The organism is Candidatus Rhodobacter oscarellae (assembly GCF_001078595.1).
Lineage (GTDB): Bacteria > Pseudomonadota > Alphaproteobacteria > Rhodobacterales > Rhodobacteraceae > Rhodobacter_B > Rhodobacter_B oscarellae.
This window is the reverse complement of the sequence record NZ_LFTY01000002.1, coordinates 1,503,255-1,558,674: the sequence shown is the minus strand read 5'-3', so window position 1 is coordinate 1,558,674 and position 55,420 is coordinate 1,503,255. Positions and strand designations below refer to the sequence as shown.

At 63.5% G+C, this 55,420-nt stretch carries 57 protein-coding genes (2 of these 57 only partly in view); 34 read left to right on the top strand and 23 right to left on the bottom strand.

Annotated features, from left to right (window positions below; genetic code table 11):
• Together AIOL_RS12330 and AIOL_RS12325 are read left to right on the top strand one after the other, a co-directional pair.
• On the top strand, positions 1–568 hold the 3' portion of the coding sequence (locus tag AIOL_RS12330) for an AAA family ATPase (RefSeq protein WP_049643251.1). The gene continues 344 nt to the left of window position 1, outside the view; only the last 568 of its 912 coding nucleotides appear in the window; the start codon falls outside the window, past its left edge; the stop codon is at positions 566–568.
• Positions 569–638: 70 nt separating this feature from the next.
• Entirely contained in the window at positions 639–1,994 is a 1,356-nt protein-coding gene (locus tag AIOL_RS12325; protein WP_082152567.1) for a vWA domain-containing protein, read from the top strand.
• Between the two features lie 58 nt (positions 1,995–2,052).
• Here the strand turns inward: AIOL_RS12325 and AIOL_RS12320 are convergent, their stop codons facing one another.
• The 3 genes from AIOL_RS12320 to AIOL_RS12310 form a co-directional block, all read right to left on the bottom strand.
• On the bottom strand, positions 2,053–2,391 hold the full coding sequence (locus AIOL_RS12320) for an MmcQ/YjbR family DNA-binding protein (protein ID WP_049643250.1): 339 nt from the start codon (positions 2,389–2,391) through the stop codon (positions 2,053–2,055).
• 27 nt (positions 2,392–2,418) lie between these two features.
• Complete coding sequence (locus tag AIOL_RS12315; RefSeq protein WP_160314478.1) at positions 2,419–3,441, bottom strand: Hint domain-containing protein; 1,023 nt, start codon at positions 3,439–3,441, stop codon at positions 2,419–2,421.
• 199 nt (positions 3,442–3,640) lie between these two features.
• Positions 3,641–4,726 (bottom strand): Hint domain-containing protein, encoded by a 1,086-nt coding sequence (locus AIOL_RS12310; RefSeq protein ID WP_152912511.1) that lies wholly within the window; start codon positions 4,724–4,726, stop codon positions 3,641–3,643.
• 158 nt (positions 4,727–4,884) lie between these two features.
• Here AIOL_RS12310 and AIOL_RS12305 point away from each other — a divergent pair, with 158 nt between their 5' ends.
• A complete protein-coding gene (locus tag AIOL_RS12305) occupies positions 4,885–5,223 on the top strand; it encodes a DUF6916 family protein (protein WP_049643247.1) in 339 nt (112 codons plus the stop codon).
• Here AIOL_RS12305 and AIOL_RS12300 read toward each other — a convergent pair.
• Genes AIOL_RS12300 through AIOL_RS24450 form a run of 3 tightly spaced genes read right to left on the bottom strand, consistent with a single transcriptional unit; the run spans position 5,202 to position 6,806 of the window.
• Positions 5,202–5,705, bottom strand: coding sequence for a GNAT family N-acetyltransferase (locus AIOL_RS12300; RefSeq protein WP_049643246.1), 504 nt, complete (start codon positions 5,703–5,705; stop codon positions 5,202–5,204). The two genes, AIOL_RS12305 and AIOL_RS12300, sit on opposite strands and share 22 nt — an antisense overlap.
• Before the next feature lie 53 nt (positions 5,706–5,758).
• Positions 5,759–6,202: a DUF6916 family protein gene (locus AIOL_RS25065; RefSeq protein WP_152912510.1), complete on the bottom strand. Its 444-nt coding sequence runs from the start codon at positions 6,200–6,202 to the stop codon at positions 5,759–5,761.
• A 55-nt stretch (positions 6,203–6,257) separates the two neighbouring features.
• Entirely contained in the window at positions 6,258–6,806 is a 549-nt protein-coding gene (locus tag AIOL_RS24450) for a phage tail protein (protein WP_082152563.1), read from the bottom strand.
• 576 nt (positions 6,807–7,382) lie between these two features.
• On the opposite strand from AIOL_RS24450, the gene cysS reads away from it, so the two are divergent.
• The 5 genes from cysS to AIOL_RS12275 all read left to right on the top strand — a co-directional run bounded on the left by cysS (position 7,383) and on the right by AIOL_RS12275 (position 11,918).
• Entirely contained in the window at positions 7,383–8,765 is a 1,383-nt protein-coding gene (gene cysS / locus AIOL_RS12290; RefSeq protein ID WP_049643244.1) for a cysteine--tRNA ligase, read from the top strand.
• Between the two features lie 91 nt (positions 8,766–8,856).
• A complete protein-coding gene (gene cimA, locus AIOL_RS12285; RefSeq protein ID WP_049643243.1) occupies positions 8,857–10,473 on the top strand; it encodes a citramalate synthase in 1,617 nt (538 codons plus the stop codon).
• Positions 10,470–10,952 (top strand): class I SAM-dependent methyltransferase, encoded by a 483-nt coding sequence (locus AIOL_RS12280; RefSeq protein WP_235438997.1) that lies wholly within the window; start codon positions 10,470–10,472, stop codon positions 10,950–10,952. The genes cimA and AIOL_RS12280 overlap by 4 nt, the downstream gene beginning before the upstream one ends.
• Positions 10,927–11,175, top strand: a complete 249-nt coding sequence (locus AIOL_RS25915; protein WP_235438995.1) for a hypothetical protein — start codon at positions 10,927–10,929, stop codon at positions 11,173–11,175. Before AIOL_RS12280 ends, AIOL_RS25915 begins: the two co-directional genes overlap by 26 nt.
• The gene (locus AIOL_RS12275; protein WP_049643242.1) at positions 11,172–11,918 is read left to right on the top strand and encodes a squalene/phytoene synthase family protein; all 747 of its coding nucleotides are present in this window, start codon (positions 11,172–11,174) and stop codon (positions 11,916–11,918) included. The genes AIOL_RS25915 and AIOL_RS12275 overlap by 4 nt, the downstream gene beginning before the upstream one ends.
• Positions 11,919–12,142: 224 nt before the next feature.
• Here the strand turns inward: AIOL_RS12275 and AIOL_RS12270 are convergent, their stop codons facing one another.
• From AIOL_RS12270 to cobA, 3 genes are read right to left on the bottom strand one after another with little or no spacing between them, the layout of a single operon-like run.
• The gene (locus AIOL_RS12270) at positions 12,143–13,363 is read right to left on the bottom strand and encodes an MFS transporter (RefSeq protein WP_049643241.1); all 1,221 of its coding nucleotides are present in this window, start codon (positions 13,361–13,363) and stop codon (positions 12,143–12,145) included.
• A gap of 39 nt (positions 13,364–13,402) precedes the next feature.
• Positions 13,403–14,677: a cobyrinate a,c-diamide synthase gene (locus AIOL_RS12265; protein ID WP_049643240.1), complete on the bottom strand. Its 1,275-nt coding sequence runs from the start codon at positions 14,675–14,677 to the stop codon at positions 13,403–13,405.
• A gap of 5 nt (positions 14,678–14,682) precedes the next feature.
• Positions 14,683–15,534 (bottom strand): uroporphyrinogen-III C-methyltransferase, encoded by an 852-nt coding sequence (gene cobA / locus AIOL_RS12260; protein WP_049643239.1) that lies wholly within the window; start codon positions 15,532–15,534, stop codon positions 14,683–14,685.
• A 97-nt stretch (positions 15,535–15,631) separates the two neighbouring features.
• On the opposite strand from cobA, the gene AIOL_RS12255 reads away from it, so the two are divergent.
• From AIOL_RS12255 to AIOL_RS12225, 7 genes are all read left to right on the top strand, one after another.
• Positions 15,632–16,669 (top strand): cobalt-precorrin-5B (C(1))-methyltransferase, encoded by a 1,038-nt coding sequence (locus tag AIOL_RS12255; RefSeq protein WP_049645420.1) that lies wholly within the window; start codon positions 15,632–15,634, stop codon positions 16,667–16,669.
• Positions 16,666–17,400 carry a cobalt-precorrin-6A reductase gene (locus tag AIOL_RS12250; RefSeq protein WP_049643238.1) on the top strand — a complete coding sequence of 245 codons (735 nt, stop codon included), beginning with the start codon at positions 16,666–16,668 and terminating at the stop codon, positions 17,398–17,400. Before AIOL_RS12255 ends, AIOL_RS12250 begins: the two co-directional genes overlap by 4 nt.
• On the top strand, positions 17,397–18,023 hold the full coding sequence (locus AIOL_RS12245) for a DNA-3-methyladenine glycosylase family protein (protein WP_049643237.1): 627 nt from the start codon (positions 17,397–17,399) through the stop codon (positions 18,021–18,023). The genes AIOL_RS12250 and AIOL_RS12245 overlap by 4 nt, the downstream gene beginning before the upstream one ends.
• On the top strand, positions 18,023–18,691 hold the full coding sequence (locus AIOL_RS12240; RefSeq protein WP_049643236.1) for an alpha/beta hydrolase: 669 nt from the start codon (positions 18,023–18,025) through the stop codon (positions 18,689–18,691). Before AIOL_RS12245 ends, AIOL_RS12240 begins: the two co-directional genes overlap by 1 nt.
• Positions 18,692–18,830: 139 nt before the next feature.
• Positions 18,831–20,441: a hypothetical protein gene (locus AIOL_RS12235; protein WP_152912509.1), complete on the top strand. Its 1,611-nt coding sequence runs from the start codon at positions 18,831–18,833 to the stop codon at positions 20,439–20,441.
• A gap of 237 nt (positions 20,442–20,678) precedes the next feature.
• Complete coding sequence (locus AIOL_RS12230) at positions 20,679–21,263, top strand: HNH endonuclease (RefSeq protein WP_049643234.1); 585 nt, start codon at positions 20,679–20,681, stop codon at positions 21,261–21,263.
• A gap of 41 nt (positions 21,264–21,304) precedes the next feature.
• Positions 21,305–21,679, top strand: a complete 375-nt coding sequence (locus tag AIOL_RS12225) for a VOC family protein (protein WP_049643233.1) — start codon at positions 21,305–21,307, stop codon at positions 21,677–21,679.
• Here the strand turns inward: AIOL_RS12225 and AIOL_RS12220 are convergent.
• Positions 21,676–22,626 carry a radical SAM protein gene (locus AIOL_RS12220; protein WP_049643232.1) on the bottom strand — a complete coding sequence of 317 codons (951 nt, stop codon included), beginning with the start codon at positions 22,624–22,626 and terminating at the stop codon, positions 21,676–21,678. The genes AIOL_RS12225 and AIOL_RS12220 overlap by 4 nt on opposite strands.
• Before the next feature lie 176 nt (positions 22,627–22,802).
• Between AIOL_RS12220 and zwf the strand changes: the two genes are divergently transcribed.
• The 8 genes from zwf to AIOL_RS12180 all read left to right on the top strand — a co-directional run bounded on the left by zwf (position 22,803) and on the right by AIOL_RS12180 (position 34,815).
• Entirely contained in the window at positions 22,803–24,272 is a 1,470-nt protein-coding gene (zwf, locus tag AIOL_RS12215) for a glucose-6-phosphate dehydrogenase (protein WP_049643231.1), read from the top strand.
• Entirely contained in the window at positions 24,269–24,952 is a 684-nt protein-coding gene (gene pgl / locus AIOL_RS12210) for a 6-phosphogluconolactonase (RefSeq protein WP_049643230.1), read from the top strand. Before zwf ends, pgl begins: the two co-directional genes overlap by 4 nt.
• Positions 24,952–26,529: a glucose-6-phosphate isomerase gene (gene pgi, locus AIOL_RS12205; protein WP_394298939.1), complete on the top strand. Its 1,578-nt coding sequence runs from the start codon at positions 24,952–24,954 to the stop codon at positions 26,527–26,529. Before pgl ends, pgi begins: the two co-directional genes overlap by 1 nt.
• A 258-nt stretch (positions 26,530–26,787) precedes the next feature.
• On the top strand, positions 26,788–27,459 hold the full coding sequence (gene purQ, locus AIOL_RS12200) for a phosphoribosylformylglycinamidine synthase subunit PurQ (protein ID WP_049643228.1): 672 nt from the start codon (positions 26,788–26,790) through the stop codon (positions 27,457–27,459).
• Positions 27,460–27,539: 80 nt separating this feature from the next.
• Positions 27,540–29,255, top strand: coding sequence for a sensor histidine kinase (locus AIOL_RS12195; protein ID WP_235438994.1), 1,716 nt, complete (start codon positions 27,540–27,542; stop codon positions 29,253–29,255).
• Between the two features lie 9 nt (positions 29,256–29,264).
• On the top strand, positions 29,265–30,599 hold the full coding sequence (locus tag AIOL_RS12190) for a sigma-54-dependent transcriptional regulator (protein ID WP_049645419.1): 1,335 nt from the start codon (positions 29,265–29,267) through the stop codon (positions 30,597–30,599).
• A 12-nt stretch (positions 30,600–30,611) separates the two neighbouring features.
• The gene (locus tag AIOL_RS12185) at positions 30,612–31,274 is read left to right on the top strand and encodes an HAD family hydrolase (RefSeq protein WP_049643226.1); all 663 of its coding nucleotides are present in this window, start codon (positions 30,612–30,614) and stop codon (positions 31,272–31,274) included.
• Between the two features lie 433 nt (positions 31,275–31,707).
• Positions 31,708–34,815 (top strand): Rne/Rng family ribonuclease, encoded by a 3,108-nt coding sequence (locus tag AIOL_RS12180; protein WP_049643225.1) that lies wholly within the window; start codon positions 31,708–31,710, stop codon positions 34,813–34,815.
• Between the two features lie 110 nt (positions 34,816–34,925).
• Here AIOL_RS12180 and AIOL_RS12175 read toward each other — a convergent pair whose 3' ends face one another.
• A complete protein-coding gene (locus tag AIOL_RS12175; protein WP_049643224.1) occupies positions 34,926–35,156 on the bottom strand; it encodes a sulfurtransferase TusA family protein in 231 nt (76 codons plus the stop codon).
• 114 nt (positions 35,157–35,270) lie between these two features.
• On the opposite strand from AIOL_RS12175, the gene AIOL_RS12170 reads away from it, so the two are divergent.
• Positions 35,271–36,023 (top strand): cytochrome c biogenesis CcdA family protein, encoded by a 753-nt coding sequence (locus AIOL_RS12170; RefSeq protein ID WP_049643223.1) that lies wholly within the window; start codon positions 35,271–35,273, stop codon positions 36,021–36,023.
• A gap of 244 nt (positions 36,024–36,267) precedes the next feature.
• Here AIOL_RS12170 and AIOL_RS12165 read toward each other — a convergent pair whose 3' ends face one another.
• The 3 genes from AIOL_RS12165 to aroA are packed head-to-tail and all read right to left on the bottom strand — an operon-like array spanning position 36,268 to position 38,626.
• Entirely contained in the window at positions 36,268–36,678 is a 411-nt protein-coding gene (locus AIOL_RS12165) for a GFA family protein (protein ID WP_049643222.1), read from the bottom strand.
• Positions 36,679–36,683: 5 nt separating this feature from the next.
• Entirely contained in the window at positions 36,684–37,277 is a 594-nt protein-coding gene (locus AIOL_RS12160) for a hypothetical protein (RefSeq protein ID WP_049643221.1), read from the bottom strand.
• Positions 37,274–38,626 (bottom strand): 3-phosphoshikimate 1-carboxyvinyltransferase, encoded by a 1,353-nt coding sequence (aroA, locus tag AIOL_RS12155; protein WP_049643220.1) that lies wholly within the window; start codon positions 38,624–38,626, stop codon positions 37,274–37,276. The genes AIOL_RS12160 and aroA overlap by 4 nt, the downstream gene beginning before the upstream one ends.
• Before the next feature lie 168 nt (positions 38,627–38,794).
• On the opposite strand from aroA, the gene AIOL_RS12150 reads away from it, so the two are divergent.
• A complete protein-coding gene (locus AIOL_RS12150; RefSeq protein ID WP_049643219.1) occupies positions 38,795–40,027 on the top strand; it encodes a hypothetical protein in 1,233 nt (410 codons plus the stop codon).
• The gene (locus AIOL_RS12145; RefSeq protein ID WP_049643218.1) at positions 40,024–41,385 is read left to right on the top strand and encodes a cytochrome P450; all 1,362 of its coding nucleotides are present in this window, start codon (positions 40,024–40,026) and stop codon (positions 41,383–41,385) included. Before AIOL_RS12150 ends, AIOL_RS12145 begins: the two co-directional genes overlap by 4 nt.
• 200 nt (positions 41,386–41,585) lie before the next feature.
• Here AIOL_RS12145 and AIOL_RS12140 read toward each other — a convergent pair whose 3' ends face one another.
• Both AIOL_RS12140 and AIOL_RS12135 read right to left on the bottom strand, forming a co-directional pair.
• On the bottom strand, positions 41,586–42,323 hold the full coding sequence (locus AIOL_RS12140; RefSeq protein WP_049643217.1) for a creatininase family protein: 738 nt from the start codon (positions 42,321–42,323) through the stop codon (positions 41,586–41,588).
• A 49-nt stretch (positions 42,324–42,372) separates the two neighbouring features.
• On the bottom strand, positions 42,373–43,143 hold the full coding sequence (locus AIOL_RS12135) for a transporter substrate-binding domain-containing protein (protein ID WP_049643216.1): 771 nt from the start codon (positions 43,141–43,143) through the stop codon (positions 42,373–42,375).
• A 116-nt stretch (positions 43,144–43,259) separates the two neighbouring features.
• Between AIOL_RS12135 and AIOL_RS12130 the strand changes: the two genes are divergently transcribed.
• From AIOL_RS12130 to AIOL_RS12110, 5 genes are all read left to right on the top strand, one after another.
• Entirely contained in the window at positions 43,260–43,991 is a 732-nt protein-coding gene (locus AIOL_RS12130) for an amino acid ABC transporter ATP-binding protein (protein ID WP_049643215.1), read from the top strand.
• A 219-nt stretch (positions 43,992–44,210) separates the two neighbouring features.
• Positions 44,211–44,939, top strand: coding sequence for an amino acid ABC transporter permease (locus tag AIOL_RS12125; RefSeq protein WP_049645418.1), 729 nt, complete (start codon positions 44,211–44,213; stop codon positions 44,937–44,939).
• A gap of 27 nt (positions 44,940–44,966) precedes the next feature.
• Positions 44,967–45,590, top strand: coding sequence for a metallophosphoesterase family protein (locus AIOL_RS12120; RefSeq protein ID WP_049643214.1), 624 nt, complete (start codon positions 44,967–44,969; stop codon positions 45,588–45,590).
• A gap of 87 nt (positions 45,591–45,677) precedes the next feature.
• On the top strand, positions 45,678–46,025 hold the full coding sequence (locus AIOL_RS12115; protein ID WP_049643213.1) for a carboxymuconolactone decarboxylase family protein: 348 nt from the start codon (positions 45,678–45,680) through the stop codon (positions 46,023–46,025).
• Positions 46,026–46,118: 93 nt separating this feature from the next.
• Complete coding sequence (locus AIOL_RS12110; RefSeq protein ID WP_049643212.1) at positions 46,119–47,150, top strand: aromatic ring-hydroxylating dioxygenase subunit alpha; 1,032 nt, start codon at positions 46,119–46,121, stop codon at positions 47,148–47,150.
• Here the strand turns inward: AIOL_RS12110 and AIOL_RS12105 are convergent.
• The gene (locus AIOL_RS12105) at positions 47,136–48,242 is read right to left on the bottom strand and encodes a hypothetical protein (protein WP_049643211.1); all 1,107 of its coding nucleotides are present in this window, start codon (positions 48,240–48,242) and stop codon (positions 47,136–47,138) included. The two genes, AIOL_RS12110 and AIOL_RS12105, sit on opposite strands and share 15 nt — an antisense overlap.
• 77 nt (positions 48,243–48,319) lie before the next feature.
• On the opposite strand from AIOL_RS12105, the gene AIOL_RS12100 reads away from it, so the two are divergent.
• On the top strand, positions 48,320–48,907 hold the full coding sequence (locus AIOL_RS12100; RefSeq protein WP_049643210.1) for a carboxymuconolactone decarboxylase family protein: 588 nt from the start codon (positions 48,320–48,322) through the stop codon (positions 48,905–48,907).
• A 163-nt stretch (positions 48,908–49,070) separates the two neighbouring features.
• Here the strand turns inward: AIOL_RS12100 and AIOL_RS12095 are convergent, their stop codons facing one another.
• From AIOL_RS12095 to ppk2, 3 genes are all read right to left on the bottom strand, one after another.
• Positions 49,071–49,964, bottom strand: a complete 894-nt coding sequence (locus AIOL_RS12095) for a hypothetical protein (RefSeq protein WP_049643209.1) — start codon at positions 49,962–49,964, stop codon at positions 49,071–49,073.
• Positions 49,965–50,107: 143 nt separating this feature from the next.
• Positions 50,108–50,725: a TetR/AcrR family transcriptional regulator gene (locus tag AIOL_RS12090; protein WP_049643208.1), complete on the bottom strand. Its 618-nt coding sequence runs from the start codon at positions 50,723–50,725 to the stop codon at positions 50,108–50,110.
• A gap of 6 nt (positions 50,726–50,731) precedes the next feature.
• The gene (gene ppk2, locus AIOL_RS12085; RefSeq protein ID WP_049643207.1) at positions 50,732–51,622 is read right to left on the bottom strand and encodes a polyphosphate kinase 2; all 891 of its coding nucleotides are present in this window, start codon (positions 51,620–51,622) and stop codon (positions 50,732–50,734) included.
• Positions 51,623–51,851: 229 nt separating this feature from the next.
• On the opposite strand from ppk2, the gene AIOL_RS12080 reads away from it, so the two are divergent.
• Both AIOL_RS12080 and AIOL_RS12075 read left to right on the top strand, forming a co-directional pair.
• The gene (locus AIOL_RS12080; protein ID WP_152912508.1) at positions 51,852–52,226 is read left to right on the top strand and encodes a hypothetical protein; all 375 of its coding nucleotides are present in this window, start codon (positions 51,852–51,854) and stop codon (positions 52,224–52,226) included.
• A gap of 10 nt (positions 52,227–52,236) precedes the next feature.
• Positions 52,237–52,929: a hypothetical protein gene (locus AIOL_RS12075; RefSeq protein ID WP_049643205.1), complete on the top strand. Its 693-nt coding sequence runs from the start codon at positions 52,237–52,239 to the stop codon at positions 52,927–52,929.
• 21 nt (positions 52,930–52,950) lie between these two features.
• On the opposite strand, the gene AIOL_RS12070 is transcribed toward AIOL_RS12075, so the two are convergent.
• From AIOL_RS12070 to AIOL_RS12060, 3 genes are all read right to left on the bottom strand, one after another.
• Positions 52,951–53,892 carry an alpha/beta fold hydrolase gene (locus AIOL_RS12070; protein WP_235438992.1) on the bottom strand — a complete coding sequence of 314 codons (942 nt, stop codon included), beginning with the start codon at positions 53,890–53,892 and terminating at the stop codon, positions 52,951–52,953.
• On the bottom strand, positions 53,879–54,796 hold the full coding sequence (gene metA, locus AIOL_RS12065; RefSeq protein ID WP_049645417.1) for a homoserine O-acetyltransferase MetA: 918 nt from the start codon (positions 54,794–54,796) through the stop codon (positions 53,879–53,881). Before metA ends, AIOL_RS12070 begins: the two co-directional genes overlap by 14 nt.
• 317 nt (positions 54,797–55,113) lie before the next feature.
• Positions 55,114–55,420, bottom strand: the final stretch of a protein-coding gene (locus AIOL_RS12060) for a hypothetical protein (protein ID WP_049643203.1). Its footprint extends 560 nt past the window's final position; the window shows 307 of its 867 coding nt (coding positions 561–867); the start codon falls outside the window, past its right edge; the stop codon is at positions 55,114–55,116.

Genomic DNA, 55,420 nt, shown 5'->3' with positions numbered 1-55,420 from the left:
CCTGATCGAGCGCCCGCTTTTGCAGGCGATGCGCCCGCAGCCCGAGGGCCCGCCGGTTCTGCTGATCGACGAGCTGGACCGCACCGACGAGCCGTTTGAGGCGTTCCTGCTGGAGGCGCTTAGCGACTTCCAGGTCACGATCCCCGAGCTGGGACCCGTGAAGGCGCCTGAGCCGCCCATCGTGATCCTGACGTCGAACCGCACCCGCGAGGTGCATGACGCGCTCAAGCGCCGCTGCCTCTATCACTGGGTGGACTACCCCAGCTTTGAGCGCGAGATGGAGATCTTAAACGCCCGCGTGCCCGAGGCCGCCGCCGCGCTCAGCCAAGAGATCGTGGCCTTCGTGCAGCGCCTACGCACCGAGGACCTGTTCAAGAAACCCGGCGTGGCCGAGACCATCGACTGGGCGAAATGCCTGCTGGCGCTGGACGTGGTCGAGATGTCGCCCGAGACCATCGCCGACACGCTCGGCGCGATCCTGAAGTATCAGGACGACATCGCACAGATCCAGGGCTCGGAGGCCAAGCGCCTGCTGGATGAGGTGAAATCAGACCTCTCGGCGGCGTGACCGGCCCCATGCTTCACCTTGTCAAAAATACGCCTTCCTGTGCGCGAAACTGGACCGGACGGTTGCGGTGATGACTGAGACGCATCACCTGCACCTGCCCGACAACCCAAAGCTCAGCCAGAACATCACCTGGTTCGCCCGCGCCCTGCGCAAGGCGGGGCTGCCAGTCGGACCGGGGCGGGTGCTGGACGCGATCCGGGCGGTGGAGGCTGTGGGCTTCACCTCGCGGCAGGATTTCTACCACACGCTGCAGGCTTGCTTTGTCTCCCGGCCCGAGCACCGGGCGGTGTTCGCGCAGATCTTCCGGCTCTTCTGGCGCGATCCGCGCTATATGGAGCATATGATGGCGGCGATGCTGCCGGCGATCCGCGGCGTGCAGGAGGAACGCTCGGCCAAGGCCGCAGAGAAACGCGCCGCCGAGGCGCTGCTGGACGGGGTCGCGCAGGAGGCGCCCGAGGTGGAGACGCCGGGCGAGGACATCGCGATCCAGATCGACGCCTCACAGACGGCCTCTACCGAGGAACGCCTCCGCACGCTGGATTTTGAACAGATGAGCAGCGCCGAGGTGGCCGAGGCGAAGCGGATGCTGGCGCGCCTTACATTGCCGGTCAAGCCGCTCCAATCCCGCCGCAGGATCGCGGCCATGCATGGCCGCCACCCCGATTGGCGCGGCACGATGCGCCACGCGATGCGGCGCGGCGGGGAGATTACCGAATTCGCCACCAAGAACCGCACCGAGCGCTGGCCGAACCTGATCACGCTCTGCGACATCTCGGGGTCAATGTCGCAATACTCGCGCCTGGTGCTGCACTTTTTGCACGCGGTCTCCAACCAAAAGGGCGCGGGCTGGGCGAAAGTGCATGCCTTCACCTTTGGCACGCGGCTCACCAACATCACGCGGCATTTGGCGGCCCGGGATGTGGACGCGGCGTTGGCCGCGGCGGGGGCAGAGGCGCAGGACTGGGAGGGCGGCACCCGCATCGGGCGCTGCCTGCGCGCGTTCAACCGGGATTGGTCGCGGCGCGTGATGGGGCAGGGGGCGGTGGTCCTTTTGATCACGGACGGTTTGGATCGGGACGACGCGGCGCTGCTGGGCAAAGAGATGGAGCGGCTGCGGCTCTCTGCCCGGCGGGTGATCTGGCTGAACCCGCTGCTGCGCTTTGACGGGTTCGCGCCGCGCGCGCAGGGCATCCAGGCGATGCTGCCGCATGTGGACAGCCTGCGGGCGGGGCATAACATCGCCTCGCTTGAGGCTTTGGCCCAAGCGATCTCGGACGCGGGGGATGTGGGCGAAAAGGCCCGTATGGCGCGGGGCCACCCGGAGCCGGCCATCGAACAACTGACACCCGCGCCCGCGCGCGGCCTCTCCTCGGCCAAGGATATCGGCGCCAGGCTTGTAGCGGGGGCGAAGCAAGCCCGGGATTGAGGGCTGGTCCATGTTCGGCGCGCAGTTCGGGCGGCAACCTGGTGCCCCCCCCCCTGGCTCACGCGCCCAGCGTGGCCTGCACCTTCTTTGGCAGCTTGGAGCGGATCAAGCCATAGGACGTCTCGATCCGATGCTGCGCCTCCTCCGGTTCGGCCTCCCAGGGGAGCAGCACCCAGGAGGCGTGGAAATAGGGTGCTTTCTGCGCGATCCCAAGGTCGATCAGATGCGCTGCGTCGTCGGTCGAGGCGGTCTTGACCGCGATCCCCGGCGTATGCGTCCCAATGCAGGCGAACATCTTGCCGCCGACCTTCCACGCGTCATGCCCGCCGCCCCAGGGGTCAGAGACCTCCGCCCCTGGCAGGGTTTCACAGATCGCGTTGAGCTCTTCTCGGGTCATGGCCCGAGGGTAAGAGCGCGGGGGGCGTTAGGCAACAACCCGTTCGGGCGCGTCGGCTTTGTCGAGGCCCAGCATCGTCTTGATCCGCATGGGCAGCAGGCGGCGCGACGAGATGCGCGGCGCCTTCATCTCGTGCACAAGGCGGTCCGCGCCGTAGAGGTCGAGATATTCCTGGTAGTTGGCAAAGCTCGCGCGGTCCCGCATGGGCAGGTAGCTTTCCGCCGGGCAGCCATTGGCCAGGATTACCTCATGCGCCTCGGTTTCCACGTGGTAGACCCGCAGCGTCGGCATCTCGTCGGCGGAGACGAAATCAATCGTGTCGTGGTTCACCAGGGCGGAGGCATTCACCAGGTAGCCGTCCAGCATCAGCGCGTGGTCGGCGGTGACGATCAGGTCCTCGGAGGGCATGTTGGCGCCCAGGGCACCGGCGCGGATGCGCACGGGCTGGTCCTTTTCGCCCGCCAAAGCTGGGAAGACATCCTGATACCCGACCCAGAGGACCGATACATAATGCCCATCGCCGGTTTGAAGCAGATCTCCTTGTGACAAGTGCTCGACCAGCACTTCCCCCCCTTGCACCGCGATCTTTGTCCCTTGGGCAAAGCACTCGGTGAACGTTGTGTCGTTGACGGTGAAGGAACTGGTGCCCGTAGCGGCGAACCATGCATCGGCGGCATCCCCGCCAGTTGGCCCGCCAGGGACATCGTAGAAAAGCACGAAATGGCCATCTGCTCCGCCCGGGTACAAAACAGGGTAGGTGTGCCCACCAAACGTAATCGTTCCGACGAATTGCGCTTGGAATGCACCATCATTGTTGGCCGGGTCGGCAAAAAACCACGGATCGTTTGGAACTGAATCAGTATCGATTAGCGTTTCGCCGTAGGTCCAGTCGCCATCATTGTTCCCTTCGTCATCATTAAGATTGCCCGTTCGGTCGGTTGGAAACTTCCGAACTGAGGCACCCCCTGCGATTGACAGCGAACCATCTTGAGGAACTCTTCCCCCAGAACTATCCGCCTGGACGTAAGCAGTAACAACTAAATCGGGCATATCGTTAACTCCACAAACGTACAGCATGGCCTCTTGTTAAAAGTCGGCCAGCTAACTAATTAAAAACACAAGATTGATAAGCTAAATTTATTCTTTTAGCAAGCGTAACGTTAACGTTTGTGATTGGAGGAGGGAGGGGCGCGCAGGGCGCCGACGCTTGGGAGAGCAGGCTGCGCGCGCCTTGGCGCGCGCTCTGTTTCTAGGCCGATTTGGCGAAACCGCGGTTGCGATCCAAGCTGCCGGTCTTGGCCTTGATGCTCTCAGGCAGCAGGCGGCGCGACGAGATGCGCGGCGCCTTCATCTCGTGCACAAGGCGGTCCGCGCCGTAGAGGTCGAGATATTCCTGGTAGTTGGCAAAGCTCGCGCGGTCCTGCATGGGCAGGTAGCTTTCCGCCGGGCAGCCATTGGCCAGGATCACCTCATGCGCCTCGGTTTCCACGTGGTAGACCCGCAGCATCGGCATCTCGTCAGCAGACACAAAGTCGATCGTTTCGTGGTTCACCAGGGCGGAGGCATTCACCAGGTAACCGTCGAGCATCAGCGCGTGGTCGGCGGTGACGATCAGGTCCTCGGCGGGCAGGTTCGCGCCCAGGGCGCCGGCGCGGATGCGCACGGGCTGGTCCTTTTCGCCTGCAAAGAGGGGGAAGATGCTCTGATGGCCGACCCAAAGCACGCGTGTTTCGCCGCCATCTGCGGTGCGCAGCATGTCGCCGATTTCCAGGGCCTCAACAGGCATGCTTCCATCCGAGGTCTCAATCAGCGTGCCTTCGGCGAAACACTCGGTAAAGATATTGCCCGCGTTGTATTGATCCGCGCCGGTGCCAGGCGAGATCATGTCGAGATTCGCGACCGCGTAATCCGCATCAAACGACGCATTCGGGCCAAAGAAAACGATGTCGTATCTGGCGGTCATGCCATCTGAATCGTAAAGGATCGGGTAGTTTGTGCCGTTAATTGAAATAGTGCCGAAATAATCTGCAATGTCATTGGCGCCGAGCGGCGGTGCGATCGAAACACCTGAGTGTTCCGTAATGGTTTCGCCATAGGTCCATAACGTATCATTGTCGCCGGGAGCCCGGTCATCAAATTCGATGAGTTGGAACGCACCGAAAGTAATATCAAGCTTCGCCGAAAAAAGCGTCAGCGTCTGGGCGTTCCCCCCGGCGGTGCCTGCTGGCGCGGTTCCAGTATACTCGACGATAAAAGTTGGTTGTAAACTCATGTGTGGCCCCCCTGAGCCGGTTGTGTAACTTGGTAACTTGCTTTGACGAAGCGGCCCACCCACCGGGCCCAGAGATCATTATCGAAACCTGACGCTATCCACAGTTGATAACGCGTTGCAAAAGTAAACGGATTCTTAATATGTTGTAAAGACTCGCATGGGGTTGGAATCGGCTTAATCTGGCCGAAATCCCGGAGCATAACGTTGACACGGAGCAATTAGTGAACAAGTTTAACGTCGCGAGGGCAAGTGAAGACATATTTAAGCCCTTAGTAAGAGACACATTCAGGGTCGCCGTCGGGAGTCAGACTATTGAACTGACGCTCGACAACATCAAGATTTTTGAGAATTCGGGTGTTCGCGACACCAAGGTTGTTGTTGAAGGGGTTGAAATTCCGGCGAAAAAGGCGTTCGCCTTGACTCTAGAGGGCCCCCGAGAACCCGTCCTGGACCCAACAATTTATGCGCTGAGTCATGATACGCTGGGGACGATGCAGGTATACATGTCGCCCTTTCGCCAAGACGCCACGAGCACGCTTTACGAGGTCGTTTTCAACTGACCTAGGCTGGGCGGCCGCCATTCCATCTCGGACCGGTGCGGCATTTCACCGATCTTTCGAAAGCCAAGCCGGGTGTAAAGGGCCAGCGCCGGGCTGAAGGTAAACACCGCAAGTCGCATCGGGACTTTCCCGCCGTCTGCTTCCTGCATCAGGCTTTGCACGATTCCGGTCCCGATGCCTCGGCGTCGCCAGAAGGGGGCAATCGATAAGTCAATCAGGCGCAGGCATTCGTCCTGCCGGTCGACGATCATCCGACCGATGTCAGACTCGCCAACTTGAATGATACGATGCACCGCGCGCAGATAGGTCGCGGAGTAGCCTTCAGTCTGGGCCTTGAATTGGCTGCGCAGGAACTCGTCCTTGGCCTGGTTGTCCCAAGGAACCTGCGCCATCTCTTGGGCGCGGGTGCTGGCGTAGAGCTGAAACAGGAATTCCTGATCCTTGTTGTGGATCACGCGGAAGGAAACGGTCTCGGTCTTCATGTTTCGCCCGCAATTGGTCCCCCCACCCGAATGCAGGTGGGGGAAGTTCTGGTTTAGTTTAGGACCATCTCGACTACATGGCCACCGCGCCGCAGCGGGCTTGGCCCCATGTAGAGATCGGCCGCGCCTAGGCGCGCATGGCTTACGCGATAGATACCGCAGCCGCATTCAACCACCGGGTTTTTGTCGGGGCTGTCGAAGACCGCAACAACGCCTTCGGCTCTTGGCAAGTGCGCCGGGCGGTCGGGGCCGGAGTTTATCGGTTCAACGCCCACCAGCTTCAGGACCAGTTCGCCGGTATCCGGGGAGTTGATCCGAAAGCGGTCGCCAATAAGCTTGGCCATTTGATCGCTTGTTACTGTTTCCCAAGAAATTCCGGCGCTGTGCGCGCCTTTGCTGGCGCAGGCGGACGCCTGTACGGGGACAGCAGCAGCCGCGGCCACGGCAGCGTTTGCTGCCAAGAAGGTACGGCGGCTTAGACCTGTTTTCTCTGCCATATCTGACACTCCTTATTCCAAGGGTCCTAGGTTGCCCCAGGACCATGCAGGTCGACTAGCTGCGCGATGGGAAGACACCCTGCAACGCGATGATGAAACGCACCGAGCACCACGGCTGTACGTTGCTAAAGGATTGGTTGTTGCCGGCATTGTTTACCGTCGTTGTCGATGTTGCCGCTGTGGGCCCCATATCAGTATCGGCGGCCAGCCCATACATATTGTCTGGCGATCCGGCCAATACGGTTCCTGATGGTGTGTTGACCTGCCCGGTACCCGCCTGCGCGCGAACAGTCGTCGTCGTTGACGCGGCGTGATTGTGCGTAGGCATCGTGTTGATATCCAAAATGACATCCTGAACTCCGCCACGATGTCCCTGTACATAATTGCTCAGGCCCGGTCCACTGCCGGGATGGATCGGAACACGTCCGCGCATGTCCGGCAGGGCAAAAGAGGTGCGGCCGTCGCCGCCATAGTTGGTGCCGAGAAGCGAAAACAGAGCGGAGTTTTGAGCGATGGGTAGCAGTTGCCCATTACAATTTGCCCATGAACGCGGTGCAAAATTTCCGCCGAACATTATGATCTCCGCGATAAATGGATCCGCCATGATACTTTCCCTTATGGTTAACGCTGTTTGGTTAAATTTTCCTGTGTGGCCAAACAGCCAGATTAAGACCTTGATATGTTTTGTTGAACACACACCCTCTACGCTGTGAGTCTTATGCACTCACTTACTCTGGGGCGAACGTGGCATCCGTCGCCACCGCACGTCAAGTAAATTTCGACGAGAGATTGGTTTGGCTGGGTTTGCCGACGCAATTCCTCCCCGAGGGGTGGTGGTGCCGCGCGCATGGGAATCTATGCGCGAGCTCTGGTGGTCTGTAACCCGGCCCCCGCCGGAGGGTTCAACCGCCGCCTGATGCTCGCGGGCGATGATTGCCGTGGCGCAACCCGGTCTGCGTCAATCTCTGGTTCCAAGCGCTCCGCGGCGCAACTCCGCTGCGCTCCCCCCTTGGCAAAGGGCTCTGCCCGGCTTATACGTCCCCTCATGAAGACCAACACCGCCATCATTTGCTGCATTATCCGCTGAGATAGCCTCGCGGGTCGGTCTTTCACGTTTCAAAACATCTCGAAAGTCACTAAGCCCGCGCCGGAGGATGCCGCGTGCCGAAAGAGACCAGGGATGACCGAGATCAAGCTCTACAACACCAAGACCCGCCGCAAGGAGGTCTTTGCGCCCATCGACCCCGAGCATGTGCGCATGTATGTCTGCGGGCCAACAGTCTATGACCGCGCGCATATCGGCAACGCGCGCCCGGTGATCGTGTTCGACGTGCTCAACCGGCTCTTGCGGCACGTCTATCCGCGCGTGACCTACGTGCGCAACTTCACCGACGTAGATGACAAGATCAACGCCACCGCGCTGGCGCGCAAAGAGGCGGGGGCGCCCGGCACGCTTGAAGAGCTGGTGGCCGCGCGCTCGGACGAGACCATCGCCTGGTATCTAGAGGACATGGCCGCGGTGGGCGCGATTGAGCCTGACGCAATGCCGCGTGCAACCGAATACATCGCGCAGATGATCGCCATGATCGGCGCCCTGATCGAGAGGGGCCACGCCTATGCCGCCGAGGGGCATGTGCTGTTCCGGGTGCGGTCCTATGAGGAATACGGCGCCCTGTCGGGGCGCTCGGTAGATGACATGATCGCCGGGGCGCGGGTCGAGGTGGCGCCCTACAAAGAAGACCCGATGGACTTTGTACTGTGGAAACCGTCGACGGATGAGCTGCCCGGCTGGGACTCGCCGTGGAGCCGCGGCCGCCCTGGCTGGCATATCGAATGCTCGGCCATGGCGCATGACCTGCTGGGGGAGGCCTTTGATATCCATGGCGGCGGCAATGACCTGACCTTTCCGCATCATGAGAACGAAATCGCGCAATCCAAATGCATGGGGCATGGGTTCGCCAATGTCTGGATGCATAACGAGATGCTGCAGGTCGAAGGCAAGAAGATGTCCAAGAGCTTGGGCAACTTTTTCACCGTGCGGGACCTGCTTGATCAGGGCGTGCCGGGTGAGGTGATCCGTTTCGTGTTCCTCAGCACGCATTATCGCAAGCCAATGGACTGGACCGAGAAGAAGCGCCAGGAAGCCGAAGCGACGCTGCGCAAATGGCGCGAGCTGGTCTCTGGGGCAGGGGCGGCGCCCGTTCCGGGCGCGATCCTAGAGGCCGTGGCGGATGACCTGAATACCGCGGGCGCGCTGGCTGAGATGCACCGCCTTTATGCCGCGGGCGACGGCGCGGGGTTGCGGGCGGCGGGCGGCTTGCTGGGGCTTCTTGGCGATGAGCTGGGCGGTTGGGACGCCGCACCGGAGGTCTCGCTTGACGCCCTGGTTGTGCGGTTCAACGCGCTGCGTGCGGCCGCGATGGAGAGCAAGGACTTCTCCGGCGTGGACGCGATGAAAGCCGCGCTGATCGACGCGGGCATCGAGGTGCGCATGTCCAAGGCGGGTGTGGAACTTGAGGCCAAGCCCGGGTTGGACTTGGCCAAGCTGGAGGCGCTGCAATGAGTGTGCGCATCCAGGCGCGCGGTCGGAGGGGGCTCTGCCCCCGCCCTGCGGGCCCCCCGGGATATTTGAAAACCAGAGAAGAGGGACGGTCATGACCAGCAAAGAGAGGCTGTCGCTTTTTGATACCACCCTGCGCGACGGGCAGCAGACCCAGGGCGTGCAATTCTCGACCGCCGATAAGGTGCTGATCACCGAGACGCTGGACGCTCTGGGGCTGGATTACATCGAGGGCGGCTGGCCCGGCGCCAACCCCACCGACAGCGCGTTCTTTGACGCCGCCCCAAAGACCCGTGCGCGCTTCACCGCCTTCGGCATGACCAAGCGCTCGGGGCGCTCGGCGGCCAATGACGACGTGCTGGCGGCGGTGCTGAACGCGGGCACAGAAAGCGTGTGCCTGGTGGGCAAGAGCCATGACTTCCATGTCAGGACCGCGCTTGGCATCCCGCTGGCGGAGAATGTCGAGAACCTCTCGGCCAGCTTCAAACATATCGTCGATCAGGGGCGTGAGGCGCTCTATGACGCCGAGCATTTCTTTGACGGCTATAAGGCGAACCCCGATTACGCACTGGAATGCCTGCACGCGGCCTATGATGCGGGCTGCCGCTGGGTGGTCTTGTGCGACACGAATGGTGGCACCTTGCCCTATGAGGTGACCGAGATCGTCAAAGCGGTGATCGCCAGCGGCATCGCGGGCGACCGCCTGGCCATCCACACCCATGACGACACCGGGCACGGGGTGGCCAACACCCTGGCGGCGGTGGATGCCGGCGCGCGCCAGATCCAGGGCACCCTGAACGGGCTGGGCGAGCGCTGCGGCAACGCCAATCTGACCACGCTGATCCCCACGCTGCTGCTCAAGGAGCCCTATGCTTCGCGCTTTGAGACCGGTGTGGCGCCCGAGAAGTTGGCCGAGCTGACCCGTGCGAGCCGTCTCTTGGATGATATCCTCAACCGCGTGCCCAACAAATCCGCGCCCTATGTGGGCGCCAGCGCCTTTGCGCATAAGGCGGGGCTGCACGCCTCGGCGATCCTCAAGGACCCCACCACCTACGAGCATATCGACCCCGCCGTGGTCGGAAACACGCGCATCGTGCCGATGTCGAACCAGGCCGGGCAGTCGAACCTGATCAAGCGGCTGGGGGATATGGGGCTGGAGGTCGCAAAGGGCGACCCGGCGCTGGGCCGCATCCTGGACCGCATCAAGGAGCGCGAGGGGCAGGGCTATAGCTATGACACCGCGCAGGCCTCGTTCGAGCTGCTGGCGCGCGATGAGCTGGGGCTTAGCCCGAAATTCTTCGACGTGCAGCGCTATTCCGTGACGGTGACGCGCGGCCAGAACGGCAATGGCAGCCACTCCGAGGCGGTGGTGGTGGTGAACCTGGGCGGCCAGCGCAAGATCTCGGCCAGCGAGAGCATCGACGAGACCGGCCATGACCGCGGGCCGGTGAACGCCCTGTCCAAGGCGCTCTCAAAGGACCTTGGGCCCTACCAGGCCGCGATTGATGACCTGCGCCTGGTGGATTTCAAGGTGCGCATCACCCAGGGCGGCACCGAGGCCGTCACCCGCGTGATCATCGACAGCGAGGACGCGCAGGGGCGCCGCTGGTCCACCGTGGGGGTCAGCCCGAATATCGTTGACGCCTCGTTCGAAGCACTGTTGGATGCGATAAACTGGAAGCTGATCCGAGACGGGGCGGTACCCGCATGACATCTGCCTTCTTCACGCTGCATCAGGGTCTCATCCGCGAGGGTCCGGGCGAGGCCGCGGATGTGGCCTGGGCGGCCGAGATGGCCGGGCTGGGGCGGGACGCGCGTATCTGCGACGTCGCCTGCGGGCCTGGGGCGGATATCCCCGCGCTGCTGCAGGCCGCGCCAGAGGGCAAGGTGACCGCGGTGGACGCGCATAAGCCCTTCATCGAAGAGCTGAACATGCGCGTCGGGGCCGACAAGCGCGTGGTGCCCTATGTGGGCAAGATGGACAAACTCAAGGGCCCGTTCGATCTGATCTGGTGCGCAGGGGCCGTCTATTTCATCGGCATCGAGAAGGCTTTGGGCGCGTGGCGCTACGCGCTTGCCAAGGGCGGTCATGTGGCCTTCTCTGAGCCATGCTTTTTCACGGATGCGCCGAGCCAGGGCGCGCGCGTTCTGGGGCAGCGACCCGGTGTCGACTGCGAAGGACATCGCTGACCGCGTCGCCGCGGCGGGCTATGAGACCGTGGCCACGCGACGGGTCTCGGATCAAGCCTGGGAGGCCTATTACGACCCCATAGACGCGCGCATCGCGCTGTTGCGTCCAGGGGCGAGTGAGGAACTGGCAGCGGTGCTCGACGAGGCGGAGCGAGAGGCGGCGCTTTGGCGCGCCCATTCCCATGAGACGGGCTACTTACTGAGCGTGGTGCGCCCCGCATGAGCCTGGATCAATGCGCCGAGATCGTGCGGCGCGGCGACCCGGACCGCTTCCTTGCGACGATGGCCGCGCCGGTCGCGGCGCGGCGGGTTTTGCTTCCGCTCTATGCCTTCAACATCGAGGTGGCGCGCGCGCCCTGGGTGACCGCCGAGCCGATGATCGCGGAGATGCGGCTGCAATGGTGGCGCGACGCGCTGGAGGAGGTCCGGACGGGCTCAACGGTGCGTAACCACGAGGTCACCACGCCGCTGGCCGAGGTCCTGGACGCCGAGGGCGCCGCGATCCTGGACAGGCTGGTCCAGGCGCGCCGCTGGGACATCTACCGCGACCCATTCGAAGATGTGGCACATTTTTGGGAGCATCTGGACGCGACCAGCGGCGGGCTCGCTTGGGCCTGCGCGCGCGCACTGGGCGCCACAGAAGGCGAGGCGCGCGTGCGAGCGATCGCTCGGGCGGCGGGGCTTGCGAATTGGTTCCAGGCAATCCCCGAACTTGAGGCGCGCGGGCGGGTGCCTTTGGTCGACGGCAGGCCCGAGGCAGTGGCCGCTTTGGCGCGCGAGGGGCTTGCCTTGCTGTCCGGGCCCCGGCCAGATCCCGCCGCGCGCGCCGCCCTGCTAGCAAGTTGGCGCGCGCGACCGATTTTGAGGATGGCCGAACGGCGCCCGGACTTGGTTGCGAGCGGAGGGTTGGTGCAGTCGGAATTCGCGCGGCGGTGGGGCCTGATTTGGCGAAGCCTTGTTGGCTAGGTTCCGGCGTGTTGTTGGCCTGGGGTGGACCTTTGCGTGACGCAAATCTCTTGCAAGAGATTTGCACTTTCCTTGCAAGGAAAGTTGGGCCCGCAAACCGGCGAGAGGGCGCTGTTACAGGATCAATTGGGGTCGCGGGAATGAAACTCTTTCAAGAGTTTCGCAATTTTCTTGCAAGAAAATTGTGTCACGCCAAGGTCCGCTGGGGGCCCTAAAATCTTGGCTCAAACCGGCTTTGGACGCATCACGAACCAGGTCAGCGCCGCGCCAGCCAGCAGCAGGAACGGTCCCATCGCCAGGTTCACCGCGGTCCAGCCGGCCACCGGATCGGCGCCCGCGCAGTTCATCAACCCGCCCGAGGCCAGCGACGCCACTGTCACGCAGCCAAAGACCAGCATGTCATTGAGGCCCTGAACGCGCCCGCGCTCTTCGACCGTGTGCGCCGAGGCCAGCATGGCCGTGGCCCCAATGAAGCCGAAGTTCCAGCCCAGCCCCAACAGGATCAGTGCCCCGAAGAAGTTCAAAAGCTCCACCCCGGCAAGTGCTGTACCACCCGCCATGGCGAGCAGAACCAGGCCCGTCGCGACAATCCTCTCGGCACCGAAGCGCGCAATCAGATGCCCGGTAAAGAAGCTGGGCGCGAACATGCCCAGCACGTGGCTCATCACGATGTCGTTCTTCTCGCCGCCCACAAAGCCACAGCCCACCACGGCCAGCGGAGTAGAGGTCATCACCAGGTTCATCAGCGCATAAGAGACCATGGCACAGATGATCGCGACGGCGATCTTGGGCGTGGTCAGAAGCTCCCAGCGCGTGCGGCCGCGCGGCGCGCCTGCTTCGGCGCGGGGCGGGCGTGGGATATCCAGGAACGGGATCACCAACGCGCCCAGAATATTGACCCCGATCACCGCCAGATAGGTGCCCAGGAATGGCACGGCGAAGGTGTTCTCTGTCACTTTCGCCAGTTGCGGCCCCAGCACCGCCGCGATCAGCCCCCCTGCCATCACGTAGGAGATCGCCTTTGGGCGGAACGATTCGGACGCGGTGTCCGCGGCGGCGAAACGGAAAAAACCCTGCGCGCTCATATAGGTGCCGGTGATCAGCGAGCCGAGCAGCAGCAGGCCAAAGCTGCTTTCCGACAGCGCATAGGCGCCGATCAATCCGCCCGACGCGCCTGCGACCCCGCCCAGAAAGAACCCCGCGCGGCGGCCATAGCGCTGCATGATCGCGGACATGGGCGTTGCAGACAGCATCGAACCCAGCACGATCATCGAGATCGGCAAAGTGGCAAAACAGATGTTGCTGGACAGCGACTGCCCCGCCAAGCCGGCTATAATGAACAGCATCGGCATCTGAGCGCTCATCACGGCGCTGAGGATCACGAGAACAACCACGTTGCGGCGTGCGCGGCGGTCGTCGGCTTGGGGAAGGGTCGCGTCGGTCATGGCGAGGCACTTATCGGGTGACGGCGGGGAAGGGAAGCCTCAGCGATGAACAATCACATGTGCGAATGATCCACTGACGCGCCCTGCAACAAGCCCCATGGGCGGCAAGGTCTGGCCCTCGGCATCTGTGGCCTCAAAAAGCGGGTCTCCGTCCGCCCTTAGAGTGGTGGCGTAGTGGAATTCATGCGCGGCGAACGTGCCGGGCATATGGGCGCTGCGAGACGTCAGATTGCGGTAGCCCAGATGCAGCTCGCGCGCGGCAAAGCTGGTGTGCAGACCCAAGAGCCCGGCCATTTCATGGCTGTTCCCCTCGGCGTCGGTAAGTGCCTCTCCCAGCACCATGTAGCCGCCGCATTCCCCATATATATCAGAATTTTGCGCGGCACTCCTCAAGCTTCCCAAGAAGCGCTCGGCATTTGCAAGCCTGCCCGCGTGCAGCTCGGGATAGCCGCCGGGCAGATATACCAGATCGGCCTCGGGGACGGGCTCATTGGCAAGGGGGGAGAAGTACTTGATCCGGGTGCCCGCCTTTTGCCAGTCGGCAACAAGATGCGGGTAGAGAAAGGCGAATGCCCGATCATGGGCCACGGCAACACTTTCATGCGAAAATAACGGCTCGGGAGGCGCGGTTTTGGGCGTGGGCAGCGGCATCGCGCAGCCCTCTAGCCCGTCCAGGTCGACCCCGGTCGCGACATGATCGGCTGCGGTGTTGAGAAAGGCCTCTAGAGCCGGATGTTCTTCGGCCTGGACCAGGCCCAGGTGGCGGTCCGGCAGCGCCAGGTCACTTGAGCGCCGCAACACGCCGAAAACCGGCAATCCGAGCGGCGCAAGGGCGGCGCGCAGCATCCGCTCGTGCCGGTCGCTGCCCACGCGGTTCAGGATCACACCGGCGATGCGCACCCGCGGGTCATGCGCCGCAAAGCCCGCCACCAGCGGCGCCACGGATTGCGACATGCGCGCCGCGTCCACCACCAGCACGACCGGCAGGCCGAGGATGCGCGCCAGATCCGCCGTCGCGCCGCGGCCATCCGGGGGCGCGCCGTCAAAGAGGCCCATCGCGCCTTCCACAATCAACAGACCGTCGCCTGCGGCCAAGGACTTGATCCGCTCCGGCGTCATCGCCCAGGCGTCTAAGTTCATGCAGGTCAGGCCGGTCGCGGCCTCGTGAAATCGTGGGTCGATATAGTCCGGGCCGGACTTGGCGCCTCTCACAGCGACGCCTTGGCGGCGCAGCGCGCGCAAGAGGCCCAATGTGACTGTGGTCTTGCCCGCTCCAGAGCTTGCCGCCGCAAGAATCAGGCCGCGCCCGGGCATGGGCGCTAGGCGCTCTCGGCGGGTCTGCCGCGCCCCAGCGGGTCAAGGTTGCGCGGTGCCTCGCCCGCGGCGAGCGCCTGCCAGTCCAACACCTGCCGCATCAGCACAGAGCGCCCCACGCAGATGATCGCCGGCGGGGCCAGATCGCTGTCGGCAATGTCCTGGGCGGCGTCTTCCAGCGTGGTCTCTAGCACCTGTTGATCCGTAGTGGTGGCCGTCGTGACGACGGCGACGGGCTCTGAGCCGGGTCGACCAGCTGCCATCAATTCCGACACGATGCGGTCGATATGCTTCATGCCCATATAGATCACGATCACCTGGGAGCCCTTTGAGATCGCTTGCCAATCCAGGTTCTGCGGCGCCTCTCCGGTCTGGTCGTGCCCGGTCACGAAGGTCACCGATTGGTTCACGTCGCGATGGGTCACGGGGATGCCCGCATAGGCCAGCCCGCCGATCCCGGCGCTGATGCCGGGGATGATGCGCACCGGAACGCCGTGTTGCACCAGCGTCTGCGCCTCCTCACCGCCGCGCCCGAATACGAAAGGATCGCCGCCCTTCAGCCGCAGCACGCGCTTGCCCGCGCGGGCCAGCTCCACCAGGCGCAGCGAGATGTCGCGCTGCTTTGGCGAAGGCTTGCCGCCGCGCTTGCCCGCGTAGATCCGCTCGGCCTGCGGGGCCCAGTCCAGAATCGCGTCCCCCACCAGCGCGTCAAAGACGATCACATCCGCCTGGCGCAGCGCGTTCAGCCCGTGCAGGGTCAGCAGGCCCGGGTCGCCGGGGCCTGCGCCGCACAGCCAGACCCAGCCGGGCTTTAGCTCGGGCCAATCGTTGGGGGGCAGGGCAATTGAGTCGTTCATTGCGTGTTTATGCCCGCATGCCGCGCGCGCGAAAAGAGCGGAAGCGACCGCAGATGGCCAATTGGCGGCGCGGATCATCGCGGTTATGGTCCCGCCGATGAGAAAGCCCCAGGGAGATCTGCGCCGCGGCTGGACGACCGGCGCCTGCGCCACCGCCGCCGTGAAGGCCGCGCTGATGCGCCTGTGGGGCGGTGCGTTCCCGGCGCAGGTGCAGATCACGCTGCCGCGTGGCGAGACGCCGGTCTTCCCGCTGGCGCATCAGGACGCGGGCGACGGCTGGGCCGAGGCGGGCATCACCAAGGACGCGGGTGACGACCCGGACGTGACGCATGGCGCGCTGGTGATCGCACGGGTTGCGGCGTCGGCTGGCGGTGTGGTGTTCCGCGCCGGAGAGGGCGTGGGAACGGTCACCAAGCCCGGACTGCCGATCCCGCCGGGGGAGCCGGCGATCAACCCCGTGCCGCGGCAGATGATCCAGCAAGTGGTTGAGGAATGCGCGGCAACCCACGGGAAACGCGCGGATATAGAGGTCACGGTCAGCATACCAGGCGGCGCAGAGATCGCGCTCAAGACCTGGAACCCGCGGCTTGGCATCGCGGGCGGGCTGTCGATCCTTGGCACCACTGGAGTGGTCCGCCCGTTCAGCTGCGCGGCCTGGATCGCGTCGATCCATCGCGGCATAGACGTGGCCCGCGCCGCGGGTGCGCCGCATGTGGCGGGCTGCACCGGGGCCACCAGCGAGCGCGTGGTGCAAGAGCTCTACGGGCTGCCGGATCACGCGATGCTGGATATGGGGGATTTCGCGGGCGGAATGCTGAAATACCTGCGCAGGCACCCTGTGCCGCGGCTGACTGTTGGTGGCGGTATCGGCAAGATCACCAAACTGGCGCAAGGGGCGATGGACCTGCACTCGTCGCGCAGCCAGGTGGACTTTGCCGATCTCGGAGCGCGGTTCGGGACCGCGGCCGGGGCCGCGAATACGGCCCTGGAGGCCTATGAGCACGCGGGTGAGGCCTTCCCGCAATGGGCGGCAGAAGAGGCGTGCGGGCGGGTCGAGGCGTTTCTAGGAGCGGAAACCCGGGTGGATGTCGTGGTGATCGACCGCGCCGGGCAGGTTCTGGTGCGCGCAGAATGAGGCTCTTGCTGCTGGCAGGCACCGGAGAGGCGCGCCGGATCGCCAAGGCCCTGGCCGAGATGCCCATAGATACGGTTGCCTCCCTTGCCGGTGCCACGCAGAAACCCTTGGACCTCGCGGTGCAAACACGCCATGGCGGGTTCGGCGGGGGTGAGGGCTTTCGTGCCTTCCTAAAGACGGAACGGATCAGCGCCGTCTTAGACGCCACCCATCCATTCGCAGATCGCATCAGTCTACGCTCCGCCCGGATTTGTGACGAGATGGCAGTGCCTTACGCGCAGCTTCTCAGGCCGGGATGGGTGCCGGAACCCGAAGATACGTGGCGCTTCTTTGACGCCGAAGAGCAGGCCGCGAGCTTCATCGCCGAAGGGGCGATCGTCTTCCTTGGCACCGGGCCGCAGGGCCTGGCAAAGTTTGCCAACCTCACGGGGCGCCGGGTGATCTGCCGCCGCATTGACCCGCCTCAGAACCCGTTTCCCTTCCCCGGCGGGGAGTACCTGCTCGGACGCCCGCCATTCTCTGTGGAAGACGAGGTGGCCCTGTTTCGGCGATTGAAGGTGGACTGGCTGGTGGTCAAGAACTCTGGCGGCGCGGCGAGCCGCTCAAAGCTGGACGCGGCAAGGGTGCTTGGCATTCCGGTGGCGCTTTTGAACCGGCCTCCTCAACCGGACGCGCTGCGGGTGGAAACGGTGGAGGACGCGCTGGCGTGGGTGCGGGGCCTGCTGACATGATCGGTCGCATCATTGAAACCGACGCCTGCGTGGCCGAGGGCGCCGCCTGGCTGCGCGGCCAGGATGCCAGGTTCGCCCTAGCGCTTGAGCAGACCGGCCCGCTGCCGCTGCGCCGCCGCCCCGACGGGTTTGCGCAGCTTCTAAGCGCCATCGTCAGCCAACAGGTCTCAACTGCCTCGGCCGCCGCGATTTGGGCGCGGGTCGAGGCCGCCGGGCTCGCCACCGAGGCGGCCTGTCGCGCCGCCAGCGAGGACGACTTGCGCGCCGTGGGGCTGAGCCGCCCTAAGATGCGCTACGCTCGGGCCCTGGCCGAGGCCCGGCTGGACTATGTGGCCCTGCGCGATGCCCCCAATGACGAGGTCATCGGGACGCTGATTGCAGTGCCCGGGATCGGCGCATGGACAGCCGAGATCTATGCCATGTTCTCGCTCGGGCGGGCGGATGTCTTCGCGCCGGGCGATTTGGCCCTGCAAGAGGCCGCGCGGATCCTTTTCGAGCTGCCCGACCGCCCCTCTGAGAAGGCGTTCCGCCAGATGGCCGAGGCCTGGTCGCCCTGGAGATCGGTTGCGGCGCGCGCGCTCTGGGCCTACTACCGCGTGGCAAAGAACAGGGAAGGGATCTGATGACCCGCATACTCGACAGCAAGCGGCGCGGTGTGGCCCCGGGCACAGCGAAATCCGTGGTGGTGTTCCTGCACGGCTACGGCGCCGATGGGGCGGATCTTTTGGGGCTGGCCGATCCGCTAGCCGAACACATGCCCGGCACGGCCTTCCATGCCCCAGATGCGCCGGAGGTCTGCGCCACCAATCCGATGGGCTTTCAGTGGTTCCCGATCCCATGGATCGACGGCTCTTCCGAGGAGGCCGCCGAGCAGTCGATGGCGCAATCGGTCGAAGACTTGAACGCCTATCTTGATGCGGTGATGGCCGAGGAAGGTGTGGGGCCTGATCGGGTGATTCTGCTGGGGTTCTCGCAGGGCACCATGATGAGCCTGCACGTCGCGCCGCGCCGCGCCGAATCGTTTGCGGGCGTCGTGGGGTTCTCGGGGCGGCTCTTGCAGCCCGAGGAGCTGGCCGATGCCACGGTCTCGCGCCCACCGGTGCTGCTCTTGCACGGCGATCAGGACGACCTGGTGCCACCGCAGAGCCTTCCCGAAGCTGGCAACGCGCTAACCGAAGCCGGGTTTACCGTCTATGCGCATGTGATGAAGGGCACCGGGCACGGGATCGCGCCTGACGGGCTCAGCGTGGCGCTGGCCTTCATGCGCGAGCGCCTGGGGCTAGAGCGCTAAGTGCGTGACAATTCGGCAATTACTCGGGCGTATTTCGGCCCGACACTCGGCCCGCTGCGAATAACCGTTTCATGTGAGAAACAGCGCGGCTATAATGATCGAAATCGAAGACTGCGGCTTGGCCGCGAGGGGGCATAGCGTGACAAATTTTGTAAAAGCCGTAAGTGCGGCACTTCTCGTAGCTGCTGGTGGTGCCTCGGCGCAGCCCGCAGAGCCCCTGGTGTCGGGGCGCTACTTCTTTCCGAATATCGGCACGCCAGATACGCTGCATCGTGGTGCGTTCTTGACCTATGCAGGGCTCGCCCTGGGCGAAAATCCTGGCCCTGCGGGTACCGGCAGCCAGCTTTACTCCTTCGGCGCGCTTTATGGCGTGACCGAACGGTTGCAGGTCGGGATCGGATACGAGACCTTTGACGATCCGGTTGCGATTTCGGGCGCGCCCGGCAACGAGATCGGCATCTTCGACGTGATGCTGCAGGCGAAGTATCAGCTTTATGATACCGCGCGGGTCAAGGTTGCGGCTGAGGCCTCGGTCGAGACCTATAGCTTCCAAAGCGACTTCTGGGGCACCCGTGGCGCCCCCGCGGCGGACACTGTGGTCGGATCGCTGCATCTGCCCGTGTCGATCAATGTCACGGACGCGTTGAAGGTCCACGTCTCGCCGGGCGTGTCCTTCTTTACGGATAATTTCAACGGTGTGCCGTTCTATGGCACGATCTACCAGATCGGCGGCGGTGTGTCCTATCGCTTCAGCGAGCGGGCTGAGGCCTACGCCACGGTGAATGTGCCCTTTGGGGACGGCGGTAACTCTATCGGCACCAACGGCGCGGTAAGCAATGTGCCCGTTTGGGCGGTGGGTGGTACGTTCAATGTTACGCCGAAGGTGGCGCTTGAGGGATATGTGACCAATGGCTTTGGCAACACGCCAGCGACGCGGGTCACGACCTTCTTTCCGGGCGGCGATGACCTCGTCTTGGGGGCGCGCCTAAGCTACACCCCGGGCAACAATTCAAGCTATCGCACGAGCTTCCGCGATGTGTCCAACGACATGACAGACCGGCAGCGTCACCTGCAGTTCCACCAGGGGATTATGAGCGGCGCTGATACGCTGGATCCAGGATATGTGAGCGCCTATGGCTTTGCGGGGCCGCAGGATTATGGCGGCGGCGGCGTCAGCATTGGCCTAGAGCAAGATTTCGAGTTTGGTCTGCGCGTGGACCGCTATTCGAATGACGGCTCCTTGGGCCCCAACTCGCAGCGCCCCGGCGTGGGAACGCGGGTGTCCGGCACAGTGAAGCTGCGCATTCTGGATCAGAACAACGGCAGCCCGTTTTCGATGTCCGCATTGGCTGAGCTGGGAACCGGGACGGGAACGACGCTGGGCACGATCTACGGCAGCTTACCGATCTCCTATCAGGTCAACGATGCCGTCGCTGTGTCTTTCGAGCCGAAGTTTGGCAACTTTGTCGGCTCCGAGCTTTTGGGCGCGACGGCAGGCGTGAACATCGAGCCCTGGGACGGGGTCGAGCTTATGGCGCAGGCTGGCGCAGTTGATGGCGGCTCGGGCGCGGTATGGTCGGCGGGCGCACGCGTGCACGCAGGATTTGCGCCGATCGCGTTCGAAGTGCAGGCGAGCAATACCATCGGCGACTACGGCGTTGGCAGCCTGATCGCGCAGGAAGATGTGCGCTATTCGGCGGGCGTGCGCGTGACGCTGGATGGCAAATCCATCCTCGGCAGCCTGTTCTAAGCGGCCGCACCAAACGACCGATCTCGCAGACCATGGCGCGCGCATTAAGGACGCGCCATGGGTGCGCGCCGACTGTCAAAATTCTGTTATGCGTTTTGGATAAGCCTGACCCAACCGTACTGCATCTAGCGGGGGTTGTGCCCAAGAAAACGCCAGATATAGTAGGGGCAGGCTGGGGCGGCTTCCCCGCCCTGGCGCCAATTGACGGGCGAGCAGGCAGGGGCGGAGTCACGCGGAATGCAAGGCGAATTTAGAACTAGTTTTGTCAGGGAACCCAACAATCTGCGTCATCACCCGGCGCTGGTGTTGAACGCCGATTACCGGCCGCTAAGCTACTACCCCTTATCGCTCTGGACCTGGCAGGAGGCGATCAAGGCGAAGTTCCTCGAAAGGGTCGATATCGTCGCCGAGTATGACCAAGAGGTTCACAGTCCCTCGATGAGTCTAAAGATACCGTCAGTCGTCGTCCTGAAAGACTATGTAAAACCCCAAAAGCGCGTGGCCTTCACGCGCTTTAATTTATTTCTGAGGGACGAATTTTGCTGCCAGTATTGCGGCTCGCGCGGGGACCTGACCTTTGACCATGTCGTGCCGCGCGCGCGCGGCGGGATCACAAGCTGGGAGAACGTGGTGGCGGCGTGCTCACGCTGCAACCTTAAGAAGGGCTCGAAGTCCCTGCGCCAAGTGCACATGTCCTTGCGAAAGCCGCCGCGGCAACCCGCAGCGGAAGAGCTGCGCAATATGGGCCGGCGCTTCCCGCCGAACCACCTGCACGAGACCTGGGTGGATTTCCTTTACTGGGACGCCGAACTGGAAGCCTGATGCGTTTGCTGCAATGATGCGGGAAACTTAAGGGTAAAATCATGTTGCAATCCTTTGACCATGTGAACGTCAAAACGGGCCGGCTGGAAGAGATGGTCGCCTGGTACGCTGACATCCTTGACCTTTATGCCGGCTGGCGCCCGAGCTTCCCATTTCCGGGCGCCTGGCTTTATCTTGGCGACCATCCCTACATCCACCTGGTGGGCATGGACACCGAACCGGTGTCCGAGGACCCCAAGATCGAGCATTATGCGTTCCGGGCCACCGGTAAGACCGCGTTCCTAGAAAAGCTCGCCGCGCGTGGGGTCGTGTACCAGCTGTCCGAGGTGCAGGATGCCGGGATCGTCCAGGTCAACATCTTTGACCCGGATGGCAATCACATCCACATCGACTTTGCTTTGAACGAAGCGGCTTAGGCCGAGCAGCTCGCGCCGCCAAGCACGCAGAACTTGGCGCAATGCGGGTGGTTGAGAAAGACCTTGCCTTCCGCCTCTTCGAGCGTTGTCCCCATGTCGAACTCGGGCGCATAGGGCAGCAGCGTGCATGCCGCCACGCTGGGGCGCGCCGCGCCTTTGCGCTTGACGACCATCCGCGAGGAGGAACACATCACGCTTTGCGGCGATTTGCCCAGGATGCCCCAGCAGGCGGTGGTGATCTCGGGCACGTCGACGGATGCGTCCATCTCGGGGAATAGAACCGTCATTCCAGGGTTTTGCGCGTCGATCTTAAAGCCATTTGTGGCGTATAGCTCGGCGTAGCCCGCGCGGGCGTCGGCCTCGGCCTCGTTCCACATCGTGCGCCCGGCCACGGCCATGCGGATGCCCGCGTCGCGCAGCCAGCGCATGCCTTCAAGCGTCTTTTTAAACGTGCCCGCGCCGCGCTCTTCGTCGTGGAACTCGGCGCTGTGATGGTCGACGGAAATCCGCAGGGTCAGCCGGTCGCCAAACTCTGCCTGCAACTCCTGCAGGCCCTTGCGCATCGAGGCCCGCATCATCGGGCGCATGGCGTTGGTCAGGATCAGGACCTCATAGCCGGCCTCAAGCGACAGGCGCGCCATCTCGATGATCTGCGGGTTCATAAACGGCTCGCCGCCGGTGAAGGCAATCTCGCGGATGCCCCAGCTGCGCGCCTTGGCTTGCGCCAGATAGTCGGCAACCTCGGCGGCGGTGATGTAGACCAGCCGGTCGTTCTTTGGAGAGCTTTCGATATAGCAGTTCACACATTCGATGTTGCAAAGCGTGCCGGTGTTGAACCATAGCGTCTCTGGGTTGGTCAGCGCCACGCTGGCGCGGTCCTCGCCCTTGGCGGTGATTTGCGGATGTTCGAACTTGCCCAGGCCCGTGCCGTTCTGGTGGTCTTTCATGGTACGTTTTTTTTGCCTCAAGCTTGCGGTTTTTGACAGCTAACGGAGCCTTGTCGCGGTGAAAACCCCGTAGCTGCGCTTTGACGCGGTTGTGATGTGGCACAGCAGTGGTAGACTTTCGTGCGAGCTCTGATAAATGAACATCTGTTAGCGCTAACGAACGCTGGAGAGATTAGATGGTTTCACGCGTCATTCCTGTAGAGCCCTTTGATCTGGTGATCTTTGGCGGCACCGGCGACCTGGCGCGTCGGAAGATCCTGCCTGGCCTCTATCGGCGGTTCTGGGCAGGGCAGCTGCCCGAGGAGGCGCGCATCATCGGCGCCTCGCGCAAACCAATGAGCGACGAAGAGTTCCGCGCCTTCGCCCGCGAGGCCATCGACGCGTTTGCCATAGAGGGGGCAGGGGACGCCGAAATGGTCGCGGCGTTTCTGGACAAGCTCGGTTACGTGGCGGTCGATGCCAAGGGCGATGGCGGCTGGCCCGAGCTTGGCGCGCGTCTGCGCGACGGCACCGTGCGGGCTTTCTACTTCTCTGTGGGGCCCAGCCTCTTTGGCGATCTGGCCGAGCGCCTGCACAAATACGAAATGGCGACGCCCGACTGCCGCGTGGTGGTCGAAAAGCCCTTCGGCCACGACCTTGAGACCGCGCAGGAATTGAACGGGACCCTGGCGAAATTCTTCGCCGAAAAGCAGATCTATCGCATCGACCACTACCTGGGCAAAGAGACCGTCCAGAACCTCATGGCGGTGCGGTTCGGCAACATCCTTTTCGAGCCCATATGGAACGCGCAATATGTGGACCACATCCAGATCACCGTGGCCGAGACGGTGGGCGTCGGCGGGCGCGGCGCATATTATGACAAGTCCGGCGCCATGCGGGACATGGTGCAGAACCACCTGATGCAGCTTCTGTGCCTGATCGCGATGGAACCGCCCAACATGTTTGAACCCGACGCGGTGCGCGACGAAAAGCTAAAGGTTATTCGCGCCTTGCAGCCTGTGGAGCCGCATCACATCGTGCGCGGGCAATACGGCCAGCCCGAGCAGGAGGACGGTTATCGCGCCGAGGCGGGCGATCCGCGCTCCAAGACCGAAAGCTTCGTGGCGATGCGCGTCGCGGTGCAGAACTGGCGATGGGCGGGCACGCCGTTTTACCTGCGCACCGGTAAAAAGCTGCGGGCGCGGGAATCCGAGATCGCCGTGGTGTTCAAGCCGACGCCGCATTCGATCTTCGGCGACCAGGCAGAGCCGCAACGCAACGTGCTGACCATCCGACTGCAACCCAACGAGGGGATGGAGTTGGACGTCACCATCAAAGAGCCGGGGCCGGGGGGCATGCGCCTGATCGACGTGCCGCTGGATATGTCCTTCGCCGAGGCGCTGGCCGAGGAAAGCGCCTCTGTCCCAGAGGCCTATGAGCGGCTCATCATGGACGTGATCCGCGGCAACCAGACCCTGTTCATGCGCGGCGACGAGGTCGAGGCCGCCTGGGCATGGACCGACCCGATCATCGACGGCTGGCAGGATCGCGGCGACGTGCCCAAGCCCTACGACATTGGCTCAAACGGGCCTGATGACGCGCTGGCGCTGCTGCATCGCGACGGGCGCAAATGGCGCGATATCAAAGAGCACAGGACCAAGAAATGAGCTATCGATTCGAGCAATACCCCGATCGCGACCTGATGATGCTAGAGGTCGCCAGCCGCATGGCGGGCGCGCTGAAAGAGGCGATCTTGGTCAACGGGCAGGCGTCTTTTGCGGTGCCCGGGGGCTCTACGCCGGGCCCGATTTTTGACGCGCTCTGCGCCGCTGACCTGGACTGGTCCAAGGTCACGGTTCTGCCCGGCGACGAGCGCTGGGTGGACGAGGCGTCGGAGCATTCCAACGCCCGCCAGATCCGCTCGCGCTTATTGGTGGAGCGCGCCGCGGAGGCCAATTTCCTGCCGCTCTTTACGGGGGAAGAAGGCGCGGAGGCCGTTGCGGGGCTCGAGGCCGCGCTGGCTGCGCATATGCCGCTATCGCTGGTGCTCTTGGGTATGGGCGGTGACATGCACACGGCCTCGCTGTTTCCCGGCGAGGCGGCGCTTCGCCCCGAGAGCCGCAATTCGAAGGCGCTGCTGCACTACGTGAAGGTCCCTGGACTTGACCCGCGCGTGCCGCGCATTACCCTGAGCGTGCAGGCCATCAATGATGCCATGTCCAAACATGTTGTACTGACAGGCGCGGACAAGCGCGCCGCCTTTGAAGAGGCCGTGCGGCTGGGCGACCCCTATCAAGCGCCGATTTCGGCGGTTCTATCAGGCGCAACTGTGCATTGGGCGGAGTGATAAATATGAGTTGGGATAGGCTACGGGCTTTGCATGCGGGCATTGAAGACCGGCACATGATGGAGCTTTTTAAAGACCCACAGCGGGCTGGCGATTTCTCGGTGATCGCCGAGGGCATGCTGTTTGACTACTCAAAGACCAATATCGACGCCGATACCCGCGCCGCACTTTTGGAGCTTGCCGAGCAGATGGGCCTGTCTGCGCGACGCGATGCGATGTTTGGCGGTGCCACGATCAACGAGACCGAGGGGCGCGCGGTGTTGCACACCGCCCTGCGCAACCTCGATGGGTCGGTGATGGTGGATGGCGCCGACATCATGCCGGAAGTGCGCGACACGCTGGCCCGGATGGAGGGTTTCGCCTTAGAGATCCGCGGCAGTGGCATCACCGATGTTGTTAATATCGGCATTGGCGGCTCTGATCTGGGTCCGGCGATGGCCTATCTGGCGCTGGCGCCCTATGCCGACGGCCCGCGCTGCCATTTTGTGTCGAATGTCGATGGCGCGCATATCCATGACGTGCTTGGCGGGCTTAATCCGGCCAAGACATTGGTGATCGTGGCCTCCAAGACCTTCACCACAATCGAGACGATGACCAATGCCGAGACCGCGCGCGCTTGGTTCGCGCAAGCGGGCGAGGGCGCAGACGGCCATTTCGCGGCTCTGTCGTCGAACTTGGAGAAAACCGCCGCCTTTGGCATCCCGCCCGAGCGGGTCTTTGGCTTTGAGGACTGGGTTGGCGGGCGCTACTCCATGTGGGGGCCGATTGGGCTGTCGCTGATGATCGCGATTGGGCCTGAGGATTTCCGCGCCTTTCTGGCAGGCGGTGCGGCGATGGATCAGCATTTCCGCACCGCAGAAGGGGCGGCGAATATGCCGCTGATGCTTGCGCTTGTTGGGATCTGGCACAACCAGATCTGCGGCTATACCACGCGCGCGGTACTGCCCTATGATCAACGTCTGTCTCGATTGGCCGCGTATTTCCAGCAGCTTGAGATGGAATCCAATGGCAAACGCGTCGCAATGGACGGCGCGGATCTGGATGAGCATTCCGGTCCCGTTGTTTGGGGCGAGCCTGGCACCAATGGACAGCATGCGTTTTATCAACTGATCCACCAGGGCACGCGGGTTATCCCATGCGAGTTCATGATTGCGCGCGAGGGCCATGAGCCAGAGCTTGCCCACCAGCATCGCCTCTTGGTGGCGAATTGTCTGGCGCAATCCGAGGCGCTCTTGCGCGGTCGATCCTTGGAGGAGGCCCGCATCAAAGTCGCGGGTCAATTTGAGGGCGACGAGTTGGATCGCCAGGCGCGGCACAAGGTGTTCCCGGGCAATCGGCCCTCTACGACCTTGGTTTACGCCAAGCTCACGCCTAGAATGCTGGGCCAGATTATCGGGCTCTACGAACACCGCGTTTTCGTCGAGGGGGTGATTCTGGGGATCAATTCCTTCGATCAATGGGGCGTGGAACTGGGCAAGGAACTGGCCGTCGCGCTGGAGCCGGTGCTGCGCGGCGCGGCCCCGGTGGAGGGCAAGGATGGGTCCACACAGCAGCTTGTGGCCTTCCTGACCGAATAACCTTTTGGTGCTGCTGGTCCGTTGCGGGCCGCGCAACCCGCATTCGTTCACGAAATATTGGCGATTCGGCTGGAAAAATGAACCAGGGTGGGTGCCGCGGCAAACGCACGGGGGCCGTGCCCACCCTGATTCATCTGTTGCAAAAAGTTGTGAACAAACCGCTAATTTTCACAGCGATGCGTCACTTCGCGCAACCAAGCAGACTCTAGGGGCCTTAAGGGACTTGATCTGCCGCGCGCTTTGCCCGATGACACGCCCATGAAAGCAGCCATACTCGTCTTCCCCGGTTCCAACTGCGATCGCGACCTCGCGGTGGCTTTCCGAAACGCAGGCGCGCAGGTCGAAATGGTCTGGCACAAGGAAACCGCGCTGCCAGCCGGCACCGATATCGTCGGCGTGCCAGGCGGGTTCAGCTACGGGGACTACCTGCGCTGCGGGGCGATTGCGGCGCAGTCGCCGATTACCGCCGCCCTCAAGGCGCATGTGGATCGCGGCGGCTTTGCGGCGGGGATCTGCAACGGGTTCCAGGTGCTGACCGAGACCGGGTTGCTGCCCGGGGCGCTGCTTCGCAACGCTAGGCTCAAATACATCTGCCGCACGGTCACATTGGATGTCACAACATCCGACAGCGCGTTCACGCAGGGCTATAACGCCGGCGACCAGATCGCGGTGCCGATCGCGCATCACGACGGGAACTACTACGCCGATGCCGAAACGCTGGCCGCGCTTAAGGCAGAGGACCGCATCGCGTTCACCTATGCGGACAATCCAAATGGCTCGGCCGATGACATTGCCGGGGTCCTAAGCGCGAACCGCCGCGTTCTGGGCATGATGCCGCATCCCGAGCGCGCCGCCGATCCCGCCCAGGGCGGCACGGACGGAGCGGCGTTCTTCCGCGGGCTTGTGTCGATGGCGACCGCCGCGGCTTGAGGGTTACCATCGGACCGGTGTAGCCTAGGCAAATGACCGAGGCTGCCCCCTCTGCAAAACCGACACGGTTTCGGACCGCCATGTCCTGGCGCGCGCGCGTCACGCTCATCGTGTTCATCGCCATCGCGGTCTACGTCATCTGGGTGACCAACACGCTGCTGACCGAGCGCTTCACGGCAAATACCAAGAGCCGGGCCGAGGTGCGCCAGGCGCTCTACATCGGGAATCTGCGCAGCGAGCTACAGCGGACCGACACGTTGCCGCTTTTGTTGTCGCGTGATCCGGTGCTGATTGGCGCGCTGAACTCCGACGACTACTCGCAAAGCTCGCAGCACCTGATTGCGCTGCAAGAGGATATCGAGACCGCCGGGATCATGATGACCGACGCGGGGGGGCGTACCGTGGCGGCTACGGATCGCAACCTGCTGGGCACGACGCACCGCACGGCGCCGTATTACATCTCGGCGCTGCGTTCGAATGACACGGTTTTTAACATTTTCCGGCGAGAGGGCGGCACGATCGCCTTTAACTATTCGCGGCGCATCCAGTTCGGCGGCGAATTGGCGGGGGTCATTATCGTGGACATTGACCTGCGCCGCTTCGAGCAGTCGTGGTCCTCCTTCACCGACGCGATTCTGGTGACCGACAGCGAGGGTGTGGTCATCCTGGCCACCGAGCCGAATTGGCGCGGCCTGACCGAGGAAGACGCTCTTGCCGCGCAATCGCCAAACACCGCCATCCAGCGCGCGATCCAGGCGACGGCCGACCTGGTGGCGCTGCCGTCCGAGGCGCTCTTTCTCGGTGGGTCGGTCCTGAGGATCGATGAGAAGGTGAACTTTCAGGGCTGGCGCATGGTCAGCTTTATCGGCCACGGGTCGGTGCGCGAGCGGGTGAACGGCATCCTGGCGCTCGAGATCATGGGGTTTGCGATTCTGCTGTCCCTTGGCTTCTATTTCTCCAGCCGCCGGGCCCTGGCGCAGTCGATCTTCTTTCAGCGCGAGTCGGCGGAGCTTCGCCAGTTGAACGTAGAGCTACAGCGGGAAATTGCCGAGCGCCAAAGGGTCGAAAAGAACCTGCAAGTCGCCGAGCAAACCCTAGCGCAATCGTCGAAATTGGCAGTTCTTGGAGAGATGTCCGCCAGCGTCAGCCACGAGCTGAACCAGCCCCTGGCAGCGATGAAAACTTACCTCGCCGGGGCCAAGCTTCTGCTGCAGCGCCGCCGCCCCGAAGAGGCACTGTCGAGCTTCCAGCGCATTGACGATCTGATCGAGCGCATGGGGGCGATCACCCGGCAGTTGAAGTCCTTTGCCCGCAAGGACGGGGACGCGTTTGAGCCAATAGATGCAAGGGATTGCGTGTCCTCGGCGATCTCGATGATGGAGCCGCAGCTTAAGAACCGCAAAGTCCGCATCACGCGCACGCTGCCAGCCGATCCGGTGATGGTCACCGCGGATCGCATTCGGCTGGATCAGGTGCTGATCAACCTGCTGCGCAACGCCATCGACGCAACCAAGGACATCGCCGAGCCGGAGGTGAACGTCATACTCGCGAGCGGCGAGATCGTCGCCATCACAGTACGCGACAATGGCCCTGGCATTGAGGACCTAAAAAGCCTCTTCGAGCCATTCTACACCACCAAGGCCCCCGGGGACGGCGTGGGCTTGGGGCTTGCCATTTCGTCAGGCATCGTAAACGACCTAGGCGGGCGGCTTACAGCCCGAAACGGGCGGGACGGCGGTGCTGTGTTTGAAATTCAGCTACCACCGATAGGCGAAACCATAAGAGCTGCCGAGTAGGAATGAATGATGGCACAGGCTATGAAGATCGCGATTGTAGACGATGAGCAGGACATGCGGCAGTCGATCAGCCAATGGCTGGCGTTGTCGGGGTTTGACACCGAGACCTACCCGAGCGCCGAGGACGCGCTGAAGTCGCTTGGTCCGGATTATGCGGGCGCGGTGGTCAGCGACATCAAGATGCCCGGCATGGACGGCATGCAGTTCCTAAAGCGCCTCATGAGCGTCGACAGCTCCCTGCCGGTGATCATGATCACGGGTCATGGCGATGTGCCCATGGCGGTGGAGGCGATGCGCGTCGGCGCTTACGACTTCCTCGAAAAGCCGTTCAACCCGGATCGCATGACGGAGCTGGCCAAGAAGGCCACCCAGTTCCGGCGCCTGACGCTGGACAACCGGGCTTTGCGCAAGGAGCTGTCGGACGGCTCGACGCTGATGAAAAAGCTCATCGGCGCGTCCCCTGTGATGGACCGGTTACGCGAGGACATCCTCGATCTGGGCCAGGCCGACGGGCATGTGCTAATCGACGGCGAGACCGGCACCGGCAAGACGCTTGTGGCGCATGCCCTGCACGCGGTCGGGGCCAATCCGCGCCGCAAGTTTGTGCTGGTCTCCTGCGCCGGGATTGAGGAAGACGCCCTGACCAAACGCCTGTTTGGCCCCTTCGAGGAGGGCGGGGAACAACTGCCCGCCTTTGAGGAGGCCCGCGGCGGCACGCTGGTGCTCGAGGATATCGAGGCACTGCCCGAGGGGCTGCAGGCCCGCCTGCTGGCCTGGGTGAACGAGCAGGGCACCCCGGCCGAGACCCGCATCATCGCGATCTCAAACCTGCAAGAGCAGGGCAAAAGCTGCGAGGACGTGCTGCGCCCCGATCTCTATTTCCGCCTGGCGGCGATGAAGATCACCCTGCCGCCACTGCGTCAGCGCGGCGAGGACATCCTGATGCTGTTCACGCAGTTCGGCGAGGAGTTTGCCGACGAGTATGGCTGCGCCCCGCCGCAGGTGACTGCGCAAGAGGCCGCGCAGCTTTTGCAGGCGCCATGGCCGGGCAATATCCGGCAGTTGATCAATGTGGCCGAACGCGCGGTGCTGCAGAACCGGCGCGGCTCTGGCACGATCGCCTCGCTGTTGATGGCCGAGAACGACGAGACTCAGCCCGTCATGACCACCGAGGGCAAGCCCTTGAAGGAATATGTCGAGGCGTTCGAAAGGATGCTGATCGACAACACCATGCGCCGCCACAAGGGCTCGATCGTGAATGTCATGGACGAGCTCTGCCTGCCGCGCCGGACGCTGAACGAGAAAATGGCCAAGTATGGCTTGCAGCGGGCGGACTATCTCTGACATCTTGCCCGGATGGCGGAATTCGACGCAATTCTTTTTGATATGGATGGCCTGCTCTTGGACACAGAGCGGGTCTATCTCGATTGCGGCATAGAGGCGCTTTCGGCGCATGGCATCTCGGAGGCGCAGGCGCGCGCGCTTTTCCTGTCGCTGGTGGGGGTGGCCGGGGCGCAGGCCGACGCGCTCATTGCCGAGGCCCTGCCGCCATCGGTTGACGCTGGGCTGTTCATTCAAGACTGGATGGCCGCGGTGGAGCGCTTCTTGGCCATTGATGTGCCGCTTTGCGCGACGGTGGCCGAGAGCCTCGCGGCCCTGTCGAAAGCGGGGTGGCGCATGGCGGTCGTGACGTCGACCTCGGGCAAACGCGCGCGCCACCATCTGCAAATGGCAGGCATTGCGGATCATTTTGAGGCGGTGATCGGTGGTGATGAGGTCGCCGCGAACAAGCCCGATCCCGCGCCCTACTTGGCGGGGGCAGACGTTCTGGGGGTGGAGGCCACGCGCTGCGTGGCGTTCGAGGACAGTGATCCGGGCATCACCGCGGCGGTGCGCGCGGGCTGCACGGCGGTGCAGGTCCCCGGATTGCGCCCACCGGGCGCGCCACTGCCGCGCCTGGGCCAGATTGTGGCGTCAAATCTGCGCGCCGGGCTGACGCAACTTGGGCTCTTGGCCTAGGCTGCGAACAGGGCGCGGCCAATTTGGTTGATTTTCCGCATTGTAATCCGGTGCCTGTACACCCTATGTTGTGGGTAAGCGACCGGTGCATCCTGTCGCGACGAGATTTCTTGACGCCCAGCGGCCCGGCATAGCGACCGGCCAGGGCGGCCAAGAATACCAAACCAGGTCACGCGTGGACCCGTCCCGCGGATCAGGAAATTGCCCAGAGTTCGGAAACGCTGGGCCATGAACGGGTGGAATGTTGCGTATATGGCAACAACCCACCGGAGCAAACCGCGATGCGGCGCGAAGAGCAGATCAGGACGTGCACGCGGGCGAATACGCCCGCCGTGACCTCTGCATGCGCCACACCCATCGCCCAAATAAGCCACCATAACCAAAGCCTAGCGCCCCCAGGGGCGGGCCCCGGCATGTGGTGCAGAGAAACGCAATGGCGAAGAAAATGCTTATCGATGCCACCCACGCGGAAGAAACCCGCGTTGTGGTGGTGGACGGAAACAAGGTCGAGGAGTTCGACTTTGAATCAGAAAACAAACGCCAGCTCGCTGGCAATATCTATCTAGCCAAGGTTTCGAGGGTCGAACCCTCGTTGCAGGCCGCTTTCGTCGAGTATGGCGGCAATCGGCACGGGTTCCTGGCCTTCTCGGAAATCCACCCAGACTATTACCAGATCCCGGTCGCGGATCGCGAAGCGCTCTTGGCCGAGGAAAAGGCCTATGCCGAAGCCCAGGCCGCGGAAGAAGACGAGCGCCAGAAGCCCAAGCGCACGCGGCGACGTCGCACGCGCGGCAAGGCGTCCGAGGAAGAGACGGCCGCGAACGACGCTCCGAAATCAGAGCCCAAGGGCGCTCAGATTGGCGGCATGGAGGTCGTAGACCTCGACGACGCGCCGGCGGACGACCAAGGCGCCGACACGCTGGTGGCAGAGACCGAGCCCGTCGCGGAGCCGCAGGTGGTCGCAGAGGCAGAGCCCGCGCCAGAGGCAGAGGCCGCGGTGGAAGCCCCGGCTGCGGTCGCCGAGGCCGATGCCGAAGCCGACGATGCGCCCCAAAGCGACGGTGAGGACGGCCCAAAGACGGTTGCCATGGCGACCGACAGCAAGGACGCGCAGATCACCGACGAGGATGGCGATACCGCCGAAGCCGAGCCGGTGACCGAGGATACCAGCTCTGAGGCGCCCTCCGAGGTGCCCGCAACGGACCCGCCAGCCGAAGCAGACGCATCTGCCGAGGAGGCCGCGCCAGCGGCTGAGGAGGCGCCGGTCAAGAAAACCCGCACGCGGCGCAAACCCAAAAAGGCCGCCCCTGTGGTTGAGGAGGCCTCTGCCGAAGCTGCCGAGGCGCCCACTAATGGCGATGACAATGATGGCGATGACGAGGACCCCAAGAAGGTCCGCGACGCCACCGACCACGATGACGAGATCGAATCCGTCGCCGATGAGGACGTGTCCGAAGAGATTCGCCAGCCGCGCAAGCCCCGCCCGCGCCGCTATAAGATCCAAGAGGTGGTCAAGGTCCGCCAGATCATGCTGGTGCAGGTGGTCAAGGAAGAGCGCGGCAACAAGGGCGCAGCGCTGACGACCTATCTGTCGCTTGCAGGCCGCTACTGCGTTCTGATGCCGAACACCGCGCGTGGCGGCGGCATCTCGCGCAAGATCACGAACGCCGCGGACCGCAAGAAACTCAAAGAGATAGCGGGCGAGATTGATGTGCCTGACGGCGCCGGTCTGATTATCCGCACCGCGGGCGCCAAGCGGACCAAGTCCGAGGTCAAGCGCGACTACGAATACCTGCAGCGGCTCTGGGAGCAGATCCGCGAGCTGACGCTGAAATCCATCGCGCCGGCGAAGATCTATGAAGAGGGCGATCTGATCAAGCGCTCCATCCGCGACCTTTACAGCCGCGAGATTGACGAGGTGCTGGTTGAGGGCGAGGGCGGTTACCGCACCGCCAAGGACTTCATGAAGATGATCATGCCGTCCCACGCCAAAAACGTGAAGCTCTACACCGACCCGATGCCGCTCTTTGCGCGCCATCAGGTGGAAAGCTACCTGTCGGCCATGTTCAACTCGACGGTGCAACTGCGCTCTGGCGGCTATATCGTAATCGGTGTGACCGAGGCGCTGGTGGCGATCGACGTGAACTCTGGCCGGGCCACCAAGGAGGGCTCGATCGAGGAGACGGCGCTTAAGACGAACCTGGAGGCCGCCGAGGAGGTCGCCCGCCAGCTGCGCCTGCGGGACCTTGCGGGTCTGATCGTGATCGACTTCATCGACATGGAGGAGCGTAAGAACAACTCCGCCGTCGAGAAACGCTTTAAGGACCGGCTCAAGACCGATCGCGCGCGCATCCAGGTGGGCCGCATCTCGGGCTTTGGCCTGATGGAGATGTCCCGCCAGCGTCTGCGCCCCGGCATGATCGAAGCCACCACCCAGCCCTGCGCGGCCTGTCACGGCACCGGGCTGGTGCGCTCGGATGACAACCTGGCGCTGTCGATCCTGCGTCAGCTCGAGGAAGAGGGCACCCGTCGCAAGAACCGCGAAGTGCTGCTGAAAGCGCCTGTGGCCATCGTGAATTACCTGATGAACCAAAAGCGCGAGCACGTCGCCCAGATCGAGGCGCGCTATGGTCTGGCGGTCCGGATCGAGGCCGATCCGTTCATGATCTCTCCCGACTTCACGATTGAGAAGTTCAAGACCGCGACCCGCGTGGTCACGCAATCCGCGCCGGTGGTCTCTGTGGACGCGTCGATGATGCCCGACATCGAGGAAGACGAAGAAGAACTGGCGGCGACCGAGGCGCAAGAGAGCCAGGAGACCCAAGCTCAAGAGACTCAAGAGGGTGGCGATCAGCCCAAAAAGCGCCGTCGTCGGCGGCGTCGGCGCCGCGGTGGCGGCGGTGATGCGGCCGAGGCTCAGACCGAAGAGAACGGCATGACGACTGCGGAGGCACCTGCCGAAGAGGGCCCGCAAGGGACCGAGGAGGCTGTAGCCGAGGCACCTGAGACGCCAGCCGAAGAAGAGGCGCCGAAGAAACCGCGCCGCCGTCGCTCTCGTGCAAAGAAGGCCGAAGAGGAAGCACCGACCGAAGAGGCTGCGGCAGAGACGGTTGAGCCCGCACCAGAACCCGCAGAAGAAGCGGTTGCTGAGGCCCCAACGGAGGAAGAGACCCCCGTCGAGAAGCCAAAGCGCAAGCGGGCGACGCGCAGCCGCAAGAAGCAGGACGAGGCGCCTGCAGAGGTTGAGGCTGTGGCCGAGGTCGAGGCCGCTCCAGAGGCTACCCCAGAGGCCGAACCAGTCGCGGAGCCCGCCCCAGTGGCCGAAACGGTTGCCGAGCCCGCTGCAGTGGCTGAACCTGCTGCCGAGCCCGTCGCAGCGGAAGCCGAAGAAGCGCCAGAGCCAAAGACGGCACCAGAGCCTGAGGCAACCCCAGAGCCACAGCCCGAGCCCGCCATGGCGGAAGCCACGGCAGAGGAAGCGCCCAAAGAGGATGGCCCGCCCAAGCCCAAACGTCGCGGTTGGTGGTCCTTAGGGCGGTAATCGCCTGATAGACAAAATCGAAAACTTGGGGCGCCGCGTGCGCCCCAATTTTTTTGCGTGCAGCAAAGTCCGCCGGATCAGGCTTGCAACTGCGAGCGATGCGCGGAGGTTCAGCCGCGTTTGCGAATCAGGTAGATCTGGCCGCTTGCGGCCATGGTCGCCTCGAGCAGCTCATGGCCCGCCTCGGCGCAAAAATGCGGAATGTCCACGACTGCGGCAGGGTCATCGGCCTCGACCCGCAGGATCTCTCCGGCGCTCAGCTCCTGAAGACGCTTGCGGGCCTTCAGGACGGGCAGGGGGCAAAGCAGCCCCTTGGCATCAAGAATGTGGTTGGCGTCCATCCTATCTGACTATGAGACATGTTACACTCTGTCCACAATCTTGTGACGGAAGCTTTAGTGATTTCTTCTGCCGGACCGGCTAAGGCTTGGCGAGCGAAAGCAAAAAGAGGCGCCATGCTGGGCATAGATATCATCGACGCGGGGCTTTTGACCGCGATGGCGTTCGCGCTGTTCGGGGGGCTATTGTCCTTCCTAAGCCCTTGTGTGCTGCCGGTTGCGCTGCCTTACCTGGCCTATATGGGCGGCGTATCCGTGCGCGATATGGGCGAGGACAGCAGCGCGCGCCGGCGCGCGCTTTTCACGGCGATGTTCTTTGTTCTCGGCCTCTCGACGGTGTTCTTGATCCTGGGTTTCGCCTTTTCCGCGATGGGGATGATGTTCCTGGAATGGCAGGATTGGTTCATCACCGGTGCGGGCGTATTGGTGATTGGGTTCGGGCTGCACTTCCTGGGGGTCTACCGGATCAAGTTCCTTGACCAGGAGGCGCGCTTGGACGCGGGCGATCGCGGCGGCAGCGCCTTTGGGGCCTATGTGTTGGGGCTGGCCTTTGCCTTCGGCTGGACGCCCTGCCTGGGCCCGATCCTGGGTGGCATCCTGACGCTCGCCGCCTCAGAGGGCGACGTATCGCGCGGCACCTTCCTCTTGGCGCTTTACGCGGCGGGCCTGGGCATCCCGTTCCTGCTGCTTGCGGCCTTCCTGCCGCGGCTCTCCGGGCTAATGGCCTGGCTGAAGCGCCATCTCAACGCGGTCGAGAAGACCTCGGGTGCGCTGCTGGTGCTGGTGGGGCTGCTCCTGGTCACGGGCAAGTTCACCGATATCGCCAATTGGCTGCTGAGTACGTTCCCGGCGCTGGGTTACATAGGCTAATTCGCTTGCGCTGCGGTCTGGTGGCGTGCATCTGGCCTCCAGTGAACCTTGGCGCGACGCAATTTTCTTGCAAGAAAATTGCGAAACTCTTGAAAGAGTTTCTTTGGCGCGCCCCGAATTGACCGCTTAAAAGCGACCGCTCGCCGGTTTGCGGGCCCCACTTTCCTTGGAAGGAAAGTGCAAATCTCTTGCAAGAGATTTGGCGCTCCCAAAGGCCCGCTCCAGGCCCAAACCAACAGAACCTCTACAGATCGTTATTGACCATCGTGGTCAATTTGGGGTCGCGCCCCTCGGCCTTTGGCAGGTCGTCAGACAGGGCATAGTAATCGCCCATGTCGGCGCAATAGATATGCCCGACCGTCTTAAGCCCGGTTTCGCCATCAAGCGTGCCCGCATGGATCGAGAGGTTCTCGCCCGGGCCGTCCCAGAATAGGCTGGAGCCGCAAACGGCGCAGAAACCGCGCCGCGCGCTTTCGGAGGCGTGATACCAGGTGACCTCGCCGGTGACCTCCACCTTGTCGCGCCGCGCCGAGGTCGCCGCCACATGGTGCCCGCTGGTCTTGCGGCACTGCTGGCAGTGGCAGTTCACCACCGGGCGCAACGGGCCATCTACGCGAAAGGTCACTTGTCCGCATAGGCAGCTTCCGCTTGGCATTGGGATCAGTCCTCTTCCAGGGTCTCCCCGAGATGTAGCTGGCCCGTGGGGCCTTGCGACACCGCCAAAGCGGCAAGCGCCAGCGGTTTTCCGGCAAATGTGGCCTGATCGTCGGCCAGGCACATATCTGAGAAGCCGTGTATCCCGCGCAGGCCTGCGACCTCGGCATCAATGGGCTCAATCGCCGCCCGCAGGGTCGCCGCTGCGATGCACGCCTCTTGCAAGCTGCCATCGGCGTGCTCAACCAGGCCGAACCAGATCCCCTTGGCGGCGGTCTCGGGCATTTCGGCGCCAAAGATGTCGCTGGTCACGATCTGGCCGGTCTCCAGCGCCTGCGCGGCCATGGCCGCGGCTTCGTCTGGGTCGATGGGGATGATCTGGTACGCGGCGATGAAGTCTTCCAGAGCGCCGCAGCCGTGCAGGAGAACGGGCGTCAGGCTGAGATGGTCCATCTCGTCAAGCCAGGCGAGGATCGCGGACCGCAGGTCCGCCGCCGGGACCAGGAACAGCCCCATGCCCGCCTGCACCGGCGTGCCGTTTTCCAGCACCGCGCTGCCCGCCGCCATGCGGAACGCCGCGCCGATGTAGAAGGGCGTCATCGGTTATCCCGTGTCAGCGAGGCCCCCAGCGCGGTCATCAGCTCCTCGAAGATCGGAAAGGACGTCACGATGGGGGAGGCGTCGTCGATCGAGACAGGTTTCTGCGCAGCCATGCCCGCTACCATGAAGGACATCGCGATGCGGTGGTCCAGCTCGCTGGCCGCGGTGCCGCCGCCGGGCATGCCGCCCGGGCCGCGGCCGTCAATCGACCACCAGTCCTCGCCCTCGTCAACGGTGATCCCGTTGGCGCGCAGTCCCTTGGCCATCGCATCAATCCGGTCGCTTTCCTTGACGCGCAGCTCCTTGACGCCGGGCATATGCGTCTTGCCCTCGGCGTTCGCCGCCACAACGGACAGCACCGGGTATTCGTCGATCATGGATGCCGCGCGGTCGGGGTCGACCTCGATCCCCTTCATATTGGGCGAGAAGCGCGCCCGCAGATCGGCCACCGGCTCGCCGCCCTCCTCGCGCGCGTTCTCATAGGTCAGGTCGGCGCCCATCTCGCGCAGCGTGGTGAAGAGCCCCGCGCGGGTGGGGTTCAGCCCGATATTGGGCACCAGCAGGTCAGAGCCCTCGGTGATCAGCGCCGCGCATACCGGGAAGGCGGCGCTGGAGGGGTCGCGCGGCACGGCGATAGTCTGCGGCGTGAATTCTGGCTGTCCGGTCAGGGTGATCACGCGGCCCTCGTCGGTGTCCTCGACGGTCAGGTCGGCGCCAAAGCCGCGCAGCATGCGCTCGGTGTGGTCGCGTGTGGCCTCTGGTTCGATCACCACGGTCTGGCCCGGCGCGTTCAGCCCCGCCAAGAGCACCGCGGATTTCACCTGGGCCGAGGCCATGGGCAGCGTGTAGCGCACCGGCATGGGCTCTGCGGCGCCGACGATGGTCAGCGGCAGGCGCCCGCCCGCGCGCCCGTAAGAGCGCGCACCGAACAGCGCCAGCGGATCGGTGATCCGCCCCATGGGACGCTTGCGCAGGGACCCGTCGCCGGTAAACGTAGCGCTGATCGGCGTGGTCGCCATCGCGCCCATGATCAGGCGCACGCCGGTGCCCGCATTGCCGCAGTCGATCACGTCCTCGGGCTCGGCAAAGCCGCCGACCCCCACGCCATGCACCGAGTACTCGCCGCCGCCATGCTCGATCACCTCAGCGCCGAAGGCGCGCATGGCCTTGCCGGTATCCAGCACGTCCTGGCCCTCCAAGAGCCCCGTGATCCGGGTCTCGCCCACGGTCATCGCGCCCAGGATCAGCGAGCGGTGCGAGATCGATTTGTCGCCGGGCACATTGGCCACGCCGCGCAGCGGTGTCGCCTTGCGCGAGGTCATCGGGATTGCGGGGCCGTGGCCGGACATTTTGGGCTTCCTTTCCGGGGCTGTCTTGCCTGCGTCTTAGCGCAGCGCTCCGGGGGGGTCCACCGGGGAAGGCGCCGGTCGTCCAAGGCGTCGGTTTGCTGCGCCAAGTGGCTTATTTTCGCCCCAGTTTTGCGCTATGCACTTTAAAAAGAGTGAAGGTTGTCCTTTATGGCAGCAGAGCAGGCCCAGACCGTCAGGCGCCGCCGGGTGTTCTACATCCCCGGCTACGACCCGATCCATCCGCGCCGGTATCGCGAGCTTTATCGCAAGGAGAGCGCGGCGCAGGCAGAGATCTCTGGCTACGACATTAGGATCGCGCCCCGCAGGGGCGCCGCCCGCTATGGTTGGGGGCTGGAGGCCGAGATCAATGGTGCAGAGGTCGAAGCGGAAGTGGAGGTGCTGGTCTGGTCCGACATCGTGCGCAATTCGATGTCGAATTCGATCCCGGCGACCTATTGGCAACTCGCCCGCACCGCCTGGACCTATATCGCCAGCGGCACGCTGCGGCGGCTGATGTGGCTGCGCAAGGGGCCGGTGATCGCCGCGCTTTACCCGGTTGGCATGCTCATCTTTCAGCTTCTGATCGCGCTGCTCTTGGCGTGGGCGGCGGCGACGATCTGCGTCGCGGTCCTTGCTTGGATCGGGCTCGCGCCCTTGGCGGGATATGCCCTGGCGCTCCCGGTCTTTGTCTACGCGCTGCGCTGGTTCCGCGTTAAGGACAACAAGCTTTTTGCCTATTACCTGATGCACGACTACGCCTACTCGGCCCAGCACGGCGGCGCCAACCCGCCAGAGCTTGAGGCGCGCATGTCAGAGTTCACAGACATCATCGCCAACGCGCTCACCGACGAGGGCGACGAGGTCTTGGTGGTCGGGCATTCCTCGGGCGCGCATCTGGCGGTGTCAATCTTGGCGGATCTGATGCGCGCGGGGCGGCTGCCCGCGAACGGCCCGGCTCTGTCGTTTCTGTCGCTGGGGCAGGTGGTGCCAATGGTGTCTTTCCTGCCCAAGGCCGACCGGCTGCGCGCCGACCTGCATTACCTGAGCCAGTGCGAGCAGATCGCCTGGGTGGACGTGACCGCCCCCGGCGATGGCTGCGCCTTTGCTTTGTGCGACCCAGTAGCGGTGTCGGGCGTGGCGCCGGAGACGGGTCAGAAGGGCCCGCTGATCCTCTCTGCGGCCTTCACCAAGACCCTGAAGCCCGAGACCTGGGCCAAGCTGCGCTGGCGTTTCTTCCGGCTGCATTTCCAGTATCTCTGCGCCTTCGACAACCCAGGCGATTACGATTACTTCCAGATCACCGCGGGTCCGCTGACCCTTGGCGCGCGCTATAAGGGGCGCAAGCCCAGCCAAAGCCGCATCGACGTTGCCGCGTCGCGCTATACCTCCATGGCCGCATGACCGCAAAGCAGCCGCCGAAACCACCGTCTCGCGAGGGGCGCGTGTCGCTCTGGCGCTATGCCAAGCTGTTCCGCCAGGACATCCTCAGCGCGCAGCCGGCAAAGCTCTACCGCGCCTGGATGGCCGAGTTTCGCACGCCGTTCTTCCGCAGCTATTTGGTGAACCAGCCGGACCTGGTGGAGGAGGTTCTCAAGGCCCGCCCGATGGCGTTCCCAAAGTCCGAGCGTATCGGCGAGGGGCTGCGCCCGCTGCTTGGGAACTCGGTCTTTCTGACCAATGGCGAGACCTGGCTGCGCCAGCGCCGCATCATTGACCCGGCCTTCGAGGGCGGGCGGCTGCGCGACACATTCCCGGCGATGAAAGCCGCGGGCCGGGCCGCCGTGGCGCGCATGCGCGAAGGGCGCGTCGAGGTCGAGGAAGAGATGAGCCATGCCGCGGCGGATGTGATCTTTCGCACGCTCTTCTCGATCCCGATCGAGCACCAGATCGCCGCCCAGGTCTTTACCCATTTCCGCGCCTATCAGCGCTCGCAGCCGATCCTGAACCTTGCCGCCTTCCTGCCGCTGCCGCGCTGGATGCCGCGATTTCATCGCCCCGCCACAAAGCGTTCCGCCAAGGTGATCCGCCGCCTCATCGCGCAGCTGACCACGGATCGCATGTGGTCGATAGAGGCCGGGACCGCGCCGGATGACCTTGCCACCAAGATCATGACCACGCCGGACAGCCAGACCGGGCGCCGATTTGACACGCAGGAGATGGTCGACCAGGTCGCGATCTTTTTCCTAGCCGGGCACGAGACCAGCGCCTCGGCGCTAAGCTGGGCGCTCTACCTGCTGGCCACCAACCCAGAAGCCCAAGAGCGGGTGGCCTCAGAGGCCGCCGCGATGCCGGACCCGCAATTCGGCGACATGGCCAAGCTGCGTTTCACCCGCGACGTGTTCCGCGAGACCCTGCGGCTTTACCCGCCTGTGCCGATGATGGTGCGCGAGACGACCTGTCCCGAGCAATTCCGCGACCGCAAGCTGCGCAAGGGCAGCCAAGTGGTGCTGAGCCCCTGGCATTTGCATCGCCACGAGCGGCTCTGGGAGCAACCGGACGCTTTTGACCCGGACCGCTACGCGACCGAGAATGGCAAGAAATGCCTGCGCGAGGCCTATATGCCCTTCTCGGCGGGCAAGCGCGTCTGCACCGGGGCGGGGTTCGCGATGGTCGAGGGCCCCTTGCTGCTGTCGCAGCTTGTGGGCGCCTTCCGGTTTGAGCCCCTGCCAGAGGACGAGCCCGTGCCCGTGGCGTTTCTGACGGTGCGCGCCAAGGACGGTATCCGACTGCGCGTAACGCGGCGCTCTGAGACGGTGTAGCTTAGCGGGGCGAGGTCGAGAGCCAGTCGCGTTGGCGCGCCCTGATCCTTCAGCGGTTCATGAATTCTCAACCCGAATCATGCCACCCTCCACGGGTGGTGGTTGGGGGACTGAGTCGGGGCAAGGCCCCGACCACCACCCGCATATTATGCGGGGCGGGTGCCTTTAGATCAGGTTAACAAATCCGTGCGCTGCGCGGGCTAAATCGTCGCAGTGAAGGCGCTAAAGTCGTCGGCGATCGCTTTTGTCGCCGCCGCAAGCAACGCGCGACCATGCTCGGGCGTCGCCAGGGCGGAATGCGACCCAACGCGACCATCGGGAAAGGAGGCCCTATGCTCAGCGGGCGGGCCATGCTTGTCACCGGCATGGGCCGCGATGTAGTCGGCTGACAGTCTCGCGGGCGGCGCGTCGGCATCGGTATGGCGGGTTTCGCGCGTGGTGGCTTGGGTAATCGCGACCTCCGCTGGCGTGGCGTGCATACCTTCCCAGCTGCCGTAGAACTCCTGGCGGCGCGCATTCACCGCGTTAAAATCCCACCAACTGCGCAGCCTGACGGTGCCTTCCGGTAACCCGGCCATGGCCGTGCGCAGCGGCTCTAGGTTGGCCCCGTGGCCGTTCAAAACGTAGATGCGCTCGAAGCCCTGGGCGTGCAGGCCCGTCAGAATCTCGCGCGCGAGATTTTCAAAGAGCCCCGCCGACACAGAGATCGTTCCCGGAAATCCGGTATTGAAGGGCGCGGGTGTGTAGGCCAGCTCCGGGGCGACCAAGGAGTTCGTGACATTGGCCACGCGCCCGGCGATTTCCGTGGCGCAAATGGCGTCTGTTCCGATCAACCCCATCGGCCCGTGTTGCTCTGTAGAGCCGCAGGGCAAGAGGATCCCCCGCTTGCTACTGAGGTAATCGGCGACCTCGTACCAGGTGCAATGCGCCAGCTTCACGGCAAGAAAAAAGGGCCGCGTGGGGCGACCCTTCCGTATTTGTCAGAGCTTACAGGCCCCATTTCTCGCGGGTCGCGTCAAAGAAGCCCTTGGCCTGCTTCACCTTCACCCAGTTATTGACGTAGTTGATCCAGACCTGATCGTCCTGGGGCAGCAGCATCGCGATGGGCGAGGGCGAGCGCGGTTCGGTCCCAGGCACCTGCACCACGCCGTGCTTGGCCTTCAGCGTCGAGCCCTCGATATTGGAAGTGATGAACACGTCGGCGCGACCGGCCAGCACCTCTTGGAAGCCGCGGGCCGGGGCCTCGACGACCTTGATGTCGGCGTCAGGGAACCACTCGCGCACCAGCGCTTCGAAGGTGGTACCAAGCGTGGTGGCGACCTTCACCTCGGGTTTGTTCACAGATTCATAGCCATCAAAGCTGCCGGCCTTATCGGGGGTCGTGAACGGAACGATCTCGACCGCGATATAGCTTTCCGAGAAGCCCGCGACCTTCATGCGTGGTGGCGAGATCGAAGCAGAGCCGGTCATGTGGTACTTGCCAGCGACCACGCCGTTGACCAGCGTTTTCCAATCGGTGGGCACGAACTCGACCTCGACGCCCAGGTCCTTGGCAAGCTCGGTGGCCACATCGATATCGAAACCCTTATAGCTGTTGGTGGCCGGATCGCGCACAGACATCGGATTCCAGTCGCCCGTGGTGCCGAATTTCAAAGTTCCACTGTCGAGGATCTCGTTCAGCGCCGACTGCGCGCCAGCGGATACAGCCAGCCCGAGGCTTACGGCGCCCGCCGCAATTGCGGTCATCCAGTGTTTCATATCGTCTCTCCCAGGTACCGCGCTGCCTCCTGGCGCGCATTGTCCCTTGAATTTGTGAATATTACGGCCCTAACCTCAAGAAGAATCTTCTCCGAAGAGGAGATACAGGGGGGATCATGGCCGAAACAGCCATCGAAATGGTCGGCGTGAACAAGTGGTTCGGTGATTTCCACGTTCTCAAGGACATCAACCTATCGGTCGCCGAGGGCGAGCGTGTGGTGGTTTGCGGCCCGTCGGGCTCGGGCAAGTCCACGGTGGTGCGCTGCATCAACCGGCTGGAGCTGCACCAAAAGGGCGCGATCCGGATCAACGGGGCGCAAGTGACCGAGCGGCCAGAGGATCTGGGCGGCGAGGTCGGCATGGTGTTCCAACAGTTCAACTTGTTCCCGCATCTGACGGTGCTGCAGAACCTGACGCTTGGGCCGATGAAATCCCGCGGCCTGTCGCGTGCAGAGGCCGAGGCGCGCGCGCGGCACTATCTGGAGCGGGTGCGGATCCCTGAACAGGCCGATAAACGCCCCGCGCAGCTCTCGGGCGGGCAGCAGCAACGCGTGGCCATCGCGCGCTCGCTCTGTATGGAGCAAAAGGTGATGCTGTTCGACGAGCCGACATCTGCGCTGGATCCCGAGATGATATCGGAAGTGCTCGACGTGATGGTGGAACTGGCCGAGGAGGGCATGACCATGATTGTGGTCACCCACGAGATGGGGTTCGCCCGCAAGGTCGCCGATCAGATGGTGTTCATGGACGCGGGCGAGATCGTCGAGACAGGGCCCCCGGCAGAGTTCTTCGAGGCGCCTAAATCAAAGCGCTGCCAAACCTTCCTCAGCCAGATTCTGAGCCATTAAGGGAGATGAAGATTTGGTAAACGCCTTGTGCGAATTTCCCCCTCCCTACCGCCCTCGATCCTGGGCCGATTCGGATAACATTTCCCTTACGCCGCTGGAGTTTGACGCCGCGCGCGGCGCCGCGTCGCAGATCGGGGCGCATTAGTGAAGATTTTGCAATCAAACCGGTCCGTGTTTGGCGCCCGCCCGGTTAACCTGTTCCTGCTCTGCGCGGGGCTGATGGTGCTGTCGGGGTGCAGCTCTTCCGCGACCTGGGGCTGGTACGTCATCAACCCCTCAACGCCGACGGGCTGGACCAATATCAAGTTCCTGATCGGCGGAATGGGGGACACGATCCTAATCTCGCTGATCGCGGCGGCGCTGTCGATCACGATTGGTCTGTTGGTCGCACTGCCGGGGCTCTCGGATCGCTGGTACATCCGCATCTGGAACCGCGTCTATGTCGAGTTCGTCCGGTCCATCCCCCTGCTGCCGATGCTCTTCTGGGTTTTTTACGGGCTGCCGATCATCTTCCGCTCGATGGGGCTGAACATCCCGATTGATCCATTTTGGGGGGCGATCATCACGCTGGCGATCTCTGACAGCGCGTTTACCGCCGAGATCTACCGCGCGGGCATCCAATCCATAGCCAAGGGCCAGACCGAGGCGGCGCAAACGGTCGGTCTGCGCTATGTCCAGACGATGCGTTATGTGATCCTGCCGCAGGCGATCCGGCGCATCCTGCCGCCGCTGGCCAATCAGTTCATCTATATCGTGAAGATGTCGGCCTTCGCCTCGGTGATCGGTATGCAAGAGCTGACGCGCCGCGCCAATGAGTTGGTGGTGACAGAATATCGCCCGCTTGAGATCTACTCGCTCTTGATCCTGGAATATCTCGTCCTGGTGCTGATCATCTCGGCGGGCGTGCGCTGGCTGGAACGCAGGATGGGCAGTGATGAGCGCGGATAGAGGCGCGAAGGTCGGCGACCGCATGCAATGAAACTGGTTATCGTCGGCGACACCCATGGGGGCCATGCGCGACTGGGGCGCCTGAGTGGTGACGTTCTGATCCATTGCGGTGACGCGGAGGATCTGTTTGGCGCGTCCGGCTATGACCTTGAAAGTATTGATGAATGGTTTGGTCGCCAGGACTTTGAGCACATCCTCTATGTGGGTGGGAACCACGATCGGGGCTTAGAGGCTGCGCTGCGACGCACGCCGCAACCCTACCGGAATGCAACCGTGCTGCATGATACCAGCGTGACAATCTCTGGCGTCAAGTTCTACGGCGCGCCCTGGGTGCCAGAGCTGAGCCGCCATGCGTTTTACGCCAATGAGCGCGCCCTGCGAGCGGCCTGGTTGAAGATCCCGGCGGATGTCGATGTGCTGATCACGCACACGCCGCCCGCGGGCGTGCTGGACGTCTCAAGCCGGGGACAGTCGCTGGGGTGCCCTCTACTCGCCGGGCGCGTCAAAGCGCTGGGGCCAAGGCTCCATTGCTTTGGCCATGTCCATGCAAGCGCGGGGGTGCAGGTCCAGGAGAGTACGACTTTTGTGAATGCGACCTCGGTTAACAGCGCGTTGGAGATCGCTAACCTGCCTTTTGAGTTCGAACTTTAGGCCGCGTATGGGCGCAAAACGTCCCGCATTGGCAAGGCTTGGGTGCCCCATTAGGGTGGCCCGAAAGGATCACCGGGGAGGGGAGCGATGAATTGGGACGACTTCATGGACGAGACGGTCGCGAACATCACCGCGCTGTCGAAGGAGATGCCCGAGACGGCGAAGGGCTTCAATCAGATGGGTGCGGCGGCCAAAAAGGGCGGCGCGCTGGACGAGAAGACCAAGGAAATCATGGCGCTAGGCATCGCCATCGCCACGCGCTGTGACAGCTGCATCGGCTTCCACATCAAGGCGCTGATCCGGCTGGGGATCACGCGCGACGAGCTCTGCGAGGCCTTGGCCATGGCGACCTATATGGGCGGCGGGCCGTCCTATGCCTATTCCGCCAAGGCGCTGGCGGCGTTTGACCTGTGGGCCGGAGAGGGCGCGACATGAGCGGGGATTGGCGCGAATTGGGCACGGCCGGATCGCGTTAGAAGAATATTCAGCGAATCGCCAAACAATAGAGGGCGGTAGGGAGGGGGTAACTTGCACTCCGCAAAATTCATTCGAAATGCCTGGTACGTCGCCGGGCGCAGCGTGGATTTCGAGGCCAAGCTGACCGCGCTAAAGCTGCTGGGCGCGCGCGTAGTGATCTTTCGCAGGCCCGATGGCAGCCCCGCGGCGCTCGAGGATGCCTGCCCGCACCGCAAATTACCGCTCTCTATGGGCAATCTTCATGGCGACCGGGTGGAGTGCGGCTACCACGGGCTGACCTTTGACGGGGCGGGCGCTTGCGTCAGCGCGCCGACCCAGGGCGACCCGATTCCAAAGCGGGCACGCGTGCGCAGCTACCCGGTTGAGGACCGCTATGGGTTCCTTTGGATCTGGATGGGCGAGGATGCCCCGGGCGAGATCATCGACATCCCCAACTACGACAACCCGGCTTGGGGCAAGACCGCGCGCGGCGCTTTAACAATCGCCTGCAACTATCTCTATGTCATAGATAACCTTCTGGACCCCAGCCATGTGGCTTGGGTGCATGTGGGCTCTTTTGCGGGGGCGGGCACGGATAATCGCCCGCTGGACCTGGAGGATATCGACGAGGGCGTCATCGTCAGCCGCTGGATCATGGGCGAGCCCGCGCCGCCCTATTACCGGGACATGCTGGCCTTTGGCGACGCGACCGACCGCAAGCAACATTACGAGTGCCGCTTGCCCTCCACGGCGATAAACATGAGCGTTTACACCCGCGCGGGCACCGGCGGGCCGGGGACGGCGTTGCCTCAGGACGCCTATATCAACATCTCCTACAACTTCATCACGCCGGTGGATGAGGCCAACGCGCTCTATTTCTGGTTTCAGCACCGCAACACGGACCCCGACAACGAAGCCACCAACCAACGCATGTTCGAGGGCGCCACGATGGCGTTCAACGAGGACAAGGAGGTGCTGGAGGCGGTACAGATCGGCATGACCGACCCGGCCACGCCCTATATGAACCTCGGGCTGGATGCGGGGGCGATGCGGTTCCGCGCCAAGGTGGACAAGCGCATCGCTGCTGAATCAGGCGGTGCCTGAGGTCTCGACACCGGCAAACCCGCAATGCTGGGCGGGGTCGCGATAGGCCTCGGCCAGTTCCGGATAGGCGCGCAGAATCTCGGGCCCACCGGGCAGCAGCTCTGGCCGCAGCCGCCCGTGCTCCCAGATCGCGACACCATCCAGCCTGACCGTCGGGTCCAGGACGTTCAGCGATATCTCTCCTGGGGCATAGGCTCCGCAGCTATGCACATGCAGGATGCGTGGCGAGCCGAAGGCGCCGTTGCTCCAGCGCTCTGGCGCGAGCCGCGCGTCCGGCGCGAAGGCGCAGCCTGGATGGATGCCCGCGTGCCAGGAATGCACAAAATGCGCGTCGATCTCAAAAAGCCCGGCCACATGGGCGTAATGCGCCTCGGCGCGGGCGACATCGGCGGTATTGCCAGCGAAGCCAACGATCCGCCCGTCGCGTATCTCTAGGACGAGCGTTTCCTCAAGGCCAAGGGAGTAGGGCTCGTAATAGTTCGACCCCGTGCCCACCAGGAAGCCCCGCTGCGCCACGCGGCCCGAAAAGTGCCGCGCGGGCACCGGCGTATGCACCGACAGCGGAAAGCGGATCGTTGTCGTGTCGCGGGGCTCTGGCCCCTGGGCGTCGATGCGGCCGATAAGCTCGGTCCCGGCGGGGCAGGTGACATGGATCTCTTGCGCGGCGGCGATGGCCGTATCGGCGGCATCGCGGATCGCGACCATGCCGTGATGGTCCAACCAGCCGAAGGAAGAGCCCAGCATGGCGCCGTCCAGCGCGTAGCAGATCATCGCGCGGGTCCCCGCGGGCCAGTCGTGATAGCGGATCTGGTCGCCGCAGCGCGCCAGAAACACGGTCAGGTCGACCACGCGCATGGCTTCGATCAGGTCCTTGGGCGGTAGGCAGGCCGCGGGCGTGAAGGGAACCTCCAAGACATCCACCTGAAAGCCAAGCGCCGTCGCGCCCCATTGCACCGCCTCCACGGCGCAGTCCCAATAGAACATCTCTTCGGGCGGTTCGCGGATGATCAAAACGCGCGCCCCCGGCGCAAGCCCGGCGCAGCGGATCAGCATGTTCTCACATGCGCGCAGAATGTCCCCCTGGTCGGGCATCTTTGCCTCTCCCCGCCTGGGATGCTAGCGAGGCTTTGATATTACGCAAAGCAAAAAAGCACCGGGGAGGGGCGCCGATGACCGCTTGGATAGAGATGATCAGCGATGAGGCGGCGGATGAACGCCTGAAGGCGCTGTTGGATCAGGCGCGCACGCCGCATGGCACGGTGGACACGGTGATGCGGGTACACTCGCTGCGGCCCCAGACGATGGCGGGGCATGTGGCGCTCTACCGTTCGGTGCTGCATTCCGAGGACAACACGCTGCCGTTTTGGTTCCTTGAGGTCGTGGCCAGCTACACCTCGATCCTGAACGATTGCACCTATTCGCTGACGCATCACTTCATGAATGTGCGCAACCTGCTGCGGGATCAGCCGCGCTCGGACCGGATCTTCACCGCGTTAAAGGCACAGCGCCCCGAGGATGAGTTCCAGGGCAAGGAGCTGGCCCTGCTGCGCTACGCGGCCAAGCTGACGTCGGATGTGGGGCGCATGGTGCGCTCGGATTTCGAGGCGCTTAAGCTGGCGGGTTGCGAGGACGGCGAGATCCTGGAGGTCAACCAGGTCTGCGCCTATTTCAACTATTCCAACCGTTTGCTGAACGGGCTGGGCTGCACCACCGAGGGTGACGTGATCGGGTATTACAAGGGTGACGACGAGGCGTGAGCGCAAAGCTTCACCAGGGCGATGATGTCGCCGCTTCAAACCGGGCCTCATAGGGGCTCGATAACGCTTTGGGCCGCCCTACGTCACTAAGGCGCTCGGTTCGTTAAATGAAGCAATAACCGCGGCGAAGACCGGCTAGGGATCTCCCCGACGGGCACTGGCGTTAACGTGCAAGCCCCGGCGGGCGCTGCCGCAAGTAGAGCGATACGATCTCTTTGATGCCAGCAACCTGTTTGTCAGAAAGCTTATTGGCCATGCCAAGTGCGGTGATAAAGGCGGTGCGATCTGCGTCGTTGGTAAGCCCGGCGACGTTGAAGGTCAGGCTCCCAACCGAACTGTCCGTTTGCACACCGCCTGCGTTTACAGCAGAGGTGTTTCCGCCACTACCATCGATGGCTTCTTGGATCAGCGCGTTTTGTGCGTCCGTGCGGTCGGCCGCATTCGTGTCGAGCGCCTCTTGGAGGACCTGCTTTTGCGCGTCCGTAAGCTCCGCGCCGCTGGTGACAAGCGAAGAGGTCGAGTTCGAGCCCGCGCTGACCTGGACAGGTTCGGATTTGATGACGCCGCCGATTGCTTGAATGCCCACGAGGGTGATCATGAAGACATCGATCGCGGCGATCACCCGGCGATACTCTTCCTGGCCGATGGCGCCATTGAGATAGGCCTCGCAGATCCGGAAATACCCGTCGCGCAAGAGCTGGATGGTCTGCGTGCGCACGCCCAGCGAGCTTGCGGCCTCGCCCGTGCCGAACGCGGCAGAGAGGTTGGTGTCGTCAGCGTCCGAGAAGGTCGAAGCCGCGTAAGAGGACGCCGCCACCAGGGCATCGGGGCTGGGTTCGCTGCAGATTACGTACTCGCCGCCGGTGAAGTACCCGGTCTTTGGGTCCTTATAGACCGGGCGGCGGCCCGAGATGACCAAGCGCTGCTTGGCGTCCAGCGCCAGCATGTTGAACTCGCCCAGTTGGCTGGTCTTGTGGATCGTGCTGTTGGCGCAGCCAGAGAGTGCCGTTGCCGCGATAAGAACACTCGCTGCCGTTTTATTTGCTTTACTAATCATAACCTGTCCTGCCTTGCTTGATATCGTGCAAGTTGGGCTGAAACTTACCCTAGGTCAGATAAATGTTCGAGATGTATTACCTTTAGGTTGTTTCCATGAGTCTTTGGCGCAACAGATGTTTGAAATTTACAATTGTTTGCGATTTATTCGTCCGGTGGCACAAGACCCAGCCCGCGCAGGTAGACGCCGATGCCAGATTCCAGCAGATCCTCGGGCGAGAACGGTGCCCGCGCCCCGGCCTCGCCGCGGGCAAAAAGCTCTACCACGCCGTGGCTCATGGCCCAGATATGCGCCGAGAACATCGCCGCGGGCGGGCGTTTTTCCGGTGGGATGTGCTCGGAAAGCTCGGTGGCGGCCTTCTCGAGCACCGCGCTTGCGCGTCCGGCGGCCAGGGCAAGATCAGCGGTGCGGTTGATCGAGATGCCGCTCTCGAACATCGCCACGTAATGCCCCGGATGCTTGCGCGCGAAGGCCAGATAGGCGCGGCCCGTGGCCTCAAAGCTGGCTAGTGCCGAGGGCTGGCCGCTGTCATAGGCGTACTCCATCAGATCGGCGAAGATCTCGTAGCCCTGCCGCGCGGCCTCGGCGATCAGGTCCTCGCGTCCCTCAAAGTGGCGATAGACCGCGGCAGGGGTCACGCCCGCCTGCTTGGCGGCCTCCGACAGCGTAAAGCCCGTGGGCCCGCGGCTCTCGATCAGCTCGAGCGCGGCGTCGACCAGCGCTTGGCGCAGGTTGCCGTGGTGATAGCCGCGCTTGGGCACCGTCGCCTAGCCTTCCGTGCCAGCGTCGGAGCCGTGCCAGATCTCCGGCCCGCCGCAGATCTTGGGGTCCGGGGCGCAGGCGTGCTCTGCGATCTTGCCAGCGTAGTCGACCTGGCAGAGCACCGCGCGGATGGCGGCGATGCGCGCGCGGCGCTTATCGTCGCTGCGCACGATGGTCCAGGGCGCGTGCGGGCGGTGCGACCGCTCGAAGGTCTCGGCGATGGCGTCGGAATAGGCGTCCCAGCGTTTCAGCCCCTCCACGTCGATCCAGCTCAGCTTCCACTGCTTGAGCGGGTCGCCCTCACGCGCCAGGAAGCGGCGCAGCTGCTCGGCGCGCCCCACATTGAGCCAGATCTTGACCAGCGTGATGCCCTCGTCGACCAGCATCTGCTCGAAGGCTGGCAACTGCCCAAAGAAGCGCTCGCGGTCGGTATCTTCGCAAAAGCCGAACACCTTCTCGACCACGCCGCGGTTGTACCAAGAGCGGTCAAACAGCGCGATCTCGCCCTCGGTGGGCAGTTGCCGGACGTAGCGCTGGAAATACCATTCCCCGGCCTCGCGGTCGCTGGGCTTGGACAGCGCCACGACCCGGGCCGAGCGCGGGTTGAGGTTCTCGCGGAAGCGCTTGATGGTGCCGCCCTTCCCGGCGGCATCGCGGCCCTCAAACACCACCACAACGCGCTTGCCGGTTTCCTTCACGTCGGCCTGCAGCTTGACCAGCTCGCGCTGCAGCGCGGCCATGCTGTCCTCGTAGGGTGTGCGCTTCATCCTTGCGTCATGGGGGTAGCTGGGCGACAGGATGTCCCGCTTGCCGGCGCCCTGAATGGCGGTGCGCAGGGCCTCGGGGGCCTCACTTTCGAAGAAGGCGCTGATGGCGCCGTCGAAGGGCAGGGGCATGTTATCCTCATTTACTTTCTGACCTCTATGTAGTGGGAAACAACCCAAGTGCAAAGTTTTCAGAGGCTTGCCGCAAAAAATTTGGGAACTGATCGGGAGACGGAACGACGCGGCATCCGGGCGGGTCACGTGCAATGGCGCTGGAAATTCGCTTGCGTGCCCCGAATTAAGTTGCAAGATCACGAGTTAATCACGGTGGCGAAATCACAGTATAATTTGGAGATCCCAGATGAGATTATTACTTTCGGCGGCCCTATTGGCGCTTACAGCGACGCCCATATTGGCAGAAAACTTTCGCTGCGTGCGCACATCATTGTCCTCTAACGGATTTGTGAATGCGCAGGCGGCGGAATCGTGGTTCCCAAAGGTGATTGAGTTCCGGGTGAATGGGGACGACGTCGTCTCCAACTATTACGGCTCGGGTTCGGTGCAAAGAAAGGGCGGGCGCCTATATTTTAAGTTCGATCTCGAAGCCGATGGCTCTCATGACCGCTCAGTGACATACACATTCATCCCAAAGTCGGGCCGCTTCAGTGCCAAGCTGGGCGCATATGGCCGCTACGCGACGACCAACGGCTCGCGCGGCAAGTGCCAGACCGGGTAGGAATTTTAACATGATCCGAGCCCTTGCCGGCGTGGTTTGCGCCGCCGCGCTTTTGTTTGGCGGCCATGCCGCGGCCTATGAAAAGACCTCAGAGCATGAGGCGCTAAAGATCTATGAGTGGACCGTGCTGGTCTCGCCCTCGGTCAACGCGCGCCCCAGCTTGAAGCAAACGATGTTGCGCAATCTGGACGCGCAACTGGCGAAGATACGCAGCAGTATCCGCCCCGAGGCGATGCGGCAGGTGGTCAAGGCCAGGATCTGGTTGGATGTCACCTCGCGCGGCAATGACGGCCATCACGTGATCGGCCAGTACTTCCCCAGCAGGACGTGGCTGCGCACGAACGGTATGAACCCCGATAAGTATCAGGGCGTCCAATTGAACGCCTTGTTTGCCAAGGACGGCACGCAGGGCACCGTGGTCTTCCACGAGCTGGCGCATGTCTACCACGACCGGCGCATCAAGAATTCCAACCGCATTCAGCGGATGTGGGAGGCGGCGTGGCTTGCCCACCCGGACGGCTTCGACAATTGCGGCCGCAAGACGCAGGCCTATGCGTTCCGAGACCCGGGCGAGTTCTTCGCCACCTATTCGCAGGCCTATCTGTCGCGGAACTGCGCGTTTCCTTATGATCGCGCCACGATCCAAAGGATCGACCCCAAGATGCTGGCCTTCCTTCAGAAGATCTGGGGGCCGCTGCGCTAAGCTAGCCGCTGGGCCGGGTCGCTATTGCGCTGCGGCTCTTGCGGCGGCGCGGTCTATCGCGGCAATCACGTCCTGGGCATGGCTGTGATGCGGCATGTGCCCCACCCCGGCCAGGCGCGTCAGGCGGGCCATATCGGTGTCGCGCAGCATCTGCGTGGCGTGCAGCTCTACGCTGACGATGGTGTCGGTGTCGCCATGCACGATCTCAAGCGGGACCGCCAGATCGCCATAGCGCTGCGACAGGGCGATTATCTCGTCCAGAAGCCCGGCGCGCTGGGTCGCGTTTGCGCGCAGCGCTTGCCGGGTCAAGGAAAGCGGCGCGCCGAAATGCGCGATGTAGCCCTCGGGCGCGGATTGCGGGGTGAAGATCTCGGCGAATGTCGCCTCGACCCGCGCATCGCCCACGAACGCCGCCAAAGCGGGGACCGCGAACCAGGACCCCAGGCGGCTGGAATTGACGGCGTAAAGTGGGTCCAGCGGCGTGTCCCAGGGATGCGAAGGGCCCGAGACATTCACCACGGCGGCGGTGCCCTCGGGCGCGTCCAGCCCCCAGGCCAGCGCCACCGCGCCGCCATAGCTGTGGCCCAGCACGATGGGGCGCTCGGCCCCAAGGGCTCCCGCCGCGCCGCGCAGTACGCGCGCCTGGTCACGGATGGTCTCGTGCCCGCGCGGCAGCCTGTCGGAGTAGCCAAAGCCGGGCCGGTCCAGCGCGATCACGCGGTAGCGGTTCTTAAGCTGGTCGAGCATGGCAAAGGTGAAATCGCGCAGGTTGGCGCCCGCGCCATGTACCAGCACCAGATCGGGGCCGGAGCCTGCCACAACGGCGTGAACTTGCAGGCCCCCAATCTCCACGAATTGGCCCACCGGGGGGAAATCGCGCCGCGCCTGCGTCTCTCGCCACATGGCCACTGCCAGGATCGCGCCCCAAACGAGCGCCGCCCCAATAAGGCTAAACAGTGCCAATCTTGCCCATGTCATATTGCGTTGTCTGATATATCTGGTTGATCCAGTTCCCGTATAGCAGATGCCCGTGGCTGCGCCAGCGGTTCTGCGGTACCTGGCTGGGGTCGTCATTGGGGTAGTAGTTGATCGGCACGTTGATCGGCGTGCCATTGGCCACGTCGCGGTCGTATTCTTCCTTCAGCGTCGGGCTGTCATATTCGAAGTGGTTGAAGATGTAGATCGCGCGGCGCTGCGCGTCCTCAACTAGGCAGGGCCCGGTGTCCTCCGAGCCCATGAGCGTGGTCAACCCGGCGCGGTCCAGCTCGTCCTGGCGCACCTCTGTCCAGCGGCTGACCGGGATCACGCAATCATCCGAGAAGCCGCGCAGATAGGGCGAGGCGGGGGCGAGGTTCTGGTGCCGGAAGCAGCCAAAGGCCTTGGCGGCCAGCATGTGCTTGCGCACCCCGTGGAAGTGCCACAGCATCGCCATGCCGCCCCAGCACACGCCGAAGGTGGAATGCACGTTGGTCTGGGTCCAGTCCATCACCTGGCGCAGCTCGTCCCAATAGGTGACCTCTTCGAAGGGCATATGCTCGATGGGGGCGCCGGTGATGATCAGCCCGTCGAACTTCTCGTCGCGCACCTCCTGGAAGGGGCGATAGAACTCTTGCATATGCTCCTGGCTGATATTCTTGGACTGGTGCTCTGTCATGCGGATCAGCTGCAGGTCGATCTGCAGCGGGGTCGCGCCAATCAGCCGCGCGAACTGGTTCTCGGTCTGGATCTTCTTGGGCATCAGGTTCAGCAGAGCGATGCGCAGCGGGCGGATGTCCTGGCGCTGCGCCTGCGTGTCCGACATCACCATGACGCCCTCATCCTGAAGGACGTCAAACGCGGGGAGATTCGAGGGCAGCGTTATGGGCATCTGCAAATCCAGCCTTACTTGCGGATGGCTGAGATAGTCATAAACGTAAGAAAAGGCCAGCTTTTGCAAAATTTTTCAAAAAGCACCGGAATCCTAACGTAAAATTCACGCTGCGATCACGGTAGAGCGGTTAATCTACCTTCATACCCCACGCAGACCTTTCCAGCGCGGGGTTCGGGGGAGGCACCGGGTGTATAATTTTCCGTGAGTGGTCTTTCTTATCAACTGTGCTCTATTTCGAGTGTTCGTTCTTCTCCCGCGCGCCCAGGTGGGTGAGCCACGGTGTTATTGACACCACGTCCCGCCTGGGTGCGATTTTAACCCGTCTTCCTGTCCAAGGCATGTGCGATCAATGTGGCGAGCCCGTCGCTGTTTTTGACCTGCGAGACCTCTTCGGCAGAGATCTTAATGCCCCAATTGCGCGCCATCGCAGCATAGCGCGGCGCGCGATGGGCCATCGCGCGGGCATAGGTCCAGCGGATAAAGGCGTCCGGGTCCACAGACGATTCGGTCTGCCCCGTGTCGCTGCAATAGTCGCTCCAGGCCTGCGCCAGAAAAGCGGGCTGATAGCACATTGGCTTGGGCGCCTTGTCGAAACGGTGGATGAGGGCCTCGGTATCGGCC

Bases quoted from the DNA above. Each gene is read 5' to 3' on its own strand.
- pgl (WP_049643230.1), top strand. From the start codon at position 24,269: ATGAGCTATCGATTCGAGCAATACCCCGATCGCGACCTGATGATGCTA.
- AIOL_RS12280 (WP_235438997.1), top strand. From the start codon at position 10,470: ATGACATCTGCCTTCTTCACGCTGCATCAGGGTCTCATCCGCGAGGGT.
- AIOL_RS12105 (WP_049643211.1), bottom strand. From the start codon at position 48,242: ATGCCCGACCAGGGGGACATTCTGCGCGCATGTGAGAACATGCTGATC.
- AIOL_RS12270 (WP_049643241.1), bottom strand. From the start codon at position 13,363: ATGACCGACGCGACCCTTCCCCAAGCCGACGACCGCCGCGCACGCCGC.
- AIOL_RS12325 (WP_082152567.1), top strand. From the start codon at position 639: ATGACTGAGACGCATCACCTGCACCTGCCCGACAACCCAAAGCTCAGC.
- AIOL_RS12130 (WP_049643215.1), top strand. From the start codon at position 43,260: ATGGCCGAAACAGCCATCGAAATGGTCGGCGTGAACAAGTGGTTCGGT.
- AIOL_RS12120 (WP_049643214.1), top strand. From the start codon at position 44,967: ATGAAACTGGTTATCGTCGGCGACACCCATGGGGGCCATGCGCGACTG.
- AIOL_RS12255 (WP_049645420.1), top strand. From the start codon at position 15,632: ATGAGAAAGCCCCAGGGAGATCTGCGCCGCGGCTGGACGACCGGCGCC.
- AIOL_RS12165 (WP_049643222.1), bottom strand. From the start codon at position 36,678: ATGCCAAGCGGAAGCTGCCTATGCGGACAAGTGACCTTTCGCGTAGAT.
- AIOL_RS12100 (WP_049643210.1), top strand. From the start codon at position 48,320: ATGACCGCTTGGATAGAGATGATCAGCGATGAGGCGGCGGATGAACGC.
- AIOL_RS12220 (WP_049643232.1), bottom strand. From the start codon at position 22,626: ATGAAAGACCACCAGAACGGCACGGGCCTGGGCAAGTTCGAACATCCG.
- metA (WP_049645417.1), bottom strand. From the start codon at position 54,796: ATGCCCATAACGCTGCCCTCGAATCTCCCCGCGTTTGACGTCCTTCAG.
- AIOL_RS12195 (WP_235438994.1), top strand. From the start codon at position 27,540: ATGTCCTGGCGCGCGCGCGTCACGCTCATCGTGTTCATCGCCATCGCG.
- AIOL_RS12225 (WP_049643233.1), top strand. From the start codon at position 21,305: ATGTTGCAATCCTTTGACCATGTGAACGTCAAAACGGGCCGGCTGGAA.
- AIOL_RS12245 (WP_049643237.1), top strand. From the start codon at position 17,397: ATGATCGGTCGCATCATTGAAACCGACGCCTGCGTGGCCGAGGGCGCC.
- AIOL_RS12190 (WP_049645419.1), top strand. From the start codon at position 29,265: ATGGCACAGGCTATGAAGATCGCGATTGTAGACGATGAGCAGGACATG.
- cobA (WP_049643239.1), bottom strand. From the start codon at position 15,534: ATGAACGACTCAATTGCCCTGCCCCCCAACGATTGGCCCGAGCTAAAG.
- AIOL_RS12095 (WP_049643209.1), bottom strand. From the start codon at position 49,964: ATGATTAGTAAAGCAAATAAAACGGCAGCGAGTGTTCTTATCGCGGCA.
- AIOL_RS12150 (WP_049643219.1), top strand. From the start codon at position 38,795: ATGGCAGCAGAGCAGGCCCAGACCGTCAGGCGCCGCCGGGTGTTCTAC.
- AIOL_RS12080 (WP_152912508.1), top strand. From the start codon at position 51,852: ATGAGATTATTACTTTCGGCGGCCCTATTGGCGCTTACAGCGACGCCC.
- AIOL_RS12160 (WP_049643221.1), bottom strand. From the start codon at position 37,277: ATGACGCCCTTCTACATCGGCGCGGCGTTCCGCATGGCGGCGGGCAGC.
- AIOL_RS12075 (WP_049643205.1), top strand. From the start codon at position 52,237: ATGATCCGAGCCCTTGCCGGCGTGGTTTGCGCCGCCGCGCTTTTGTTT.
- AIOL_RS12265 (WP_049643240.1), bottom strand. From the start codon at position 14,677: ATGCCCGGGCGCGGCCTGATTCTTGCGGCGGCAAGCTCTGGAGCGGGC.
- AIOL_RS24450 (WP_082152563.1), bottom strand. From the start codon at position 6,806: ATGGCGGATCCATTTATCGCGGAGATCATAATGTTCGGCGGAAATTTT.
- AIOL_RS12315 (WP_160314478.1), bottom strand. From the start codon at position 3,441: ATGCCCGATTTAGTTGTTACTGCTTACGTCCAGGCGGATAGTTCTGGG.
- AIOL_RS12145 (WP_049643218.1), top strand. From the start codon at position 40,024: ATGACCGCAAAGCAGCCGCCGAAACCACCGTCTCGCGAGGGGCGCGTG.
- AIOL_RS12185 (WP_049643226.1), top strand. From the start codon at position 30,612: ATGGCGGAATTCGACGCAATTCTTTTTGATATGGATGGCCTGCTCTTG.
- AIOL_RS12180 (WP_049643225.1), top strand. From the start codon at position 31,708: ATGGCGAAGAAAATGCTTATCGATGCCACCCACGCGGAAGAAACCCGC.
- AIOL_RS12170 (WP_049643223.1), top strand. From the start codon at position 35,271: ATGCTGGGCATAGATATCATCGACGCGGGGCTTTTGACCGCGATGGCG.
- AIOL_RS12250 (WP_049643238.1), top strand. From the start codon at position 16,666: ATGAGGCTCTTGCTGCTGGCAGGCACCGGAGAGGCGCGCCGGATCGCC.
- AIOL_RS12320 (WP_049643250.1), bottom strand. From the start codon at position 2,391: ATGACCCGAGAAGAGCTCAACGCGATCTGTGAAACCCTGCCAGGGGCG.
- AIOL_RS12115 (WP_049643213.1), top strand. From the start codon at position 45,678: ATGAATTGGGACGACTTCATGGACGAGACGGTCGCGAACATCACCGCG.
- AIOL_RS12230 (WP_049643234.1), top strand. From the start codon at position 20,679: ATGCAAGGCGAATTTAGAACTAGTTTTGTCAGGGAACCCAACAATCTG.
- purQ (WP_049643228.1), top strand. From the start codon at position 26,788: ATGAAAGCAGCCATACTCGTCTTCCCCGGTTCCAACTGCGATCGCGAC.
- aroA (WP_049643220.1), bottom strand. From the start codon at position 38,626: ATGTCCGGCCACGGCCCCGCAATCCCGATGACCTCGCGCAAGGCGACA.
- AIOL_RS12275 (WP_049643242.1), top strand. From the start codon at position 11,172: ATGAGCCTGGATCAATGCGCCGAGATCGTGCGGCGCGGCGACCCGGAC.
- AIOL_RS12240 (WP_049643236.1), top strand. From the start codon at position 18,023: ATGACCCGCATACTCGACAGCAAGCGGCGCGGTGTGGCCCCGGGCACA.
- cysS (WP_049643244.1), top strand. From the start codon at position 7,383: ATGACCGAGATCAAGCTCTACAACACCAAGACCCGCCGCAAGGAGGTC.
- AIOL_RS25065 (WP_152912510.1), bottom strand. From the start codon at position 6,202: ATGGCAGAGAAAACAGGTCTAAGCCGCCGTACCTTCTTGGCAGCAAAC.
- AIOL_RS12175 (WP_049643224.1), bottom strand. From the start codon at position 35,156: ATGGACGCCAACCACATTCTTGATGCCAAGGGGCTGCTTTGCCCCCTG.
- AIOL_RS12135 (WP_049643216.1), bottom strand. From the start codon at position 43,143: ATGAAACACTGGATGACCGCAATTGCGGCGGGCGCCGTAAGCCTCGGG.
- AIOL_RS12125 (WP_049645418.1), top strand. From the start codon at position 44,211: ATGGTGCTGTCGGGGTGCAGCTCTTCCGCGACCTGGGGCTGGTACGTC.
- cimA (WP_049643243.1), top strand. From the start codon at position 8,857: ATGACCAGCAAAGAGAGGCTGTCGCTTTTTGATACCACCCTGCGCGAC.
- zwf (WP_049643231.1), top strand. From the start codon at position 22,803: ATGGTTTCACGCGTCATTCCTGTAGAGCCCTTTGATCTGGTGATCTTT.
- ppk2 (WP_049643207.1), bottom strand. From the start codon at position 51,622: ATGCCCCTGCCCTTCGACGGCGCCATCAGCGCCTTCTTCGAAAGTGAG.
- AIOL_RS12300 (WP_049643246.1), bottom strand. From the start codon at position 5,705: ATGAAGACCGAGACCGTTTCCTTCCGCGTGATCCACAACAAGGATCAG.